The organism is Nocardia sp. NPDC004415 (assembly GCF_053602435.1).
Genome location: NZ_JBSGDP010000015.1, coordinates 1 through 55696, shown reverse-complemented (window position 1 = coordinate 55696; position 55696 = coordinate 1). Strand labels below are relative to the sequence as shown.

Sequence of the window (55696 nt, the reverse complement as noted above, 5' to 3'; positions counted from 1 at the left end):
CCCGGTCCTGCGCAAGGACTTCGTCGTCGGCCCGTACCAGATCCACGAGGCCCGCGCGCACGGCGCCGACGTGATCCTGCTGATCGTGGCCGCGCTCGAACAGGACGTGCTCTCCGCGCTGATCGACCGCACCGAATCCCTCGGCATGACCGCCCTGGTGGAGGTGCACACCGAGGAGGAGGCCGACCGCGCGCTCGAGGCCGGTGCCTCGGTGATCGGTGTCAACGCCCGCAACCTCAAGACCCTCGACGTCGACCGTGACGTCTTCGCGCGGATCGCGCCCGGCCTGCCCTCGGAGGTCATCCGGGTGGCCGAGTCCGGCATCCGCGGCACCGCCGACCTGCTGGCCTACGCCGGGGCCGGTGCCGACGCGGTCCTGGTCGGCGAAGGACTGGTGACCAGCGGTAACCCGCGCGCCGCCGTCTCCGAGCTGGTGACCGCGGGCACCCATCCGTCCTGCCCGAAGCCGGCCCGGCGGAGCATCCGGTGACCGCGCTGCCCCAGGCCAGCGCGGGCGTCGCCCAGCCCAGCGACTACGAGCCCGACGCGGGCGGTCACTTCGGCGTCTACGGCGGCAGGCACGTGCCCGAGGCGCTGATGGCGGTGATCGAGGAGGTCACCGCCGAATACGACAAGGTGCGTACCGACCACACCTTCCTCGACGAGCTCGACCGGCTCCAGCGCGACTACACCGGCCGTCCGTCGCCGGTGTTCGAATGCACCCGCCTCGCCGAGCACGCGGGCGGCGCGCGGATCTTCCTCAAGCGCGAGGACCTCAACCACACCGGCTCGCACAAGATCAACAATGTGCTCGGCCAGGCCCTGCTGGCCAAGCGGATGGGCAAGACGCGCGTCATCGCCGAGACCGGCGCGGGCCAGCACGGCGTCGCCACCGCGACCGCCTGCGCGCTGCTCGGCCTGGACTGCGTGATCTACATGGGCGCGGTCGACACCGCCCGCCAGGCCCTCAACGTCGCCCGCATGCGCCTGCTCGGCGCGCGCGTGGTCTCGGTGACCACCGGCTCGCAGACGCTCAAGGACGCCATCAACGAGGCCCTGCGCGACTGGGTGTCCAACGCCGACGACACCTACTACTGCTTCGGCACCGCCGCGGGCCCGCACCCGTTCCCGCTGCTGGTGCGTGATTTCCAGCGCGTGGTCGGGCTCGAGGCCCGCGAGCAGATCCTCGAGCGCGTCGACCGGCTGCCCGACGCGGTCGTGGCCTGCGTCGGCGGCGGCTCCAACGCCATCGGCATCTTCCACGCCTTCATCCCCGACGCCGGGGTCCGGCTGATCGGCTACGAGGCCGCCGGTGACGGTGTCGAGACCGGACGCCACGCGGCCACCTTCACCGGCGGCACCCCGGGTGCTTTCCAGGGCGCCTACTCGTACTTGTTGCAGGACGAGGACGGCCAGACCATCGAGTCGCATTCGATCTCGGCCGGTCTGGACTACCCGGGTGTCGGCCCCGAGCACGCCTACCTCAAGGACATCGGCCGCGCCGAGTACGAGCCGATCACCGACACCGAGGCGATGGACGCGCTGCTGCTGCTCTCGCGCACCGAGGGCATCATCCCGGCCATCGAGTCCGCGCACGCCGTCGCGGGTGCGCTGAAGCTGGGCGAGCAGCTCGGCCCCGGCGCCATCATCCTGTGCAACCTGTCCGGTCGCGGCGACAAGGACATGGACACCGCGGGCCGCTGGTTCGGTCTGTTCGACGACGACGCCGCCGAGGAGAACCAGCAGTGAGTCAGCAGTCCCGTCTGGCCAACACCTTCGCCGCCGCGCGCGCGGAGGGCCGGGCCGCCCTGATCGGCTACCTGCCCGCGGGCTATCCCGATCTGGCCGGGTCCATCGAGGTGTGCCGGGCGATGGTCGAATCCGGTTGCGACATCGTCGAAGTCGGCGTCGCCTACTCCGATCCGGTGATGGACGGCCCGACCATCCAGGTCGCCGCCGAGCAGGCCCTGCGCGGTGGGGTGCGGGTGCGCGACGTGTTCTCCGTGGTCGAGGCCATCACCTCCGCCGGTGGCCAGGCCGTGGTGATGAGCTACTGGAACCCGGTGCTGCGCTACGGCGTCGACACCTTCGCCCGCGACCTGGCCTCGGCGGGCGGGGCGGGCATCATCACCCCGAACCTGATCCCCGACGAGGCCGACGACTGGTTCGTCGCCTCGTCCACGCACAACCTGGACCGGATCTTCCTGGTCGCGCCGTCCTCCACCGAGGAGCGCCTGGTCAAGACCCTCGAGGCCTCGCGTGGCTTCATCTACGCGGCCTCGACCATGGGTGTCACCGGTGCCCGCGACGCGGTCTCCTCGGCCGCGCCCGCGCTGTGCGCCCGCATCCGCGCGCACTCCGACATCCCGATCGGCGTGGGTCTGGGCGTGCGCTCGGGGGCCCAGGCCGCCGAGATCGCCGCCTACGCCGACGGCGTGATCGTCGGATCGGCGCTGGTCTCGGCCGCGGGGGAGAGCCTGGACGCGGTGCGCGCGCTGACCTCCGAACTCGCCGAGGGTGTGCGCGCGGCGACCGTGCGTTCCTGATCGTCGTTGCCCGGGCCCGGCCGCCGAGGTGCTGCCGGGCCCGAGGTCTGTCCCGGGCTGCACTAACGTGGGTCGCGTGAATCCAGTCCTGGCCTACATACCGAGTCCGCCCCAGGGCGTCTGGCAGCTCGGACCCTTTCCGCTGCGCGCGTACGCGCTGTGCATCATCCTCGGCATCGTCGTCGCCATCTGGTGGGGTGAGCGGCGGTGGCGCGAGCGTGGTGGTCAACCGGGCGCGGTGCTCGACGTCGCCATGTTCGCGGTGCCGTTCGGCCTGATCGGCGGCCGGATCTACCATGTCGCGACCGACTGGCAGAAGTACTTCGGCGAGGGCAAGAACCCGGTCGAGGCGCTCTACATCTGGCAGGGCGGGCTCGGCATCTGGGGCGCGGTGTTCTTCGGCGGCGTCGGCGCCTGGATCGGCTGCCGGGTGTACAAGATCCCGCTGCCCGCGCTCGGTGACGCCATCGCGCCCGCGGTGCTGCTGGCCCAGGCCATCGGCCGGCTCGGCAACTACTTCAACCAGGAGCTCTACGGCCGCACCACCGAGGTGCCGTGGGGCCTCGAGATCTACAACCGCTTCGACCCCGAGACCGGCGCGCGCGACATGATGAACGGCGTGTCCACCGGCCAGGTCCAGGAGGTCGTGCACCCCACCTTCCTCTACGAGATGGTGTGGAACATCCTGGTCGTGGTGTTGCTGGTGCAGCTGGACAAGCGCTTCAAGATCGGGCACGGCAGGCTGTTCGCGCTCTACGTCGCCGGGTACAGCTTCGGCCGGTTCTTCGTCGAGCTGATGCGCAACGACGAGGCCACCCACGTCCTCGGCATCCGGATCAACTCCTTCACCTCCGCGCTGGTCTTCCTCGGCGCGATGGCCTACTTCGCGCTGGCGACCAAGGGCCGCGAGACCCCCGAACAGCTGCAGCCGGGCGCCGAGCCGCGGCCGTGGCCGTGGCAGATCGCGGCCCTGCGCGCCGCCGGTGCGTCCGGCGGCGACACCGCGACCACCCCGGTGGACGTCACGAAGAAGACCGAAGCACCCGGCACACCGGACGACGAAGAGACCGAGACCGCCGATACCGACGCCGAAGCGACCGAAGCGACCGCGAAGAAGTCCTGATCAGCGGCCGGTTCGCCAAAACGGCGGTGGTGCGGCAACATTCCGGGCACCCGCCGCGATATGTCGCTGGAGTGTCGCGAGCCGAGGGACGGGGCCGAGACGGGTACCCGCACGAATGATGGAGGCATGAGTGACCGACCCCTACAACCCCAATCCGCAGTACGGGCCCGACCTGGGTAAGCAGCCCGGTCAGCCGCAGTACGGCCAGCCCTCGGACCCGTACGCGCAGCAGCCGGGCTACGGCCAGCCCTCGGACCCCTACGCGCAGCAGCCCGGCTACGGCCAGCCGCAGTACGGGCAGCCGCAGCCGCAGTACGGGCAGCCCGCCGACCCGTACGCCCAGCCGCAGCCCGGGTACGCGCCCGCCTACGGCATGCCGCCCGGCTACAACCCCGCCGACCCGGAGGCGCCCTTCGGCCGGGACATGTACGGCGTCCCGTACTCCGACAAGCAGAAGCTGATCGCCGGTCTGCTGCAGATCTTCGTCGGTGGTCTCGGTATCGGCCGGTTCTACCTCGGCTACACCGGCCTGGGTATCGCCCAGATCGCGGTCACCATCTGCACCTGCGGTCTCGGCGCGATCTGGACGCTGATCGACGGCATCATGATGCTCACCGGCAAGGTGCCCGACGTGCAGGGCCGCCCGCTGCGCGACTGATCCCGCACCACAGCGACGGGTGCTCCGCTCACGCGGGGTACCCGTTTCGCGTTTCTCCCCGGCGAATTCCGCGCGCAAACTTCTCGCCGCCGCCGTGCTCGCCGTCGTCGCCGCGACCGGCCTGTCGGCCTGCTCCTCGGCCGCCGACCCGAACGTGCTCACCGTCGGCACCGAGGGCACCTACGCGCCGTTCAGCTACCAGGACAACGGCCAGCTCACCGGCTACGACGTGGAGGTCGCCCGCGCGGTCGGCGAGAAGCTCGGCAAGCGTGTGGAATTCGTGCAGACCCCGTGGGACTCGATCTTCGCCGGACTCGAGTCCAAGCGTTTCGATCTGGTCGCCAACCAGGTGACCGTCAGCCCGGAGCGCACCGCGAAGTACGCGCTGTCGCAGCCCTATACGACCTCCGAGGGCGTGATCGTCACCAAGGCCGACACCACCGGCATCACCTCGCTGGCGGATCTGTCCGGCAAGACCACCGCGCAGTCGGCCACCAGCAACTGGAGCCAGGTCGCCAAGGACGCGGGCGCGAAGGTCGAGGCGGTCGAGGGCTTCGTGCAGGCGGTGCAGCTGCTGAAGGCGGGCCGGGTCGACGCCACCGTCAACGACACCCTCGCGGTGGGCGAGTACACCAAGAAGACCGGCGACACCGGGATCAAGATCGCGGGCAAGACCGGCGAGACCAGCAAGCAGGCGTTCGCCGCCCGCAAGGACGACACCGCGCTCATCGCCGAGATCGACAAGGCGCTCGAGCAGTTGCGCGCCGACGGCACGCTGGCCCGCCTGTCGGAGAAGTACTTCGGCACCGACGTCAGCAAGTAGCGGATGGATTCCGCGACCAGGGAGCTGATCTGGCACAACCTGTGGCCGATGCTGAAGGCCACGGTGACCATGACGCTGCCGCTCACCGCGATCAGTTTCGTGCTCGGCCTGGCCATCGCGGTGGGTGTCGCGCTGGCCAGGATGTCGCCGCGGCGGGTGCTCGAACTGCCCGCCCGGTTCTACATCTCGATCATCCGCGGCACCCCGCTGCTGGTGCAGCTGTTCATCGTGTTCTACGCGCTGCCGCAGTTCGGGATCGTCATCGAGCCGTTCCCGGCGGCGGTCATCGCCTTCAGCCTCAATGTCGGCGGGTACGCCGCGGAGGTGGTGCGCTCGGCGATCCTGAGCGTCGCGCACGGTCAGTGGGAGGCGGCCGAATCGCTGGGCATGACCCATCCGCAGACGCTGGGCTACGTGGTGTTCCCGCAGGCCGCCCGGATCGCGGTGCCGCCGCTGTCGAACACGCTGATCTCGCTGGTCAAGGACACCTCGCTGGCCTCGACCATCCTGGTCACCGAACTGCTGCGCACCGCCCAGCTCGCCGCCGCCCCCACCTTCGACTTCTTCGCCCTCTACGGCGTCGCCGCCCTCTACTACTGGGTCATCTGCCTGATCCTCGGCGTCGGCCAGACCCGCCTCGAGACGCGCCTGTCTCGCCACGTAGCTGTTCGGTGACAACTGATTTCGTGAACACATGGGTAACTCATCGGGAACGCCCGGCCCTGGTCACTTCGATTTCCGCCGGTCCGGCGCGCAAGCAGGCCACCGCCCACCGACCGGTGAAAATCCGCGGAGAGGCGGAACAGCTAGGCTCTAGTGCGTGATGCGACGGACGAAGATTGTGTGCACCCTCGGACCGGCCACGGCCTCCCAGGACCGTATTCGTGAGCTCGTCGAAAGCGGCATGGATGTAGCCCGGCTCAACTTCAGCCACGGCGACCACGCCGACCACGCCGACAACTACAAGATGGTCCGCGCGGCCTCGGACGAGACCGGCCGCGCGGTCGGCATCCTGGCCGACCTGCAGGGCCCCAAGATCCGGCTCGGGCGCTTCGCCGAGGGCCGCACCGAATGGGCCAACGGCCAGCAGGTGCGGATCACCGTCGACGACGTCGAGGGCACCCACGACCGGGTCTCGACCACCTACAAGGAACTCGCCACCGACGCCAAGGCCGGTGACCGGCTGCTCGTCGACGACGGCAAGGTCGGCCTCACCGTCGAGGCCATCGAGGGCAACGACGTGGTGTGCCGGGTCACCGAGGGCGGCCCGGTCAGCAACAACAAGGGCCTGTCGCTGCCCGGCATGAACGTGTCGGTGCCCGCGCTGTCGGGCAAGGACATCGAGGACCTCGAGTTCGCGCTGAAGCTGGGCGTGGACTTCATCGCCCTGTCGTTCGTGCGCTCGCCGTCCGACATCGAGCTGGTCCACGACGTGATGGACCGCGTCGGGCGCCGCGTGCCGGTGATCGCCAAGCTGGAGAAGCCCGAGGCCATCGACAACCTCGAGGCGATCGTGCTGGCCTTCGACGCGGTGATGGTCGCCCGCGGCGACCTCGGTGTCGAGCTGCCGCTCGAGCAGGTGCCGCTGGTGCAGAAGCGCGCGATCCAGATGGCGCGCGAGAACGCCAAGCCGGTCATCGTGGCCACCCAGATGCTCGAGTCGATGATCGAGAACTCCCGCCCGACCCGCGCCGAGGCCTCCGATGTGGCCAACGCGGTGCTCGACGGTGCCGACGCGGTGATGCTCTCGGGGGAGACCTCGGTCGGCGCCTGGCCGATCGACGCGGTGCGCACGATGAGCCGCATCGTCACCGCGGTGGAGTCCGAGACCCACCGGGTGCCCCCGCTGACCCACGTGCCGCGCACCAAGCGCGGCGTGATCTCCTACGCCGCCCGCGACATCGGCGAGCGCCTCAACGCCAAGGCGCTGGTGGCCTTCACCCAGTCCGGTGACACCGTGCGCCGCCTGGCCCGCCTGCACACCCCGCTGCCGCTGCTGGCGTTCACCCCGCTGCCGGAGGTGCGCAGCCAGCTGACGCTGACCTGGGGCACCGAGACCTTCATCGTGCCGATGGTGGACTCCACCGACGCGATGATCCACCAGGTCGACCAGGCGCTGCTGTCGATGGACCGGTACCGCAAGGGCGACCTGGTCGTCATCGTGGCCGGTTCCCCGCCGGGTACCGTCGGGTCCACCAACCTGATCCACGTTCATCGCATCGGCGAGGAGGACCACTAGTCGTGAGTAGTTCGGCAGGCGGATCGGTCGAGGTCGAGACAGGGCCCGGAGAGCAGTCGCCCGATCTGCGGGTCCTGCTCGACCTGCTCGACCTGGAATCGATCGGCGAGGACGTGTTCCTCGGCAACCATCCCGAGAAGGTGTGGAGCCGCACCTTCGGCGGTCAGCTGGTGTCGCAGGCCATCGTCGCTGCCGGACGCACCGCGGGCGAGCGGCCGCTGCACGCGATCAACGCGCACTTCGTCCGTGGCGGCGATGTGAAGAAGCCGATCGAGTACCACGTGCAGCGCCACCGCGACGGCCGCGCGCTGGCCAACCGCACGGTCACCGCCAGCCAGGACGGGCAGGAACTGTTCGTCATGCTGGCCGCGTTCCAGGACTGGGGCAAGGGCCTCGAGCACGCCCACGAGGGCCCCGAGGTGCCCGATCCGGAGACGCTGCCCCGGATCGAGGAGAGCTTCGCCGGCTTCGAGGACAAGCTGGAGATGTTCATCAACGCCCCGCACCCGATCGACATGCGCTACACCAACGATCCGGCGTGGATCCTCAAGGGCACCGGCGAGAAGCTCAACCACAACCGGGTCTGGATGCGCACCGACGGCGCGCTGCCCGACGATCCGCTGCTGCACGTGGCGGCGCTGGGCTATTCCTCCGACACCACGGTGCTCGACTCGATCATCACCACCCACGGGCTCTCGTGGGGCCTGGACCGCATCCTCGCGGCCACGGTGAACCACTCGATCTGGTTCCACCGCCCGTTCCGCTTCGACGACTGGACGCTCTATGCCACCGAATCACCGGTGGCGGCGGGCTCGCGCGGCCTGGCGACGGGCCGGTTCTATTCGCGCGGCGGCGAGCTGATCGCCACCACGGTGCAGGAAGGTGTCATCCGGCACTTCCCGGCGCGCTGAGCCCGCTCAGCGGCGGCCGTAGTTCAATTCCAGCGCGCGGTCGGTGCGCTGGTGCGCGCGCAGCCGGAAGGGTACGGCGTGGTCCGGTGCCACGTCGTCCACCGTCCCGGTCAGGCCGTGTTCGAGGTGGGCGGTGTCGGCGTCGGTGAGCTCGGCGGGTTCACCGACCAGGCTCAGGGCGATCTCGTAGGTGGCCTCGCCGGCCGACGGGCGGCCGGGATGCGTTCCGCGCCACTGTGATTCGAGCTCACTGTGTACGGGATCGGTGGCGTCGACGGGCAGCGTGAACCGCCAGGCGAAGACCTCACGGTCCTGGATGTGGTCATCGACGACCGTGCGGATGCCGGCGACGATGCGGTCGAGCACGTCCGGTGTCACATACACATGGAGCGAAACATCCGAAATGCGTTTCGGCATGTCTGAGTCCTGTCGTGTGTCGAACCAGCAGGGAGAACAGCACGTCCGCGCCGCAGTCTAATCCCTGTGCGGCCCCGGCGAACAGCCCTTCGCGTCAGTGCCTGCGCTGGGCGGCCAGAAAGGTGGACAGCGGGGGAGCGTGGTCGGGGGTGATCACCAGTCCCGGGGGCGCCTGCGCGGTGTCCTCGGCGCGGTGGTGCGGTGCCAGCGCGGCCAGCAGCGGGAACAGCGATTCGGCGATCCGGTCACCGACCTCGACGAAGGCCTGCGGGGACAGCCCGATCGGGTCGGCGATGTTCTCCCGGCCGACATAGGCCAGGTCGTTGCGCGCCCGGTGCAGCGCGGCAATGGATTTCGCGCCGGTGACCTTGGCGATGCGATGGGCCTCGGGCAGGGTGAAAGTCCGCGCGGCCACACCGAAGGACAATGCGGTGACCTGTTCGCGCAGCGATTCGGTCATGGTGAGCACCAGATCGGCGCGATCGACCATCTCCGGGCGCAGTTTGCGGGCGGTGAATCCGCCGAGTTCGCCACCCAATCCCACGATGGTTTCCGCGGCCAGCGGTTCGGCCGGAAATCCCACCAGCGCGCGGGTGCCCGCGCTCTCCGCGGTGAGCCCGGACAGGCCGTTGTCCGCCGCGAACGCCCACGTGAGCCGTTCGGCGATCACCGACCGGCAGACATTGGAGTTGCAGACGAACAGCACGTGCATACCGACACCGTAAACGGCTCGATTGTCGGTGAGTAGACCTACGGTGCAACCATCACAGACGCGGAACTGTCTATTCACCTTTCGGTTGAATTCCGTACACGAATCACGACGCGGAAATATATTGTGTGTGACCGTGATACCCACGAGATAGTGATCGGAAACCGCGTGGAGTTTCTGTGTCGATCGTCACTCGGCGGTCGGGTAATAATCCGATTCCGGGACCACCGGGGCCACCGCGGGATCGGTGCCGTGCACGCGGCCGCGGGTGGAGAACATCGCCCCGCGCGCGGGCACCACCGGGGCGAAGCGGGCCAGCCCGGCCGGGGTGCTCATGTCGTCGTAGACCGCGTCGATGCCGCCGCGGCGGAAATACGCCTCGTGCCAGAAGCCGGTGCCGCCGGAATCACGCAGGAACTGCCGCCACCACTGCCGGTGCGGGTCCGAGCGGGTCCAGCGCTCGAGCGAGTCCAGATCGCGCCAGTACTGCCGCGCGCCCCAGTGCGGCGGCAGCATCGACCAGACCACGTCCTCGTGCAGCAGCAGGCCGTCGGGGCGGTCGGCGTGCGAGCGGTAGAGCTTGGGTCCCACGCCGAGCAGGCGCAGCACGCCACGCGGGGTGCGCACCCGCATACCCAGCAGGATCATCACCAGGTCGGGGTAGGCGTCGAGGTCGACCGTGGTCCTGCTCACGCGCATGTTCGTGCCCTTCCGCCGGGAGGCTTTCCTGGTACTACGGTGTGGCGGCCGTTCCGGTTCGACGGCGGTTCGCGCCACGGCGCGCCGAGACGCTATAGTGACCGCGGTGCGCCGGGTTGGCGGAACTGGCAGACGCGACGGTCTCAAAAACCGTTGTCCGAAAGGACGTGTGGGTTCGAGTCCCACACTCGGCACCACGGCGGAAGCGCGGCATCGGCCGCGCTCCGCGGGGGAGTATCTGTCGCGGGGCCCGCGCGATGTCCTCGCACTCGCGTTCACCCGCGGTTTCTGCGCAGCTCGCGGCATTGTGCGCGGAAACGAAAGGTACTCTTTACATCGGCATCGGAAATCCAGAGGGGTCGTACCTATGAGCACGAATGCAGGGGGCGCGGGCACAGCGCGTGAGGCAGTCGCCAAGCGCGTCGTCGTCGCCGAGGACGAAGCCCTGATCCGCATGGACCTGGTGGAGATGCTCAAGGAAGAGGGCTACGACGTCGTCGGGGAAGCGGGCGACGGGCAACAGGCCGTGGAACTGGCCGAGGAGCTGCGTCCGGATCTGGTGATCATGGACGTCAAGATGCCGCGCCGCGACGGGATCGACGCCGCCGCCGAGATCGCGACGAAACGTGTTGCGCCCGTGGTGATCCTGACCGCGTTCAGCCAGCGCGACCTGGTCGAGCGGGCGCGCGACGCAGGGGCCATGGCCTACCTGGTGAAGCCGTTCACCAAATCCGATCTGGTCCCCGCGATCGAACTGGCGGCCAGCCGCTTCCACGAAATCGCCGCGCTGGAAACCGAAGTCGCGAATCTGTCGGATCGCCTGGAGACGCGCAAGCTCGTCGAGCGCGCCAAGGGTGTGCTGATGCAGACGCAGGGCCTCTCGGAACCGCAGGCGTTCAAATGGATTCAGCGCACCGCGATGGATCGGCGCACCACCATGAAGGCGGTCGCCGAAGTCGTGCTGGAGAACCTCACCCCCCAGTGACGCTCGGAACGTGAGCAATCCGGCCCGCGTGCGCGAAAGCCGGAAAACTTTACGTAAGCGAAACAATAAAGGGAACTACGACTGGACACGAAGCATCCGACATGATGCGAATGTGATGCGGATCTAACAATCCGGCGATATGTTCTGTCCGGGCTGAACGTGGTCGGCCCCCTCGGTGGACCCGAGGAGCACAGGACATAGAGGTGAGACGTGCTCAGTTCGACATGGCGCAGTCGTTCGACGCGGGGAGTTCTGGTTATCGGAGCTGCCGCGTCGTTGGTGTTGTCCGGATGCAGCGACAAGTCGTCCGACGGCGGCGGTGGCGGCAACACCGATCTCTCGATCCAGTCGGTGGTCCAGCTCGACACCGAGGGCAAGGCCGTGGCCCAGACCGACGCGGGAGCCGCCGCCGACCCGGCCGGTGACGGCAAGGCCAAGTGCGCACCGCAGACCATCGCGATGGCGGGTCCGCTGACCGGTGGCAACGCCGCGCTCGGCATCAACATCATCAACGGCGTCAAGCTCGCACTCGACCAGCACAACAAGGCCAACCCGGATTGTCAGGTCCAGGTCAAGCAGTTCGACACCGAGGGCAAGCCGCAGATCGCGACGCAGGTGATCCCCACCATCGTCAGCGATCCCAGCATCATCGGCCTGATCGGCCCCACCTTCTCCGGGGAGACCAAGGCCACCGGCCAGATCCTCAGCGAGGCGGGCATGCCCACGCTGACCGCCTCGGCCACCAACCCCACGCTGACCCAGAACGGCTGGAAGACCTTCTTCCGCGGCCTGGGCAACGACAACTCGCAGGGCCCGGCCGTGGCCAACTATCTGACCGGAGAGAAGGGCTTCAAGAAGATCTGCGTCGTGCAGGACAACACCGACTACGGTGCCGGTCTGGCGCAGGCGTTCCTCACCGCCGCCGGTCCGGCCGCCGACGCGTCCTGCGCGGTCAGCGTCAAGGAAGGTGACAAGGACTTCTCCGCCGCGGTGTCGAAGCTCTCGGCCGCCGCCCCCGACGCCATCTTCTACGCCGGGTACTACGCCGAGGCCGCGCCGTTCGTGCAGCAGCTGCGCTCCGGCGGCGTGAACGCCACCTTCGTCTCCGCCGACGGCAGCAACGATCCCGAGTTCGTCCGCCAGGCCGGTGCCTCGTCCAAGGGCGCGCTGCTGTCGTGCCCGTGCAGCCCGGCGCCCGACGAGTTCGCCTCGGAGTACAAGGCACTCAACGGCCAGGCGCCCGGCGTCTACTCCGTCGAGGGCTACGACCTGACCACGATCCTGCTCAAGGGGATCGACTCGGGCAAGGTGACCCGCGCCGAGCTGGTCGACTACGTCCGCAACTACACCGGCACCGGTGTCGCCCGTGAGTACAAGTGGGGCGAGACCGGCGAGCTGGCCAACATCCAGATCTGGATGTACGAGGTCAAGTAGTCCCTTCGAGAGTGTGGAGCGGTGCGCGTGGTGAGGCCACGCGCACCGTTCGCCCGACGCGAGAGAAACCATGACATCAGCGGCATCGCTCGGTGTGACCCTGTTGGCCGAGGGGTCCATCGATTTCAACGTTTCCGGCGTGATCGACCAGTTCTGGAAACTGACCGTGGACGGTCTGACCTACGGTTCGATCTACGCCCTGGTCGCCGTCGGCTACACCCTGGTCTACGGTGTGCTGCGGCTGATCAACTTCGCCCATTCCGAGATCTTCATGCTCGGCATGTTCGGCACCTATGTGGGCCTCGAGCTGCTCGGCTTCGCCCCCAGCGGTAACGCCTACTCCCAGGGCGTGCTGCTGACGGTGATGTATCTGGGCGTGGCGATGCTGTTCGGCATGCTGGTCTCGGGCATCGCCGCGATCGGCCTGGAACGGGTCGCCTACCGGCCGCTGCGCAGGCGCGGCGCCAAGCCGCTGGCCTTCCTGATCACCGCGATCGGCATGTCGTTCGTGATCCAGGAGTTCGTGCACTACATCCTGCCCAAGATCAAGCCCGGGCTCGGCGGTTCCAACGCGCAGACCGGTATCCGGCTGGTGGAACCGAAGGTGCAGTTCACCTTTCTCGGCGCGCCGGTCACCAATGTGGCGCTGGTGATCTTCGCCGCGGCCATCGTGCTCGCGATCACCACCGAGATCCTCATCAACCGCACGAAATTCGGCCGGGCCATCCGCGCGGTGGCCCAGGACCCCGACACCGCCACCCTGATGGGTGTCTCGCGGGAACGGGTGATCGTGCTGACCTTCCTCATCGGCGGCCTGCTGGCCGGTGCCGCCGCGATGCTCTACACGCTCTACATCCCCACCGGCATCATCTTCTCCGGTGGCTTCATCCTCGGTATCAAGGCCTTCAGCGCCGCGGTGCTCGGCGGTATCGGCAACCTGCGCGGCGCGCTGCTGGGCGGCATGCTCCTGGGTGTGGCCGAGCAGTACGGCCAGATCCTGTTCGGCAACGAATGGCGTGACGTGGTCGCCTTCGTGCTGCTGGTGACCGTGCTGATGTTCCGGCCGACCGGCATCCTCGGCGAGAGCCTGGGGAGGGCCCGCGCATGACCGACCTGACGAAGAACACGGCGACGACACCGCCGCGGCGCGGCCTCGGCGACGCGATCCGCACCTGGTGGGACGGACTCTCGCGCCCCGGTCAGTGGGCGGTCGGCGTACCGATCCTGCTCGCGCTGGCGCTGCTGCCCATCTACACCCCGCCGCTGATCGACACCCCCGGGGTGAGCTTCGGCGGCGTGATGGCGCAGTTCGCGATGTACGCGCTGATCGCCATCGGCCTCAATGTCGTGGTCGGCCAGGCCGGCCTGCTCGACCTCGGCTATGTCGGCTTCTACGCCGTCGGCGCCTACACCGTGGCCCTGCTGACCAGCCCGAACAGCCCGTGGAACCAGACCGACGGCGGCTGGCTCGAACCCAGCTGGGCCTGGCTGGCCTGCCTGCCCATCGCAGTGGCGCTCACCGCCGTCGCCGGTCTGATCCTCGGAGCCCCGACACTGCGCGTGCGCGGCGACTATCTGGCGATCGTGACGCTGGGCTTCGGTGAGATCGTGCGCCTGATGGCCGACAATCTCGACGAGCTGACCAACGGCAGCCTGGGCCTGTCCAAGGTCGCCTACCCGGAGGTCGGCGAGTCCGAGACCCATCCCGGTGGCGTGTTCTCCCCGGGCAATCTCGGCGATCCCGACAGCAAGAACCCGCTCGAGCACGCCAACAGCGGCACCTGGTGGTTCTGGCTGGGCATGGTGCTGGTCGTGGTGGTGCTGCTGATCATCGGCAATCTCGAGCGCAGCCGGGTCGGCCGCTCCTGGGTCGCGATCCGCGAGGACGAGGACGCCGCCGAGATCATGGGCGTGCCGACCTTCAAGTTCAAGCTGTGGGCCTTCGTGATCGGCGCCTCCGTCGGCGGCCTGTCCGGCGCCATGTACGCCGGTCAGGTCACCTATGTGAACCCCAAGCAGTTCGACATCATCCTGTCGATGCTGTTCCTGTGCGCGGTCGTGCTCGGCGGCTCGGGCAACAAACTCGGCGTCATCGTCGGTGCCTTCCTCATCGCGTATCTGCCGATGCGGTTGCAGTCGGTGCAGCTGGTGTCCAGCGAGTCGACGGGCTATCTGCTGCTGGCCCTCGACGTCGCGGTGCTGATCGGGCTGTGGCTGCTGTGGCGGTGGCGCGGCGACACGCTCGGCGTGTGGGTCAGGCGGGGCGTGATCACGGTGTCGATCGTCGCGGTGGTCTTCGGGCTGCTGCTGGCAGGCAGCGTGCTGCTGTTCCGCAAGGGCGGCGCGCAGACCCTCGGCGACCTGAAGTACTTCTACTTCGGCATCGCCCTGGTGGTGATGATGATTCTGCGGCCACAGGGTCTGTTCCCGGTGCGTCAGAAACTGCTCACCTACGGCAGGCAGGTATACCAGGCGGTCGTGCGCAAGCCGGCGGCCGAACCGATCGGAGCAGGGCGATGACGGGGCCGGGCGCAGGGGACGCGCTGTACGACAACGAGGACATGAAGGCCGGGTACAAGCCCGCGCCGGAGGTCGAACCGGCCGGTGAGGTCGACCTCACCGCGGTCCTGCCCGAACTCGCCGACGCCGAGACCGTCGCCGATGTGGTCGCCCCGCACCGCGACATCGAGACCGCCGTCGGCGAGCCGCTGCTGCGCACCGACGGGCTGACGGTGAAGTTCGGCGGCCTGACCGCCCTGGACGGGGTGAGTTTCGAGATCCGCCGCGGCGAGATCCTCGGCCTGATCGGCCCCAACGGCGCGGGCAAGACCACCTGCTTCAACGCCATCACCGGCGTCTACAAGCCCGCCGCGGGCAGCGTGCACTTCGACGGCAGGCCGCTGGCCAAGACCAAGCGCAACGAGATCACCCGCCTCGGCATCGCGCGCACCTTTCAGAACGTGCGCCTGTTCGGCGAGATGACCGCGCTGGAGAACGTGGTGGTCGGCACCGACGCCCGGCACACCACCTCGGTGCCCGGTGCCATCCTGCGCACCCCGAAGCATCGCAGGGAGGAACGCGACGCCATCGAACGCGGCATGGCGCTGCTGGAATTCGTCGGCATCGCCCCGCGCGCGGTGGAGAAGGCCCGCAACCTCTCCTACGGTGACCAGCGGCGGCTCGAGATCGCCCGCGCGCTGGCCACCGAGCCCAAACTGCTGTGCCTGGACGAGCCGGCCGCCGGCTTCAACCCGAGCGAGAAGTCCGCGCTCATGGAGCTGATCCGCAAGATCCGCGACGACGGCTACACCGTGCTGCTGATCGAGCACGACATGCGCCTGGTCATGGGCGTCACCGACCGGATCGTGGTGCTCGAGTTCGGCCGCAAGATCGCCGACGGGCTGCCCGCCGAGGTCCGCGAGGACCCGGCGGTGATCGCGGCCTACCTGGGTGTCCCCGACGCCGACACCGTGGCCGAGGTCCGTGAGGAGGCCGCCGACGCCGCCGCGGCCGGGGCCTCGCCCGCCACGGTGGTGGTGGAGCAGGCCGACGAGCAGGTCGACGAGGTCGCCGTCGCCGGTCCCGAGCCGCTGCTCGAGGTGCGGGACATGGTCGTCAATTACGGCCGGATCGAAGCGCTGCACGGGATCTCGCTGTCGGTGTCGCCGGGGGAGCTGGTCACCCTGCTCGGCGCCAACGGCGCGGGCAAGACCACCACCATGCGGGCGCTGTCCGGGCTGCTGCCGCTGACCTCGGGCCGGATCTTGTTCCAGGGCAAGGACATCACCGCGATGAAGGCCCACGACCGGGTGGTCGAAGGGCTCATCCAGTCGCCGGAAGGGCGCGGGGTGTTCCCCGGCATGACGGTGCTGGAGAACCTCGACATGGGCTGCTACGGCAGGCCCTTCGCGCAGAAGGCCGAATACCAGCAGACCCTGGACTGGATCTTCGAGCTGTTCCCGCGCCTGGCCGAACGGCGCAAACAGGTCGGCGGCACGCTCTCCGGCGGTGAACAGCAGATGCTGGCCATCGGCCGGGCCCTGATGGCCCGCCCGAAACTGCTGCTGCTCGACGAGCCGTCCATGGGTCTGGCGCCGATGGTGATCCAGCAGATCTTCCGGATCATCAGCGAGATCAATCGCCAGGGCACCACGGTCCTGCTCGTCGAACAGAACGCCCAGCAGGCGCTGACCCGCAGCGACCGCGCCTACATCCTGGAAACCGGCGAGGTCACCAAGTCCGGCGCGGGTGCGGACCTGCTCACCGACCCCGCGGTCATGTCCGCCTATCTCGGCGCCGACTGACCAGCTGCCCGTCACCCGGCCCCGCGCTCCGTGTGAGTGCGGGGCCGGTCCGGTTTTCCGGGGCAACACCCGCGGCGAGGGCGTCGATGTCACACCGTGTCCCTACACTCATGCGGGTGAGTTCACCGACGACTGCTCAGGCATCGACAACGACCACCGCCGACGGGGGTGAGCGGCCGACGCTGCTGCTCCTGGACGGGCATTCGATCGCCTACCGCGCGTTCTTCGCGCTACCGGCGGAGAACTTCAAGACCGTCACCGGGCAGACCACCAACGCGGTGTACGGGTTCACCTCGATGCTGATCAACCTGCTGCGCGACGAGAAGCCCACGCATGTGGCCGCGGCCTTCGATGTGTCGCGCAAGACCTTCCGCACCGAGGCGTACCCCGAGTACAAGGCCAACCGCAGCGCCACCCCGGACGAGTTCCGCGGCCAGGTCGAACTCACCAAGGACGTGCTCGGCGCGCTCGGCATCCCGGTCATGGCGATCGACGGCTACGAGGCCGACGACGTGATCGCCACCCTCACCACCCAGGCCACCGCCCAGGGGTACCGGGTGTTCATCGTCACCGGCGACCGCGACGCCATCCAGCTGGTCAACGACGACGTCACCGTGCTCTACCCGCGCAAGGGCGTCTCCGATCTCACCCGCTTCACCCCCGCCGAGGTCGAGACCAAATACGGTCTCACCCCGGCCCAGTACCCCGACTACGCGGCCCTGCGCGGCGACCCGAGCGACAATCTGCCCGGTATCCCCGGCGTCGGCGAGAAGACCGCCGCCAAGTGGATCCGCGAGTACGGCGACCTGGCCACCCTGGTCGACCGTGTCGACCAGGTGAAGGGCAAGGTCGGCGACGCCTTACGCGCCAATCTCTCCAGTGTCGTGCTCAACCGCCAGCTCACCGAGATGGTGCGCGAGGTCCCGCTGCCCTATACCCCCGACCAGCTCGCGCAGGCCCCGTGGGACCGCGAGAAGATCCACCAGCTCTTCGACGACCTGGAATTCCGCGTCCTGCGCGACCGCCTCTTCGACACCCTCGGTTCGGCCGAACCCGAAGCCGAGTCCGGTTTCGAGATCAGCGGCGCCATCGTGGAACCGGGCACGGTCGGCGACTGGCTGGCCGAACACGCGAAACCCGGTGTGCGCCACGGGCTCTCGGCGGTCGGCACCGGCACGCCGGTACACGGTGACGCCCGCGCGCTCGCCCTGGCCGCCGCCGACGGTGAGGGCGGCTACCTCGATCTCACCACCCTGACGCCCGAGGACGAGGCCGCCCTGGGCATCTGGCTGGGCGACCCGGAGGTGCCCAAGGCCCTGCACGAGGCCAAGGCCGCCGAGCACGCCCTGCGCGGGCGCGGCTTCACCCTGGCCGGGCTCACCAGCGACACCGCCCTGTCGGCCTATCTGGTGCGCCCCGGCCAGCGCAGCTTCAACCTCGACGACCTCTCGCTGCGCTACCTCAAGCGTGAACTGCGTGCCGAGACCGGCGACGACGGCCAGCTCTCCCTGCTCGACGACGAGGACACCGTCGCCGCCGACCTCGCCCGCGACGAGATGCTGCGTGCCCGCGCCGTCGCCGACCTGGCCGACGCGCTCGACTCCGAACTGGAGCAGATCGAGTCGACCGCACTGCTGCACGAGATGGAACTGCCGCTGCTCGGCGTGCTGGGCACGCTGGAGGACGCGGGCATCGCCGTCGACGTGGCCCAGCTGGAATCGCTGCAGCGCCAGTTCGCCGACCGGGTCACCGAGGCCGCCAACGCTGCCTACGAGGTGATCGGCAAGCAGATCAACCTCGGCTCGCCCAAGCAGCTGCAGGTGGTGCTGTTCGACGAGCTCGACATGCCCAAGACCAAGCGCACCAAGACCGGCTACACCACCGACGCCGACGCGCTGGAATCGCTGTTCGAGAAGACCGGCCACGCCTTCCTCGAACACCTGCTGGCCCACCGCGACGCGACCCGGCTCAAGGTCACCGTGGACGGCCTGCTCAAGTCGGTCGCCGACGACGGCCGCATCCACACCACGTTCAACCAGACCATCGCCGCCACCGGCAGGCTCTCCTCCACCGAGCCGAACCTGCAGAACATCCCCATCCGCACCGACACCGGCCGCCAGATCCGCGACACCTTCGTCGTCGGCCCCGGCTTCGCCGAGCTGATGACCGCGGACTACAGCCAGATCGAGATGCGGATCATGGCGCACCTGTCCGGCGACGAGGGCCTGATCGAGGCGTTCAACTCCGGCGAGGACCTGCACACCTTCGTCGCCTCCAAGGCGTTCGACATCCCGCTGCACGAGGTGAGCCCGGAGCTGCGCCGCCGGATCAAGGCCATGTCCTACGGCCTGGCCTACGGCCTGAGCTCCTACGGCCTGTCCGCCCAGCTCAAGATCAGCACCGCCGAGGCCAAGGAGCAGATGGACGTCTACTTCGACCGCTTCGGTGGCATCCGCGACTACCTGTCCGACGTCGTCGACGAGGCCCGCAAGGTCGGCTACACCCAGACCCTGTTCGGCCGCCGCCGCTACCTGCCCGACCTGGACTCCAGCAACCGCCAGCGCCGCGAGGCCGCCGAACGCATGGCCCTCAACGCGCCCATCCAGGGCACCGCCGCCGACATCATCAAGGTCGCGATGATCAATGTGCAGAACGCGATCACCGACGCTGGCCTGCGCTCGCGCATGCTCCTGCAGATCCACGACGAACTCGTCTTCGAGGTCGCCGACGGCGAACGCGACGCCCTCGAGGCCCTGGCCCGCGACCAGATGTCCTCGGCCATCGAACTCTCGGTCCCGCTCACCGTCTCGGTCGGCACGGGCCACAGCTGGGACGCGGCGGCCCATTGATGCGCATCCGCCCCGGCCGCAGCGTGGCGCCTTTGTCCAAGCCGGCCGGGCGGCGCGGTCGTACCGTGGACGAGGGGTGACCGGAAGGAGCCGATGATGGCCGGGTTCGTGGCGACCGCCGAGGTCGAGATCGATGCTTCGCCGCAGCGGGTCTGGGCGGTACTGACCGACCCGGTGGCGATTCGGGAGTTCATGTTCGGGGCCGAGGTGGAGACCGACTGGCGGCCCGGGAGCCCGATCGTCTGGAAGGGCGAGTACGAGGGCAAGCCGTACACCGACCGGGGCGAGATCCTCGCCGTGGAGCCGGGGCGGTTGCTCACGATGACGCATTACAGCCCGCTCGGCGGGCAACCGGACGCGCCGGAGAACTATCACACGCTCGGCTATCTGCTCACCGGCGACGACACCTCGACACACCTGACGCTGAGCCAGGACAACAACGCGTCCGAGGAAGAGGCCGCGCACGCGCAGGGGATGTGGGAGTCCCACGTGGCCGGGATCAAGGCCGCCGCTGAACGCGCCTGATCGCACCGCCGCGCCGTCGTGCCCGGGGTGTGGCAGCATCGGAGGGTGCCCGCCGATGTCATCGCGACCCCGCTGCCCGCCTGCCCGGATATCGACCAGGCCTTCGCGGCCGCGTGGCCGGTGCGCCTGGGCGACACCGACGGCGACGACCGGCTGCGCCTCGACGCGGTGGCGCGCTATCTGCAGGACATCGGGTTCGATCACCTCGACGCCGTCGAGGACGGCGACACCCATCAGGCGTGGATCGTGCGGCGCACCGTCATCGACGTCTACGCACCGATCATGTTCGGCGACCGCGTGCGGCTGCGCCGCTGGGCCGACGCGCTGTCGAACCGGTGGTGCGATATGCGCATCCAGCTGCGCGGCGAGCGCGGCGGACACATCGAGGCCGCGGCCTTCCTGATCCACATCGATCCGGTGGCGGGCAGGCCCGCGCGCATGAGCGACGCCTTCATGGCACCGATGCTGGCCAGCACCACCGAGCACCGGCTGCGCTGGCGGGCGGCGCTCACCGAACTCGACGAGCCCGAGGTGGAGGCCGCGCCGTTCCCGCTGCGGGTCGCCGACGTGGACCGGCTCGGGCACGTCAACAACGCGGTGTACTGGGAGGCGGTCGAGGAGGCCCTCGCCGCGCACCCGGACCGCCACCGGCTGCCCTACCGGGCGATCGTCGAACACGCCGGACCGGTGATGATCGGCGACAAGGTGGTGCTGCGCACCAGCGCGCAGCCCGGCGCCCTGCGCATCCAGCTCGAGGTGGACGGTTCCGCGCGGGCACTGGCCTCGGTGGAACCGCTGGCCGGGGGACCGGCGCACTGATCCGTGCGTCCGGGAGTAGCGCACTCCCGACGGTGACCGGAACCACCGATCTGAGCTGCGGTGACGGTACTCACCGGTAGACACGGCGGGGTCGAAAGTAGGTTGCGGTTTCACGACGATCGCCCTATTCTCGACAACGTGCCGAATCCCGCCGACCGCTTTGCCGCGCTGCTTGTCGCTGACCGCGACCGCGCGGCCGCTGCTGCGCAGACCGCGCAGGCAGCCACCCGGCAGATTCTTCTCGTAGTAACCCGCCGTAGCGGGGTCTGATTCGGACCAGCCCCCTCGCTGCGGGCTGATTTTCATTGTTCTGCTGGTCCCACCTGCCAACGAAGACCATCTTCGGGAAGACCTCACCTGCAATGACACTGCTGACACTGGACCATGCCCTGTTCGACGCCGCCCCCCGCGGGCTGCGTGCCGAACTCACCGACCTCACCCCCGCCGAGTTCCTCGACCGGTACACCCGGTTCGAGGGTCCGATCACGCTCGGCGAATGGACTTGTTCCGGAACGGATTTCACCGCCACCCTGGAATTCGCCGACCACCTGCGGACCGTCCTGGCCACCGGTAGCCCGGTCGCGGCCATGACCTCCGCGCTCTACGACGAGGGCTACCCCCTCGAGATCCTGCAGTTCCACCAGCGGCCCACCGCCGAGGGCATCGCCACGTTCGTGCGGTGCGATCTCGACGGCAGGCGCGGCTGGGCCGCGGCCATGGCCGCCGGTGGCGCCGAGTCGACCGTGCGCGCCATGATCGCCTGCGTCGGCAAGCTCGCGGGCTGATCCGCCCCGGCACACGCCGAAAGGGCCCGTTCACCTCACCGGAGGTGAACGGGCCCTTGACGTTTCGCGCCTATTCGGCGGCGGGCGCCTGCTCGGCGATCTGCTTGCGCACCTCGTCCATGTCCAGGCCCTTGACCTGGGTCACCAGGTCCTCCAGCGCCGCGGGCGGCAGCGCGCCCGGCTGGGCGAACACCAGCACGCCCTCGCGGAAGGCCATGATGGTCGGGATCGACTGGATGTTGGCGGCCGCGGCGAGCCCCTGCTCGGCCTCGGTGTCGACCTTGCCGTGCACCACGTCGGGGTGCTTGTCCGAGGAGGACTCGAAGGTGGGGGCGAAGCTGCGGCACGGACCGCACCAGGAAGCCCAGAAATCGACGAGTACCACGTCGTTTCCGGTGATCACTTCGTCGAAGTTCTGCTGGGTCAGCGTCTGGGTGGCCATGACGTCCTCTCCTTGTCGGTGTCCCCGGCTGTAACGCCGGGGTCTTTCACTATCTTCCCCCGGCCACGAGCCGCTCCTGCCGTGTGTCGCCGTCCCAGCGGCGAATCCCCACCACAACGGCGGAAAAATCGTTGTCGGCCGCCACCGCGCGCACGGCGTCACCGAGCCGCTCCGGCGGTACCCGGCGAGCCAGGGTCACATGCGGGGTCCAGGCACCGGGTGCCACAGTGGACGGAATGCCGGGGCACGGCGCGACCAGTTCGGCGACCCGGCGCTGCAGGGCCAGCAGTTCCTCGGTGACGACCACCGCCCGCACCAGGATCGGCCTGCGCGCCCCGAACACCAGCACCCCGCCCAGCCGGACCGGCAGCGGGGCGAAGTCCGTGCGCTCGAGCGCGTGGTCGATGCGCGGCCAGATCTCGCGGGCCACCGCGACGGTGATGTGCGGGCGATGGGTGGCGCCGCGCGGACTGCCGATGCCCGCCTCGGCCAGCACCGCCCACTGCCTGCGGATCTCCGCCTCGCCCCGCTCGTCCAGCAGCAACTCCACCGACTGCACCATGCCCGCCAACCTAGTCGCCGCGGCGTGTCCGGGTGGGGCGCTCGCGCGCACCGCGACGCGCACGCGCGAGGATGAGGGGGTGAACGGTGCGAAGACGAGTCCGCGGCTCGGTGTGATCGACGGTGACGGCATCGGCCCCGAGGTGGTGGCCGCGACGCGGACGGTGGTCGACGAGGCCGTCGCCGCGGCGGGCCTTGACCCGGTGACCTGGGTGCCCCTGCTGATCGGTCACGCCGCCATCGCCGCCCACGGCGATCCGCTGCCCGAACAGACCCTCGACGCCCTGGCCGGGCTCGACGCCTGGATCCTCGGTCCGCATGACAACGCCTCCTACCCGGCCGAGATGCGGGTGGCGCCCGGCGGGGCGATCCGCAAGCGCCTGGGCCTCTACGCCAATATCCGGCCCGCGATGGCCTTCGCCGGCGTGCGGGCCACCGCGCCCGGCATCGACCTGGTGATCGTGCGGGAGAACAGCGAGGGCTTCTACGCCGACCGCAACATGTTCGCCGGGTCGGGGGAGTTCCGCCCGACCGAGGACGTGGCCATGGCCGTCGCGGTGATCACCCGGCAGGCGTGCGAGCGGATCGCGCACCAGGCGCTGCGGCTGGCCCAGGGCAGGCGCGGGCGGGTGACGGTGGTGCACAAGGCGAATGTGCTGCCGATGACGACCGGCCTGTTCCGCGATGTGTGCTTCGAGGTGGCCGCGCAGTACCCGGACGTGCGGGTCGACGACGCGCACGTCGACGCGATGGCCGCGCATCTGGTCCGTTCGCCCGGCGACTACGACGTGATTGTCACCGAGAACCTCTTCGGTGACATCCTCTCCGACCTCGCGGGTGAGCTCAGCGGCTCACTCGGCATGGCCCCCTCGCTCAATTGCTCCGACACCAAGGCGATGGCCCAGGCGGTGCACGGCGCGGCCCCCGGTCTGGCCGGGCACAATCGCGCGAATCCGGCGGCGCTGCAATTGTCGGCGGCGATGTTGTTGCGCTGGTTGGCCGTTCGCGACGACAACGGTCTGCTGCACGACGCGGCCGACCGGATCGGTCACGCGGTGGCGGCGACCCTGGCGGCGGGAGTGGCCACCGCCGATCTCGGTGGTCTGGCCTCGACGAGCGAATTCACCGAGCAGGTCGCCGCGCGCGTGCACCGGAGGTGAAAAGGCGTCTTCCACATTCGCTGATGAATCTTCGGTTACTGTCGCACCACGCTGTGTCCGGTTCGCCTACATTGCCAATCAGGCGCTGACACGTCCGGCGGCGCCGAGGCGAATGGTGGAGGCCCTGTGGCAGGTCGAATGATTCTCGCTCGCCGCGCCGCGCGCACGATCGGTGTCGTCGCCGGCATCGTGCTGGTATCGGCCGGGTGCGTGCACAATACCGAGGGCGACACCGCCGATGTGGCCAAAGTGCGGGTCGAACGGGTCGACGAACTGGCCGCGACCGTGCCGGAGCGGATTCGGCAGGCCGGAAAGATCGTCGTCGGCGTCAATGTGCCGTATCAGCCGAACGAGTATCGCGACGCCAGCGGCAATATCGTCGGCTTCGATGTCGACCTGTTCGACGCGGTGGCCGCCACGCTCGGCCTGCGCGCCGATTATGTCGAGTCGGCGTTCGAGAAGATCATTCCCGCGATTCAGGCAGGCACCTATGACGTCGGCATGTCGTCGATCACCGATTCGCGCGAACGCGAGAAACAGGTCGATTTCACGACCTATTTCTCCGCCGGGGTCCAATGGGCGCAGCGCACAGGTAAGGACATCGACCCCGAGAACGCGTGCGGCAAGAAAGTCGCCGTGCAGGCGACCACCGTCGAACACACCGAGGAAGTACCCGCCAAGAGCGCGAAATGTGTCGCCGAGGGTAAGGACCCGATCGATATGAAAGCCTTCGACGAGCAGAGCGCGGCCACCAACGCGCTGGTTCTCGGCCAGGTCGACGCCATGTCCGCGGACTCCCCGGTGACGGCGTACGCGATCAGGCAGACCGACGGCCAGCTCGAGGCGGCGGGCCCGATCTTCGAGTCCGCGCCCTACGGCTGGGCGGTGCAGAAGTCCTCGCCGCTGGCGGTGTCCTTGCAGAAGGCACTCCAGCACCTGATCGACACCGGGAAGTACGCCGAGATCACCGCCAACTGGGGTGTGCAGGACGGACGGATCACCACCTCGGTGATCAACGGGGCTGTGAGCTGACATGAGCGACGACGACACCCCCGAAGTCATCAAGGCCGTCCCGCTGCGCAGGCCCGGCCGCTGGATCGCCGCGGCCGTCATCCTGATCCTGGTCGGTCTTTTCGTCTACGGCGCGGCGACCAATCCCGCCTACCGCTGGGACACCTACGGCCGGTACCTGTTCGACTACCGGATCACCCAGGGCGCCATCGTCACCCTGGAGCTGACGGTGCTGGCCATGGCCATCGCGGTGGCCCTCGGCACCGTGCTCGCGGTGATGCGCCTGTCGCCGAATCCGGTGCTGCGCACCACGGCGTGGGTGTATCTGTGGATCTTCCGCGGCACCCCGGTGTTCGTGCAGCTGGTGTTCTGGGGGCTGGTGCCCTCGCTCTACCGGCAGATCGACCTCGGTGTGCCGTTCGGGCCGCAGTTCTTCCACCTCGATGTGCAGCAGCTACAGGCGGCGTTCCTGTTCGCGGTGATCGGCCTCGGTCTCAACGAGGCCGCCTACATGGCCGAGATCGTGCGCGCCGGCATCAATTCCGTCGGCGAGGGCCAGCGCGAGGCCTCGGTGGCGCTGGGCATGTCGTGGACCCAGACCATGCGTCGCACGGTGCTGCCGCAGGCCATGCGGGTGATCATCCCGCCCACCGGCAACGAGCTGATCGGCATGCTCAAGACCACCTCGCTGGTCACCGCGATTCCGCTGAGCACCGACCTGTTCGGCCGCGCCCGCGACATCTACGGCGTCAACTTCCAGCCGATCCCGCTGCTGCTGGTCTGTGCCACCTGGTACCTGGCGATCACCAGCGTCCTCATGGTCGGGCAGTACTACCTGGAACGGCACTTCTCACGGGGAGCCACCCGGCAGCTGACGGCCAAGCAGCTCGCCGAACTGGCCACGGCACAGGCGGCGGTGAAGGCGAAATGACCGAATCAGCAGTGACCACCCCGCCCATGGTGCTGGCCGACCGGGTCTGCAAGAACTTCGGCGCGCTGAAGGTGCTGCGCGGTGTCTCGCTCGAGGTGCGGCGCGGCAAGGTGCTGTGCCTGGTCGGGCCCTCGGGTTCGGGCAAGTCGACGTTCCTGCGCTGCATCAACCACCTCGAGCAGGTGAACGCGGGCAGGCTCTATGTCGACGGCGAGCTCGTCGGCTACCGGGAGAAGAACGGCAAGCTCTACGAGATGCATCCGCGCGACGCCGCCCGGCAGCGCCGCGACATCGGCATGGTGTTCCAGCATTTCAATCTGTTCCCGCACCGCACGGCGCTGGAGAACGTGATCGAGGCGCCCACCCAGGTGCGCGGCATCCGCAAGGCCGAGGCCGTCACCCGGGCCGAGGAGCTGCTGGACCGGGTCGGCCTGGCCGCCAAGCGCAATGCCTATCCGGCGCAGCTCTCGGGCGGTCAGCAGCAGCGGGTGGCGATCGCGCGGGCGCTGGCCATGGACCCCAAGCTCATGCTGTTCGACGAGCCGACCTCGGCGCTGGACCCGGAACTGGTCGGTGAGGTGCTCACCGTCATGCGCGAGCTGGCCGATTCCGGCATGACCATGCTGGTGGTGACCCACGAGATGGGCTTCGCCCGCGAGGTCGCAGACGAGCTGGTGCTCATGGACGGCGGGGTGGTCGTGGAATCGGGTCCGCCGCGCGAGCTGCTGGCGAACCCGCAGCAGGAGCGCACCAAGACGTTCCTGTCGCGGCTGCTCTGACGGGTCAGTCCGCGCCGGGCGTCAGGCGTTCCAGCGACACCTGGGCCTGGGCGATGCGGCGGATGGCGGCCAGCGCGGTGTCACCGAGCACCGTGAGCACCACCACCGCGTCGACGATGTCGTCGCGCCCGCCCGCGGCCACCGCGGTCGCGACATCGTTGTCCGCGATCACCCGCGCGCCGTCGAAATAGCTGGGCAGGGCGGTGGCACCCCAGTCCCCGTAGCCGAGCTGGGCCAGGCGCACCAGGACCGAGGTGAGCGTGTCGATCGCCTCCGAGCTGGGTTTCATGTCCCAGCCGCGCCGGTCCATCTCCGCCCGCACGGTCGCGGCGGCGCGTTCCCATTCGTTGTCGGGGGCGCTCGGCGCGGGCGTGGACAGGCTGCCCTGCACCACGCCGAGCAGGCTGAACAGCGGCAGGTCGGGGGAGTCGACGGCGGCGAGCACCTCGCCCACCGTCGACACCGGCAGCCCGCCGACCTCGATCAGCGCCCGGATCAGCCGCAGCCTGCGCAGGTGTTCCTCGCCGTAACTGGCCTGGTTCGGGCCGGTACGCGTGCCCGCGGGCAGCAGCCCCTCGCGCAGGTAGTACTTGATCGTCGGCACCGCGATGCCGCTGCGCTCACTCAACTCCGAGATCCGCACCGCTACCTCCGTTTTCGCTCGCGCCCCTTGCCGACGGCCCGGCATGTGGATAGTCTAACTATCCATAACGGATAGTAGAACTATCTATCACTGGGAGATCGTCATGATTCCGGACGCACTGCCCCGCCGCCGGGCCCCGCTGCATCGTCCCCTGCTGTATTTCGCCGCCGCCAATGCCGTACTCGCCGTCGTGGCGGTGATCGGCGTGCTGGTCGACGACCGGGTGATCACCGGCGCGGCCGCGTGGTTCAAACCCGCCAAGTTCGCGCTGTCGTTCGTGCTCTACAGCCTCGCGCTGGCCTGGCTGATCTCGCTGCGGCCCAAGGCTTCCCGGCTCGTCGGCGCGATGGCGACGGTGATCGTCGTCGCGGGCACGATCGAGCAGCTGATCATCTTCGGCCAGGTCGTGCGCGGCACCCGCAGCCACTACAACATGACCACCGTCCTCGACGGCGTCCTGTGGATCACCATGGGCGTCACCATTCTCGTGCTCTTCCTGGCCACCATGGTGGTCGCCGCCCGGCTGTGGGTGACACCGATCGGCGACGCGGCGATCACCTGGTCGATCCGGCTGGGGCTGGCCGTCACGCTGGCCGGCCTGGCGCTGGGCAATCTCATGCCCGGCCGCGCATCCGGGGTGGACGGGATCGTCGGCGCGCACACCGTCGGCGCCCCCGACGGCACCCCCGGCATGCCGCTGACCGGCTGGAGCACCACCGACGGCGATCTGCGCATCCCGCACTTCTTCGGTATGCACGCCCTGCAGGTGCTGCCGCTGTTCGCCGCGGTGCTGGTGGTCGCGGCGGTCCGGCTGCCGATCCTGCGGTCCCCGCGGGTGCGGCTCGGCCTGGTGCTCACCGCCTCGGCCGCGTACGCCGCGACGCTGGCGCTGCTCACCTGGCAGGCGCTGCGGGGGCAGCCGTTGATCCATCCCGATGAGGCCACCCTGGGGGCGGCCGCCGTCATCGGTCTCGGAGTTGTCGTAGGCGTGGGGTTCTCGGTCGCGAGCGCGATCGGTACCCGGAAGGTGGCGATCGCGTGAGCACCCTGTTCGACCTGTCGTTCTACGTCACCGTCCCGTTCTGGGCGCTGATGATCTTCGCCCCGGCCTGGCGATGGACCCGCACGATCATCGGCTCACCATGGATCGTGCTGGCGCCCTTGGCGATCTGGGCGATCGTCGCCGTCCCGGTCCTCGGCCCGCTCTGGGCGCTGGTGACGTCACCGTCGCTGGCCGCCATCACCGACGCCGCCGCCGACCCCGCCGTCCTCACGGCACTGTGGGCGCAGATCCTCGCGTGGGACCTGTTCCTCGGGCGATGGATCTACCTCGACAGCCGGGAGCGGGAGATCTCGCCGTGGCTGATGGGTCCGGTACTGGTGGGGACGATTCTGTTGTCGCCCTTGGTGTTCCCGGCCTATCTGGTGCTGCGGGAGGTCGCCGGGCGCGGGTCCAGGGACCGGGAAGTCGCGACGGTGCAATGAGCGGCTGCCGCGTTGTGGGGTCGCGGCACCCGCGCGGTCAGTGCTCGTCGACGGCGGTGGCGCGCGAGACCGTCTCCCAGGTGGTGACGTCGCCACGCACCGCGTCGAGATGTCCGAGGACCGCGTCCACCGCGTCGGCGCCCAGCGGCAGGCGCAGCGGCGCCTTCTCCGCGGCCAGGGCCGCCCGGATCGCCGCGGCGGCCTTGGCCGGGTCGCCCGCCTGGGTGCCGTCGCCGCCGGACACCATGGTCCGGGTCGCGCCGACCGTGTCGGTGTAGCGGCCGGAATCGGTGCTGAAGGCGGCCGCGCCGGGACCGAACAGGCCGGTCCGGAAGGCACCCGGCTCGACGATCAGCACCGTGATGCCGTAGGGCTCCACCTCGGCGGCCAGCGCCTCCGACATGCCCTCGAGTGCGAACTTCGTGGCGCTGTAGGCCCCGAATCCGGCGAAGGACAGCTGCCCGCCGACACTGCTCATCTGCACGATCGCGCCGGCGCGCCGGGCACGCATGTGCGGCAGCACGGCGCGGGTGAGGGCGGCCGGTCCGAAGACGTGCAGGTCGAACAGGTCGCGCAGCTCGGCATCAGTGGTCTCCTCGACCGCACCGACATGGGTGCGTCCGGCATTGTTGACCAGCACGTCGATGCGGCCGTGCCGGGCGACGATATCGCCGACCACGGCGTCGACGCGGGTGGTGTCGGTGACATCGAGGGCGATTGTCTCGATCCGGTCGGGGTGCGCGGCGACCAGGTCGTCGAGGGCGGCGGTGCGCCGGGCGACCGCGACCACCGTGTCGCCCGCGTCGATCGCCGCCTGCGTGAGGGCGCGGCCGAAGCCGCTGCTCGCGCCGGTGATCAGCCAGATCTTCGGTGTCTTCATCGGATTCTCCTCTGTCGGTTGCTGTTCCGGTGCCCCACTGATGCTGCCCGCGGTGCCGACGCGCTGTCCAAGACCCGCTGTGATAACCAAGAGTTATGGATGTACACGGGCGCGACCTGCGCTACTTCGTCGCGGTCGCCGAGCGGCTGAACTTCACCGCGGCGGCGGAGAGTCTCTATGTCTCCCAGCCCGCGCTGAGCAAGCAGATCCGCAAGCTCGAGAACCAGCTCGGCGCGGCGCTGTTCACCCGCGACACCCGGTCGGTGGCGCTCACTCCGGTCGGCGCGGCGCTGGTGCCGCACGCGCGCCGGATGCTCGACGCGTGGTCCGTGGCCGAGGCGGAGGTGGCGGCGGTGCTCCCGGTTCACCGCCGCCTTTCCCGCGGCGAAACCGGTGCTGCGCCAGGTCGGCTGGGAGGACCCCACCGCCGGGCTGGCCGACGCCACCACCGATGTGGCCTTCGTCTGGCTCCCGCTGGCCGACCCCGAGCGCTACGGCCTGCTGGTGGTGGCCACCGAACCGCGGCTGGTCGCGCTGCCCGCGGAGCATCGGCTCGCCGGGCACGCGCGGATCGATTTCGCCGATCTGCTCGACGAGCCGTTCCTCGCCCTGCCCGAGTCGGCCGGTGCGCTGCGCGACTACTGGCTGGCGGTCGACGAGCGTGGCGGGCGCCCGCCGGTCATCGGCGCGGAGGTGTCGAGCATGGTCCAGGCCTGCGCGCTGGCGACGAACGCGGTGCGGGCCGGGTGAATCGCATGAGTACGGCGTCGGAGCTGCCGAGGCTTCTGGATCGGATCGCGCGTCGACGTCAGGGCGTAGCGGACCGCCGCGGGTGGCCGCCGAGTGCGATACGAAGTTGCCCGAGAAGGACATTCGCGGCCGGGCGGCCCGATCGGTCGGCGCGCCAGGCGAGGGCGAGGCGGCCGGTGATCCGGGGCTCGACGATGGTGAGGACGCGGATGTCGGCGGGGACGGCGTCACCGAGCGCGGGGACCACGGCGGTGCCCAGACCGCTCGCCGCCAGGCGCAGCAGCAGTGGGGGAGCGGCGGCTTCGAAGGCCACATTCGGGGTGAAACCCGCTGCGGCGCAAGTGCGTTCGAAGACGCCGCGCAGGCCGGTGCCGCGCGGCAGGCAGCTCAGCTGACGGTCGGCGAGTTCGGCGAGGGTGATGGTCGCGGCGGGGCCGGGCGCGTCCCGGGCGACGGCGGCCACCAGCGGGGTCTCCAGGATGACGTCGACCTCGATGCCGGAGCGCGGTGGTGCGCCGGTGAGGCCGACCAGGGCGATGTCGAGGTCATCGCGGTCGAGGGCGTCGAGCATGTTCTCGGCAGTGTCCTCGGTGAGGCTGATCCCGACCCGCGGGTGATCTTCGTGGAAGTCGGCGAGCACGCGGGCGATGTCGAATTCCTCGGTGGCGGCCCCCGAGATGACGCCCAGCCGGACGTGTCCGCGCAGCAGCCCGGTGAACTCCTGCACCGTGGCGGTGATCCGGTCCGTCGCGGCCAGCGCGGCCCGGGCGTGGTCGAGGACCGCGAGGCCGACCTCGGTCGGGGTGACGGTGCGCGCGCCGCGATCGAGCAGCCGCTGGCCGAGCTCGCGTTCGAGCTGCCGGATCTGCGCGCTGAGCCCGGGCTGGGTGAGGTGCAGGCGCTCGGCCGCCCGGGTGAAGCCGCCCTCGTCGACGACGGTCACGAAGTACCGCAGCTGCCGCAATTCCATAACAGTCGATTATAGGAATAAGAAGAACTATCTGTTGTACTTCTCGATCGGCCGCGCGCAGGGTGGAGTCATGACCGAGAACGCAGCGCAGACCGTCGACGCACCCCACACCACCGGACCGGTGTTCCGTCCCGGCGACACCGGATACTCCGAAGAGGTCGCGGGCTTCCAGACCGCCTATACCCATCGTCCCGCTCTCGTGGTCGGTGCGGTCACCGCCGAGGACGTCCGGGCCGCCGTGGAATACGCCGCGCGGCACCGGCTTCCGGTCGCGGTGCAGGCCACCGGGCACGGCCTGTCGGTGGCCGCCGACGCCGGAGTGCTCATCACCACCACGCGGATGGATGCCGTCACCGTGGATCCCGTCGCCCGCACCGCGCGGATCGGGGCCGGAGTGCGGGCGGGCGCGCTGGTCGAGGCCGCGGCCGCGCACGGGCTGGCACCGTTGAACGGGTCGTCGCTGTCGGTCGGGGTGGCCGGATACGTGCTCGGGGGCGGGCTGGGCCTGCTCGGGCGCGAATTCGGTTACGCCGCCGACCACGTGCGCGCGATAGACCTGGTGACCGCCGACGGCCGCATGCGCACCCTCACCCCCGGCGACGAACTCTTCGACGCCGTCCTCGGCACCGGCGGCAACTTCGGTGTCGTCACCGGACTGGAGCTCGATCTCGTCCCGATCGCCGAGATCTACGGTGGTCAGCTGGTGTTCCCCACCGAACTCGTCGACACCGCCCTCGAGACCTGGCGCCAGTGGACCGCGACACTGCCGGACACCCTCACCTCCACCGTCGCCGTGCTGACCTACCCCGACATCCAGGCGCTGCCGGAACCATTGCGCGGCAAGCACCTCGCCTCGATCCGGATCGCCTTCCACGGCACCGCCGAGGAGGGCGAGCGGCTGGTCGCGCCGCTGCGCGCGATCGGTGACCGGCTGCGCGACGACCTGCGCGTCCTGCCGTACACCGAATCGCACACGATCCACAGCGACCCCGACTTCCCGCACGCCTACGCCGCCACCAACGCGCTGCTGTCCGAACTGACCCCGGCGGGCCTGGCCGCCCTGCGCGCGCTCACCGCACCCGGGGGACCGGTGGAGGCCGTCGTCGACATCCGCCACCTCGGCGGCGCCCTGCGTCACGGCGGCGCCTCGATCGGCCATCGCGACGCCGGCTACGTCGTGCGGGTGATCACCGGCGCCGACGGCGATGCCGAACCCGCCGAGCTGGGCCTCGTGCGGGAAGCCCTGGCGCCGTGGACGATCGGGCACAGCCTGAACTTCCTCTACGGCGCGGGCGCGGCCGCCGACGCCGCCCAGACCGGAGCCGGTTTCGCCCCGGCCACGCTGCGCCGGCTGGCCGAGCTCAAGCGAATCCACGACCCGCGCAACATGTTCCGCTTCAACCGCAATATCGCCCCGGCCTGACATCCGGAATGTCCGATCTTGCCGATCCGGGCGGTATCTACTATCTTGATGATATCACTCAGATATCGGGAGGATGTCATGGAACTGCGCTCCGCATTCCGGCTCAACGGGTTCGTCGTGCTGCTGGGGTGGCTGGTGTTCACCCTGGCCTTCGGCGCGGCGGCCGTCGTCGCCTTCATCGCCGCCACCCAGCACGACGGTGGCGCCCTGGCGTGGGCGGGCGCGGGGATCGCGGTGTTCGCGGCGGTGGTCGTGCTGCTGCTGGCCACCGGGCTGATCATCGTCAACCCCAACGAGGCCAAGGTGATCACCTTCTTCGGCCGCTACATCGGCTCGGTCAGCGAGCCCGGGTTCTTCTCGGTGGTGCCACTGGCCGACCGCAAGTCCATCTCGCTGCGGGTGCGCAACTTCGAGACCCAGAAGCTGAAGGTCAACGACGCCGACGGCAACCCGGTGGAGATCGCGGCGGTCGTCGTCTACAAGGTGGTCGACAGCTTCAAGGCCGCCTTCGCGGTCGACGACTACGAGGAGTACGTGGAGACCCAGTCGGAGGCGGCGGTGCGGCACCTGGCCACCACCCACCCCTACGACGCCCACGACGACAGCCGCACCAGCCTGCGCGACGGCGCCGAAGTGGCCGAGGAACTCACCGTCGAGCTGCGGGAACGCACGCTCACCGCCGGTATCGAGGTCATCGAGGCGCGCATCACCCACCTGGCGTACGCGCCCGAGATCGCCCAGGCGATGCTGGTGCGCCAGCAGGCCGCCCAGGTCGTCGCCGCCCGCACCCACATCGTCGAGGGCGCGGTGGGCATGGTCGGCCTGGCCCTGGACCGCCTCGCCGCAGCGGGCACCGTGGAACTCGACGAGGAACGCAAGGCCGCCATGGTCTCGAACCTGCTGGTCGTGCTCTGCGGCGACCGCGCCACCCAGCCGGTCGTCAACACCGGATCCCTCTACGCCTGAGGGCTCCATGACCGCGCAGAAGAAGGAACCCAAGAAGGTCCTGCTGCGGCTCGATCCGGCCGTCCACGAGGCACTCGCCAAGTGGGCGGCCGACGACCTGCGCAGCGTCAACTCCCAGATCGAATACGCCCTACGCCTGGCCCTCGACCAAGCCGGCCGCAAACCCCGACGCGACTGACGGCGGGCTCGCGCGCCGATCGGGGCACTCCGCGCAGCCGCGCGATAGTGATCGGTCACGAATTCCGGGTCGCGGAGGTGGTCGAGGAGAGTGTTTGTGCCTGAACAACCCGCCGGGGCGCATTCGGGGGCAACCGAACTCGCGTGCGCCGGTAAATTGTTCCGGTGCCCATCTCGTTCGACATTCCTGGAATGCAGCAGTTGGACAACACGACCTGGGGGAATCCGGCCACTCGTGATGTCGTCGCGTTGACCTATGTCAACGGCAGGCCCGATCTGCCTGCGCGCCTGCACGATCTGCGGCGGCTGCGCAAGCGGCTGGCCGAACACCATGCCCGCACCGGCTGCCTGATCGAGGCGTTCGTGGTGTGGGTGGACCAGTTGCCCGCGCTGCTGCGCGTGGAGAAGACCCAGTTGCCGGGACCGCGCGGCGCGCTCGTGTTCGCCGCGTCGATCGTGGTGCCCAAGGACCGGTGCTCGGCGGTGTTCCAGATCATCTGCCCGGAAACCGGGGTGCCGGGTGCGCGCGAGACCGCGATCGGCGCGCAGGTCCATCGCTCGGAGATGTGCCCACCGCATCCGTACGCGCCGGGTCTGCGCGGCAAGCTGCCGTATCTGCTGTCCGACGACGTCCGGTTCGACCCGGTCTTCCCCGACCACGCGCTGACCAGGGCCCGCCGCTGGATCGCCGAGACCGTGCCGAATGTGCAGGTCGACCCGTCCTTCGCGGCGCTGCCCGAGTTCTAGGCGCCCGGTTTCTCGGCGACGAAGATGGCGGTGCCGGGGAAGATCTCCCCGCGCAGCGGCGACCACTGGCCCCACTCGCGGTCGAGCCATTCGGGCCAGTCCGGTTCGACGATGTCGAGCAGGATCAGCCCGGCGCCGACGATCTCGCGCACGCGGTCGCCGAGGGTGCGGTGGTGCTCCACATAGGTGGGTTCGCCGTCGCCGTCGACCTCTACATAGGGCGTGCGGTCGAAGTAGGGGATCCGCGCGACCAGACCTTCCTCGCCCGGATCGTCGGGGAAGATCCAGCGCATCGGATGGTTCACCGAGAACACCCAGCGCCCACCTGGCCGCAACACCCGGGCGACCTCGCGCATCACCAGCGCCGAATCGGCCACGAACGGCACCCCGCCGAACGCCGAGCAGGCCAGATCGAAGGACGCGTCGGCGAAGGGCAGCGCCTCGGCGCCCGCCTGCACCAGCGGCACCCGCGGACCGCCGGCCGCCATCGCGGCCAGCCCGCGCTCGAGCATGCCCATCGACAGGTCCAGCCCGACCGGGTGCGCGCCCTGGCCCGCCAGCCAGCGCGAACAGGGTGCCGAGCCGCAGCCGATCTCGAGCACCGACTTGCCCCGCACCTCGCCGAGGAAACGCATATCGCCCTCGTGCAGGCCCTCGGGACACCAGACGAACTCCCCACCGGGGGAGTCGACCCCGAGGAACTCGGCGTGGGTCTGGTGATACTGGTCGGCATCGGCGTCCCACCAGCGCCTGCTCGCGCGTTCGCTGGCGGCGGAACCGATCTTGGTTCGGGTGGTCGCGGTGGTTCCCAGCAGCGCGTTGGCCTGCGCGTGGCGTTCGTCGTCGGACACGCCGAACAGGGTATCGGCGTGGTGCGGGGGGTGGTTTGCCCGGCTCGGCGGGGGTCGCGTACGCTGAGGCACGCGAGTGTCTTTCGAGGGGCCTGTAGGCGCGCGAGTCGCGTGGGTACAGTATCCGATGACGGAGCCACCCGTGCTGAGTTCGATCATCGGCAACTGTGGCGGTCCGTGCGATACTTCTTCAGTATCCTTCGTCGCCTCGTCGCGGTGATCTCGCAGCGTACCGAAAGTTCCAATGTCCGCAACCGACCACAATCCGTCCGGAGCAAATCCACATATGCCCACCACCGTCACCTCGCCGCAGGTAGCCGTCAACGACATCGGCTCCGCCGAGGACTTCCTCGCCGCCATCGACGCCACGATCAAGTACTTCAACGATGGTGACATCGTCGAAGGCACCATCGTCAAGGTCGATCGCGACGAGGTCCTGCTCGACATCGGTTACAAGACCGAAGGCGTCATCCCCTCCCGTGAACTCTCCATCAAGCACGATGTCGACCCGAACGAGGTCGTTTCCGTGGGCGATGAGGTCGAGGCCCTGGTTCTCACCAAGGAGGACAAGGAAGGCCGCCTGATCCTGTCGAAGAAGCGGGCGCAGTACGAGCGCGCGTGGGGCACGATCGAGGAGCTCAAGGAGAAGGACGAGGCCGTCAAGGGCACCGTCATCGAGGTCGTCAAGGGCGGCCTGATCCTCGACATCGGCCTCCGTGGCTTCCTGCCCGCCTCGCTCGTCGAGATGCGTCGTGTCCGCGACCTCCAGCCGTACGTCGGCAAGGAGATCGAGGCCAAGATCATCGAGCTCGACAAGAACCGCAACAACGTGGTCCTGTCGCGTCGCGCCTGGCTCGAGCAGACCCAGTCCGAGGTCCGCTCCGAGTTCCTGCACCAGCTGCAGAAGGGCCAGGTCCGCAAGGGTGTGGTCTCCTCGATCGTCAACTTCGGTGCCTTCGTGGACCTGGGCGGCGTCGACGGCCTGGTGCACGTCTCCGAGCTGTCCTGGAAGCACATCGACCACCCGTCCGAGGTCGTCGAGGTCGGCAACGAGGTCACCGTCGAGGTTCTCGACGTCGATCTGGACCGCGAGCGCGTCTCCCTGTCGCTCAAGGCGACCCAGGAAGACCCGTGGCGTCAGTTCGCCCGCACCCACGCGATCGGCCAGATCGTGCCGGGCAAGGTCACCAAGCTGGTTCCGTTCGGTGCGTTCGTGCGCGTCGAAGAGGGCATCGAGGGCCTGGTGCACATCTCCGAGCTGGCCGAGCGCCACGTGGAGGTCCCGGACCAGGTCGTGGCCGTCGGCGACGACGCGATGGTCAAGGTCATCGACATCGACCTGGAGCGTCGCCGGATCTCGCTGTCGCTGAAGCAGGCGAACGAGGACTACCACGCCGAGTTCGACCCGTCGAAGTACGGCATGGCCGACAGCTACGACGACGCGGGCAACTACATCTTCCCCGAAGGCTTCGACCCCGACACCAACGAGTGGCTCGAGGGCTTCGACAAGCAGCGTGAAGAGTGGGAAGGCCGCTACGCCGAGGCCGAGCGTCGCCACAAGATGCACACCGCTCAGATGGAGAAGATGGCGGCCGACGCCGCCGCCGAGGCCGCCAACGGCGGTGCCACCTCGGGCAACTACTCCTCCGAGAGCGGCTCGCAGGCCTCCTCCGGCCCGGCCGAGTCCTCGGGCGGTTCGCTGGCCAGCGACGCCCAGCTCGCGGCTCTGCGGGAGAAGCTCTCCGGCAACGCCTGATTCGGGTAGAGCTCCACACCGAAGGCCCTGGTCCATCCGGACCGGGGCCTTCGGCCTTTTCCGGCAGGAGTATCGTTCGCGCCGATCGCAACATCCCTGCGGACGAAGGCGTTGGCGTCGATGATGAGTTCTGGTCCCTTCGCCGGTCTCAACCGGCGTCAGTTCCTCGCCAAGGCGATGGCCGCCGGAGCGGTGGGAACCCTTGCCACGTGGGCGAATCCGATCATCGACCGGGCCTTCGCCGCCGACCCGGCGGGCATGGGCGGCCTCGGTGACATCGAGCATGTCGTGCTGCTCATGCAGGAGAATCGTTCCTTCGACCACTATTTCGGCACGCTGGCCGGGGTGCGCGGATTCGGCGAGGCCTCCACCGCCTGGCGTCAGTACGGCTGGTCACCCGGAATCGGCCCCACCGCCGACGGTTTCGTGGAACCGTTCCGCCTCGACACCACCGCGGGCGCCACCCTCGACGGCGAGTGCATCAACGACCCCGACCACTCCTGGCCCGGGATGCACCAGGCCTTCGCCGACGGCCGCAACGACGGCTGGATGCCGATGTCGGTGGCCTCGGTCGGCCCGGCCAACGCCCCCGCCGCCATGGGTTACTACCTGCCCGAAGACATTCCGATCCACACCGAGCTCGCCCAGGCGTTCACGCTCTGCGACAACTACCACTGCTCGGTACTCGGCCCGACCGACCCCAACCGGCTCTACTGGATCAGCGCGACCCTCGACCCCGACGGGCTGGCGGGCGGACCGCTCGTCGAGACCCCGCTGCTGATCCCGAAGAACGTCTACAGCTGGCGCACCTATCCGGAGAACCTGTCCGAGGCCGGGGTGAGCTGGAAGATCTACAGCAATCGCGATGTCGGGCCCGCGTCGTCGATGATCCTGGACGGGATGATGGGCTGCTTCACCCAGGCCGCCGATCCGGCCTCGGAACTGGCCCGGCGCGGCATCGCGCCGGTGTACCCCAACGACTTCCAGGCCGATGTCGCCGCCGGGACGCTGCCCGCCGTGTCCTGGGTGGTGCCCTCGGTCCTGCACTGCGAGCACCCCGCGCTGCCCGCCGCGTTCGGCGCGCTGGGCATCGTCCAGTTGCTCGACATCCTCACTTCGAATCCCGCGGTGTGGGAGAAGACCGCGCTGATCATCAGCTACGACGAGAACGGCGGATTCTTCGATCACGTCGTCCCGCCCACCCCGCCACCGGGCACGCCCGGGGAGTTCCTGACCGTCCCGCTGGAGCGGGTGCCCGCCGCGGGTGGGATCGCCGGACCGATCGGGCTCGGCTATCGCGTGCCGTGCCTGGTGATCTCGCCCTACAGCCGGGGCGGCCTGGTCGCCTCGGAGACCTTCGACCACACCTCGCAGCTGCGGCTGCTGGAGACCCGGTTCGGGGTGGACGTCCCGAATCTCACGGCCTGGCGGCGCGGTGTCACCGGGGACATGACCTCCACCTTCGATTTCGCCACCGCGCCCGACGCCGCCCGCCCGGTCCTGCCGGACCCCCGGCCCAAGGCCGACGCGGCGATCGCGCAGTGCGGCCCGAACATCGCGGCGGGCACCCTCGGGCAGGGCGTGCCGTATCCGGTGCCGCCCAATGCCATGCCCGGTCAGCAGCCGGGGACGCGGCGCGCGCCGAGCGGTCCGGTGACGGTGTGAGCTCAGCTCGCGGCGGCGGGCACCCAGTAGGCGGCGGCCATGCTGGGCCGTCGGCGCATCGCGGCGAAACTGTGTCTGGCGGGGGAGAGCAGCGCGGTGAACCACGAGCGCCGGTATTCGGCCAGACTCGCGGCGACGGCGGGGAATTCGACGCAGTGCACGCCCCCCGGCATACCCAGACGGTGGCGAGCCCCCCGCTGGTCTTTGCTGCTCATGATCATCCTTCGTCTCGCTGATTCGGCCTTCCGCCTGCGCGAACAGTAGTCGACGCGACGCGCCCGGCCGCGGATTTTGCGTCGTGGCGCTCGGGCGTGTCGGATGCGAGACTGGGCCCATGTTGCGGATCGGCCTCACCGGAGGCATGGGAGCAGGAAAGTCCACAGTGGCGCGCACGCTGGTCGACCTGGGGGCGGTACTCGTCGACTCCGACGCGATCGCCCGCGAGGTCGTCGCGCCCGGTACGCCGGGGCTGGCGGCGCTGGTCGAGGCGTTCGGCGAGCAGATCCTGGCGGCCGACGGCAGCCTGGACCGGCCCGCGCTGGCCGCGGTCGCCTTCGCCGACGACGAGTCACGGACCACGCTCAACGCCATCACCCACCCGCTCGTCGGCGCGCGCACCGCCGAGCTGATCGGCGCCGCACCCGCGGACGCCATTGTCGTGCAGGACATTCCGCTGCTGGTGGAGAACGGGCTCGCCCCGCTCATGCAGCTGGTGCTGGTGGTCGGGGCCGATATCGAGACCCGGCTGCGCCGCCTGGTGGAGCATCGCGGGGTCGCCGAGGCCGACGCGCGGACCCGCATCGCCGCGCAGGCCACCGACGAGCAGCGCCACGCGGTCGCCGATGTCTGGCTGGACAACAACGGCGCCCCCGAGGTGGTCGCCGAGCAGGTGCGCGCGCTGTGGGAGCGGCGGCTGGTGCCGTTCGAACGCAATCAGCGCGACGGGGTCCGCGCGCGGGCCGAGTACCGGCTGCTGCCCGCCGATCCCGAATGGGCGGCCCAGGCCCGGCGGATCATCGCCCGCCTGCACCTGCTGTGTGGGGCCTCGGCGGTGCGGATCGACCATGTCGGGTCCACCGCGGTGCCCGGCTTGCCCGCCAAGGACGTCATCGACATCCAGGTCACGGTGGCCGATCTGGCCACGGCCGACTCGCTGGCGGGCGCGCTGGGCGCGGCCGGCTTCCCGCTCGCCGCGTCGGTGACCCACGACAACCCGAAGCCGACCCCCGGCGATCCCTCGGGCACCGACCTGGACCGGTGGGGCAAACGGCTGCACGGCAATGCCGACCCGGCCCGTCCGGCGAACATCCATCTGCGCGTGCAGGATTCGCCCGGTCAGCGCTTCGCCCTGGAGCTACGCGACTGGCTGCGTGCCGAGCCGGACGCGCGGGAGGACTATCTGGCGGTCAAGCGGGAGGCCGAACAGGCCGCCGTCGACAAGGCGGGCGAGGCGGCGGGCCAGGCCTACTACGCGGTGAAGGAACCGTGGTTCGACCAGGTCTATCCGGTGGTCACCGAGTGGGCCCACGCTCGCGCGTGACTCCGATGCCAATCTGTTAAACGCCAATGTTTCGGAAACTGGCCGTGCCGTGCCGTGCGCTGTGTAAATTGTGCCGGGTCACTACAGGGTGACTCGATTCACAGGGAAGTTGTAGCGCGTATGACAACACAGCATCGTCAGTTCGGCCGGGCGGGCTTCGGTATCACCGCACTCGGCGCCGTCGCGGCCAGCGTTGTGCTGGCCGCCCCGCAGGCCTCGGCCTGGGTCGGCAACCTCAATGTGGCGGGCGAGAACCACAAGGTCGGCTGCAGTTACAAGCTGACCGCCGCGGTCGAGGTCGATCGGCTGACCTCGGTGAAGTTCACCGACAACGGCGTGGACATCCCCGGCAGCCCGGTCTCGCCCTCGGTGCTCTCGGGCACGGTGAGCATCACCTGGAAGCCGACCACGGCCGGTCAGCACAAGCTCGAGGCGCGTCAGCTGCTGATCAGCGATTCGATCACGGTCACCGTGAGCGAGGCGGCCGCGACTGGCAGCGCGGGCTGCGGCGGCGGCCTGGCGGATCTGCTGCCCAGCCTGTCGGCGGGCTGATCCACCGACTGTTGTCCCGGCACCGCCGGCGACCTCGCTACCGAGGGTCGCCGGCGGTGCTGTCGTTTCAGCGCCAGGTGATGGTCATCCCGAGATCGGCCAGCCAGTTCTCCAGGTTGTAGCCGTGCGCGGCGATCCCGTCGATGGCCGCGGTGGCGTGCTCGATGGCGGCCTGGCATTGCGCGGGAGTGAGCTGACCTCCGGTGTTGGCGGCGAGCAGCTCGTCGATGTCGACCAGGCGCACATCGCGGCCGGTGCGGACGAGGACATCGAGATAGTGGTCGATCGAGCGCCACAGGGTCGGCGATTCCCGGGTGAACTCGCCGATGTCGACATAGATGTCCTGCCACTGCTCGACGCCGGGGTTGTAGCCGAACACGGTGGCGCGCAGCGCGAGCTCGGGCACGATCCAGGACTCGAGATAGTGGAAGTTCGGGTGGTCGGATGTGCGGGCCATGTAGAGCCCCCACGGCTCCTCCCGGTAGACCTCCACCGGCCGGACGAACCCTTTGGGATCGGTGTTCGTCTGCGCCGCGATGTCGAAGTACTCGACCTTGGGTGGGTGCACGTGCACGGTGGATGCCTGCGTCATGATCGCAGAATCTACCGCCGACCTGGTGTGGGCGCCCGCGCGCGGACTCACATCCAGGTCAGCGTGATCCCCCGGGTGCGCAACCACTGCTCGACATCGTGGTCCTGCGCGGCGAGGCCGTCGAGGACAACGGCCGCGTGCTCGAAGGCGCGATCGGCGTCCTCGGTGGTGACGTGTCCTGCGGCATGTGCGGCGAGTAGAGCACTCGCTCCGCGCAGGCTCGACGACCGGCCGCGCCGCACGGCCACGTCCAGGAAGTAGTCGGTGGCCTTCCAGCGTTTCGGCGCGACCTGGACGATCTCGGCGATGTCGAGGACGTAGTCGTGACTGCGGTGGTGACCGGGGCGGTCGTGCTCGATGGTGAGGCGGATCGACAGGCCCGGCAGCAGCCAGGACTCCTCGTAGCGGCCGTGCGGCCGGTCGAGGGTGCGGGCCAGGTAGATGCCCCAGGGCTGCGTCTCGTACCGGTCCACCGGGCGGATGTAGCCCCTGGTGTCGGTGGCGGTGAGCTCGGCCAGGTCGAAGAACTCGACCCGCGGGCGTGCGGGTGGTGAACCCGCCGTCGTCGGCGGTGGGGGTTGCGGACCCCGGATCTCGCGCGCGAAGTATCCCGCGAATCCGGTGACGGCCGGAGCCGCGACGAGCAGGGGAAGCAGAGCGCTCATGGCCTTGTCCTTCACCACGTGCCGATGATCAGCTCAGGGTACGCCCGGATCGGGCCTCGTGCCGGGCGTGTCGCCGGACCGCGCGACCGAATGACGTTGGTACATCGGACTTTTCGGGCAGGCGATGGATTGCCGGTAGTTTGCCGGTCCCCGGTGCGGTGTGTGGTGCGGGTCGCCGCCGGTGAAACTTGTCGGTGGTCGGGCCTAACCTGGTGGGCATGGCATTCGCAACCGAGATTCCGGCGGAAGGGTACGAGGAACGGGGGCACCCGCTCGCGCATTCCGAGCACCGGCCCGTCGGCACGATCGAACGCGCCGGGGGGCGCTTCGAGGTGGTCAGCGAGCACAAACCCGCTGGTGACCAGCCCGCGGCCATCGCCGAACTGGAACGGCGCGTCACCGCGGGCGAGAAGGACGTGGTGCTGCTCGGCGCCACCGGCACCGGCAAGTCGGCCACCACCGCGTGGCTGATCGAGAAGCTGCAGCGGCCCACCCTGGTGATGGCGCCGAACAAGACCCTCGCGGCCCAGCTGGCCAACGAGTTGCGCGAGATGCTGCCGCACAACGCGGTGGAGTACTTCGTCTCGTACTACGACTACTACCAGCCCGAGGCCTACATCGCGCAGACCGATACCTACATCGAGAAGGACAGCTCGATCAACGACGACGTCGAGCGGCTGCGCCACTCGGCCACCTCGAGCCTGCTCTCGCGCCGCGACGTGGTGGTGGTGGCCTCGGTGTCGTGTATCTACGGCCTGGGCACGCCCCAGTCGTATCTGGACCGGTCGGTGCAGCTCGAGGTGGGCGGCGAGGTCGACCGCGACGCGCTGCTGCGGCTGCTGGTCGACGTGCAGTACACCCGCAACGACATGGCCTTCACCCGCGGCACCTTCCGGGTGCGCGGCGACACCGTCGAGATCATCCCCTCCTACGAGGAACTCGCGGTCCGCATCGAGTTCTTCGGTGACGAGATCGAAGCGCTGTACTACCTGCACCCACTCACCGGCGACGTGGTGCGCCAGGTCGACTCGCTGCGGATCTTCCCGGCCACCCACTACGTGGCCGGTCCGGAGCGGATGAACCGCGCGGTCGCCGATATCGAGGCCGAGCTGGCCGAACGGCTGGCCGAGCTGGAGAAGCAGGGCAAACTGCTCGAGGCCCAGCGCCTGCGCATGCGCACCGAGTACGACCTGGAGATGATCCGCCAGGTGGGTTTCTGCTCCGGTATCGAGAACTACTCGCGCCACATCGACGGGCGTCCGGCGGGCTCGGCTCCGGCCACCCTGCTGGACTATTTCCCCGACGACTTCCTGCTGGTGATCGACGAATCGCATGTCACCGTGCCGCAGATCGGCGGCATGTTCGAAGGTGACATGTCGCGCAAGCGCAACCTCGTCGAATTCGGTTTCCGGCTGCCGTCGGCGGTCGACAACCGGCCGTTGACCTGGGAGGAGTTCGCCGACCGGATCGGTCAGGCGGTCTACCTCTCGGCGACTCCCGGTCCCTACGAGCTAGGGCAGGTCGGCGGTGAGGTGGTCGAGCAGGTGATCCGCCCGACCGGCCTGGTCGACCCGCAGGTGGTGGTGAAGCCGACCAAGGGCCAGATCGACGACCTGGTGCACGAGATCCGCGGCCGCACCGAGCGCGACGAGCGGGTGCTGGTCACCACCCTGACCAAGAAGATGGCCGAGGACCTCACCGACTATCTGCTCGGGCTGGGCGTGCGGGTGCGCTATCTGCACTCCGAGATCGACACGCTGCGTCGCGTGGAGCTGCTGCGTCAGCTGCGGCTGGGCGAATACGACGTGCTGGTGGGCATCAACCTGCTGCGCGAGGGTCTCGACCTGCCCGAGGTGTCGCTGGTGGCGATCCTGGACGCCGACAAGGAAGGCTTCCTGCGGTCGAGCACCAGCCTCATCCAGACCATCGGCCGTGCGGCGCGCAACGTCTCCGGTGAAGTGCACATGTACGCCGACAAGATCACCGACTCGATGCGGCACGCCATCGACGAGACCGACCGCCGCCGCGCCAAGCAGATCGCCTACAACGAGGCCAACGGCATCGACCCGCAGCCGCTGCGCAAGAAGATCGCCGACATCCTCGACCAGGTGTATCAGGAGGCCGAGGACGAGGTCGCCGTCGGCGGCTCGGGCCGCAACGCCAGCCGTGGCCGCCGTGCCCAGGGCGAGCCCGGCCGCGCGGTCAGCGCCGGGGTCTACGCCGACCGCGACGTGAAATCGATGCCGCGCGCCGAACTGGCCGACCTGGTCACCGAGCTCACCGCGCAGATGATGAACGCGGCCCGCGAACTCCAGTTCGAGCTGGCCGGCCGCTTACGCGACGAGATCGCCGACCTCAAGAAGGAGCTACGCGGTATGGACGCCGCGGGGATCGGTTGACCGGTGGCGGTTCGGAGACCGACCTCGACAACGTCACCACCCCGGGTTTTCGGCCGCCTCCCGCGGCTCCGGCCGCTAAGGAGTCCCAGCCATCCAAGCCGCGATGCGCCGGTCGGCTTCCTCGCGGGAGACCTCTTCGACGCGGGTGATCACCGCCCAGCGGTGGCCGAAGGGGTCGATCACCACGCCGAAGCGTTCGCCGTTGACGAAGGTCTGCGGCTCTTCGGCGCTGCGGGCGCCGTGGTCGATCGCCCGGGCGACGACGGTGTCGACGTCGGGGCAGTAGTGCACGATCGAGGTGTGTACCCAGTCCTGCGGCGCGAGGACATCGTTCTCCGGGATCGGCATGCCGAGCTGGAGGGTGGAGTCGCCGATGAGCAGTTCGGCGTGGGCGGGCTGCCCGTCGGGGCGGTCGGCGCGGCTGAGCACCTTCGCGCCGAACACCGTGGTGTAGAAGTCGATGGCCGCGTTGCCGTCGGGCACGGCAAGGAAACAGGTGATGGAGTGGTAGCCCTCGGGAACGGGCGCAACGGTTTCGGTCATGTCATCGATCTTGGTCGGCAGGCGCGCGGGGGTCTTGTAAGAACGCGACAGTCCGGACCGGGGGTTCGTCGTGCCCGGTGAACGGCCGGAATCCGGTGATCAGCGCGGCATCCTGCATCCGGGGGAGCAGGCCCGGCATCGCAGCCTGGACCGGATGCCGGTCGGGCCCGCGCTGTCCGGATTCGCCGACCGGTACTGGGTGGTGCGCTGGGACCTGCGTGGGCGCCCGGCCTATCGGGCCGAGGTGCTGTCGTTTCCGTGCGTGAACGTCACCTTCGAACGCAGCGAATTGCGCACGGGTGGTTTCGTCAACGGGGTGTGCACCACCAAGTACGTGCGCGAGCTCAGCGGGGAGGGCGAGACGTTCGGAATCCGTTTCGTCCCGGGCGGTTTCGGTGCCTTCACCGGCATGGATGTCGGTGCGCTGCGCGATGATTCGGCTCCGCTGGCCGAGGTGCTCCCGGCCGCGGCGGGGCTGGCCGAGCGGGTGCTGGCCGAGCCGTCCGACGAGCGCAGGCGGGTGGTGATCGAGGAATTCTTCGCGGGCCGTGGCCGCGCGGACGACCCGCATTTCGCCTTGGTCGCGCGCGTCGTCGCGGCGATGGCCGACGATCCGGAGCTCACCAGGGTCGATCAGGTCACCGACCGATTCGGGGTCCCGGTCCGCACCGTGCAGCGATTGTTCCGGCGTTATGTGGGGGCCGGGCCGAAATGGGTGCTGTGCCGTTTCCGGTTGCAGGACGCCGCCGATCGGCTGGCCCGGGGCGAGGGGCTGGACCTGGCCGACCTGGCCGCCGATCTCGGCTATTTCGACCAGGCGCATTTCACGCGCGAGTTCACCACGCAGATCGGGATGGCGCCGTCGGAATACGCGCGCGCGGCCGCGTCGGGGCAGCCCGCGGCACGCTGACCGTGCCGCCGGTGGGCTGCCCGGTAATTCCGGGTGATGTGAGGAAAGTCCCAGCCGCGCAGCGGCATTGATTCTCTTGTGATAGGCCACAATTTCGCGTGTCCGGTCTGTAATAGCCGCAGGTGGCTGTTCAGCGATGTCGCGCAGGCCACCGCACCAGGGCGGACACCGATCGACACCCCCGGTGTGATCTGTTGCGATTTCTGATAAATCGCCCTGTTTTGGCGTTAGGGTCGTCCCAATTGCCGCGCCGACGCTCGATTCCCGGGTGGTTCGGTGCCGGCGCCGACCAAGTTGGAGGAGAGATGACCGCCTACCGGACCATTGTCGTCGGTACTGATGGCTCGGACTCGTCGTACGTCGCAGTGGAGAAGGCCGCCGCACTCGCCGGCGCTGCGGAGGCCACTCTCGTGCTCGCCTGCGCGTACTTCCCGACCGACGATCGCGACGTCGCCGCCGCGGCCGATGTGCTCAAGGACGAGGCCTACCAGGTCCGCGGTTCCGCGCCGACCAACGAGATCCTGCACGTCGCCAGGGAGAAGGCGACTGCCGCGGGTGCCAAGAACATCGTCGAGCGCGCCATCGTCGGCGAGCCGGTCGACTCGCTGCTCGACCTGGTCCGCGAGACCAAGGCCGACCTGCTCGTCGTCGGTAACCGGGGTCTGAACACCCTCACCGGCCGCCTGCTGGGCTCGGTGCCCTCGGACGTGGCGCGCAAGTCGCGCTCGGACGTCCTGATCGTGCACACCGTCCGCTAGCCGGACGGACGAAAGCCCCGGACCGTCCGCGGTCCGGGGCTTTCGTGTGTATCAGGCGGGTTCGAGCGCCGCGAGGACCTCGGGCAGGTCCTCGGTGTGCACCACGGACAGCCGCTGGGTGGCGCGGGTGAGCGCCACGTACAGGTCGTTGAGCCCGCGCGGGGACTCGCTCAGAATCGCCCGCGGTTCCACCAGATACACCCGGTCGAACTCCAGACCCTTCGCGTCGTGCACGGTCAGCACCTGCACCGATTCCCCGGCGAGGGGGGACAGTTCGGCGATCAGCGCCGCGGGCGCGAGCACCGCGCTGGTGCCCGGCCCGTGCCCGAGTTCGAGCAGCCGGGCCACCTCGTCGCGGACCTGTTCGGGACGCACCCGGTGCGCGCGGGGCGGGTGGCCCGTCTCGCGCACCGAGCGGGGCACCCGGCCGTCGGGATCGATCGCGGCCAGCACGTCACCGGCGACCGCCATGATCTCGGCGGGGGTGCGGTAGTTCACCGACAGTTCGGTGAGCTTCCAGCGCTGGGCCACATACGGTTCCAGCACGCGCTGCCACGACGACGCGCCCGCCGGATCGCCGGTCTGCGCGACATCGCCGACCACCGTGATCCAGCGGTTGGGGATGCGCCGCATGACCATCCGCCAGGCCATCTCCGAGAGTTCCTGCGCCTCGTCGACGATCACGTGGCCGTAGGTCCAGGTGCGGTCGCCCGCGGCGCGCTCGGCGGTGGTCTGCCGGTTGCCGAACTCCTGGCGCTGGGCCAGCTGGGAGGCGTCGATCAGGTCGTAGGCCATCAGGATCTCGGGGTCGAGTTCGTCCTCGATGTCCTGCGGCGCCGAACCGGTGAGGATGTCGAGCGCGTCCTGGGCCTCGGCGAGCTGGGCCCGCCAGCGCCGCCGCGAGCGTTCGCGCTCCTCGGTGTCGTCGACGCCGAGCAGTTCGGCCAGCTCGTCGAGCAGCGGGGCGTCGGCGGCGGCGAAGGTGCCGTCGTCGGCGCGCACCAGCTCGGCGCGGTCGTCCGGGCTCAGCGTCTTGGCCGCGCGATCGATGCGGGCCGGGTCGGCGAGCAGATCGGCCAGGACCTCCTGGGGCGACAGGATCGGCCACAGCGCGGTGATGGCGGCCTGCACCTGCGGGTCGGCGCGCATCTCGTCGCCGATCTCGCTGAGGTCGGCGGAGCTGAGCAGGCTCGCGCCACCGGACAGGTCGGCGCCCATGGTGGCGGCGAGCTGGTCGGTGAGCGCGTCGATCACCGAGGACGCGAAGATCGGGCGGGCCAGGTTGTGCGGGCGGCGCGAGGAACGGGCGCGTCCGCGCGCCTTGGTGGCGATCTTGCGGTCCAGGATCACCGGATAGCCGTCGAAGGACAGCCGCACCGGGTCGGCGGGCACCTCCTGCCGGTCGCGCACCGCCTGCTTGAGCACCTCGATCATGGCCGTCGAGCCCTTGATCTCGCCCGCGCGCAGCGAGTCCTCGCGCACCGCCTTCACCCCGGGATACAGGTCGCCGATGGTCGAGAGCAGCACGCCGGTCTCACCGAGCGAGGGCAGCACCTGGCCGATGTAGTCGAGGAAGGTGGCGTTGGGGCCGATGATCAGCACGCCGCTCTTGGCCAGCTGCTGACGGTAGGTGTAGAGCAGGTAGGCCGCGCGGTGCAGTGCCACCGCGGTCTTGCCGGTGCCGGGGCCACCCTGCACCACGAGCACGCTCTTGTGCTCGGAGCGGATGATCGCGTCCTGCTCGCTCTGGATGGTCTCGACGATGTCGTTCATGTGCCCGGTGCGGGCCGCGTTGAGCGCCGAGAGCAGCGCGCTCTCGCCGCCCACGCCGTCGTCGGTGCCGATCGCGCCGTCGCGTTCGGCGGCGCCCAGGTCCAGGTATTCGTCGGTGATGGTGGTGACCGCGCGGTTGCGCGAACGGATGTGACGGCGGCGGATGACGTCTTCGGGGTTGGCGGTGGTGGCCAGGTAGAACGGGCGGGCCAGGGGAGCGCGCCAGTCCAGCAGCAGCGGCTCGTAGTCGTTGTCCTCGTCGAGGATGCCCAGGCGGCCGATGTAGCGCGGCGGCTCGGCGGACTCGCCGTCCAGGTCGATCCGGCCGAAGCACAGGCCGTGCTCGGCGGCGTCGTATTTGGCCAGGTCCTCGTGGTAGAGCTGGGTGAACGACTCCCGTTCGCTGCGTGCCTGCGGGGTGCCACCGGTCTCGAGCAGCACGGTCTTGAGGCGGTTCTGGGCGTACGCGCGCATGCCGTCGAGCTTGGTGTAGAGCACCGAGAGGTACTGCTGCTCCTGGTCGAGCTCGCGGCGGTGAGCCGGTTCCGCGGTGCGTTCCTCGGCGAGGCGGTCGGGCAAAACAGGACTCCTTTGTCACCGCGTTGAGAACAGAGTTGTCGAGTCTACTTGCCCGCGCGGGGTCGGGGTCCGCGTCGAGCGGATCGGTGAACACCGCCGAGCGCGCCTCCGACGCGGGTATTGCGCTCCGGAGCGGCGGTCAGGACGCGTGGGTGCTGTTGGAACGCCGGTTCGGGCCGAGACCGACATCACGATGGGCCGAGGGCTTGTCGCGGTACATGGCCAGGTCGGCGTCGTGCAGGACGGCCTCGGGCGTGCGGTGCTCGTGCGGGCCCAGCTCGGTGATGCCGATCGAGGCGGTGACCTCGAGCCGGTGTCCGCGGGCGATGATCGGCTCGGCCATGGTGGCGCGCAGGCGCTCGATCAGCGCGGGCAGATCGGCGCGCTGCGGATGCCCGGCCAGCAGCACCAGGAACTCGTCGCCGCCGAGGCGCCCGACCAGATCGGTGGACCGCAGTGCGCGCTGCAACCGCTGGGCGACGATCTGCAGCACGATGTCGCCGATGGCGTGGCCGAGGGTGTCGTTGATCGCCTTGAACCCGTCGAGATCGATGAACAGCACCGTGGTGACCAGGCTGCCGCCCTCGTCGGCCAGCGCCGAGGCGAGCTGGGACAGGATCAGCGAGCGGTTGGCCAGCCCGGTCAGCGCGTCGTGGGTGGCCTGGTATTCGAGCTGGCGCCTGCTGGCCCGGAACTCGGTGATGTCGGCGAAGGAGGACACTCCGGAGGAATCCGGGCTGTCGGGATTGAGCAGCCTGCAGTTGCACGACAGCCACACCTGGCTGCCGTCGGCGTGCTGGACACCGAAGATGTACTGGGTGACCGCCTCGCCGGTCGCGAGGGTGTGCGCCATCGGATGCCGCGCGGTGGGCAGCGGATTGCCGTTGCGGTCGACCATGGTCACCGGCAGTTCGTCGATGTGTCTGCCGAGCACCGGGACCGCGTCGTCGATGCCCAGGATCCGCTTGCCCGCCGGATTGATCGATTCGAGCCTGCCCCGCCGGTCGACGACGAGCACGCCCTCCTCGAGCTGGGACACCACCGTGGTGAAGTGCGCCTCGGCGCGCCGGGCCGACGCCTCCGCGGCCCGCTGCGCGGTCAGATCGTGCACGACCACCTGATAGGCCAGCTCGTCCTGCCACACCGTGAGCACCGACACCGTCTGCACCGGGACCGTACGGCCGTCGACGCGGACCAGGTCCATCTCGGTCGGCGGGGAGGCGGAGCCCTCGGCGGTCAGCTGCTCGATGCGGTCCAGCATGGCCGGGATCGAGTCCCGGTGGACGAAATCGGTGATGGACAGGCCGAGCAGATCCTCGGCCGAGCGGGCGCCGAGCAGGCGCACCATGGCCGGATTGACGTAGACGATGGTGCCCGATTCGTGCACGCACAGCGCGTCGGGCGTGTGTTCGACCAGCGAGCGGTACCGCTGCGCGAGCTGCTCGGCGCTCGCGGCGTCCGACGGTGCCTCTTCCACTGCGATACCCCCGATCTCGGCCTCTGGCGACGGTGCACAGGACTATTGTGGTGACCCTCGATGAGATCCGCGAGGAGCGATGTGAAACCGGACGTGCTTCCCGGCGGCATGGCCCACCGACTCGATTCTATGTCCATCGCCGGAGTCGGTGTCGTCTCCGGCTACGGCTGGGGCAGGGAAACGCTGTGGCAGGGACTGCTGGCAGGCAAGCCCGCGGCGCGCCTGCACCCCGGTTACGGGCCCGGACGCGATCAGCACGCCTGGGTCGGCCGGATTCCCGCCCTGGGTGATCCCGCGCACGGGCGCGGGGTGTTCGGGCGCGCCGTCACCGCGGCGGCCGCCGAAGCGGTGGCCGACGCCGAGGCCAGGGGCTGGCGCCGCGCGGGCCGCACGGTGGGGCTGGTGCACGCGGTCACCCTCGGTGATGTCGCCGACTGGCGTGATTTCTACCTCGTCGACCAGGGCCACCGCCGCCCCCGCGACTACCTGCCGCTACTGCCATCGACCCCCGTCTCGGTGGTGATGCAGGAATACGGCTTCCACGGCCCCGCGATGGACGTGTCCGCGGCGTGCAGCTCGGGCACCGTCGCCCTGCTGACCGCCCAGCTGTGGCGGGCCGCGGGCCTCGTCGACGACGTCCTGTGCGTGAGCACCGACATCTCGGCCACCCCCGACATGCTCGACCACTTCGTCCGGATGGGCGCCGCGGTCGCCGATGTCGACCCGTTCACCGCCTGCCGCCCGTTCCAGGAGGGCTCGCTGGGTTTCGTCATGGCCGAGGCCTCGGCGGCGCTGCTGCTCACCGACGCGGTCGACGCCCCCTACGCCCGGGTGCTCGGCGGTGCCATGAACAACGACGCCTTCCACGTCGTCTCCGTCGAGCCGTCGCACACCCAGCTGCTCGCGTGCGCGCGCCAGGCGCTCACCGCCGCCGGGCTCGCGGCCACCGACATCGACTACTTCAGCGCGCACGGCACCGGCACCCGCCAGTGCGATGTCGCCGAACGCGCGGTGCTCGCCACCGTCTTCGACGACCGTCCGGCCGTCACCGTGCTCAAGCCGCTGGTCGGGCACTGCCAGGGCGCGTCCGCGGCGGTGGAGATCGCCGCGCTGGCGCTGTCCTACGAGCGCGGCGTCGCCGTCTCGGCACCCGTGACCGCCCCGGCGCACCCGCGGCTGCTCGACGGCACCGCCCCGCTGACCGGCGGGCCGACGATGAAACTGTCGATGGGAATGGGCGGCAACAACGCCGCGGTGGTACTCGCCGCGGTCTGAGATCGCTCAGTCGGCGTCGCCGCCGTCCGGACCGGCCGCCAGCGCGTACCCGCCGGTCGGATGGTCCTGCGGCAGCGGCACCGCCCAGCGCAGCCGGGTGCCCGGCAGCTCCGGATGGTCCTCGTCGGTGGCGGCGGCGGGCTGGGCCGGGCCCACCTCGAAGCGCCCGCCCGCCTCCTGCGCGCGCTGTTCGAGATTGCGCAGCCCGCTGCGGATGACGTGATTGGGGATACCCCAGCCGTTGTCGCTGACCGTGATGGTCAGATCGTCGGCCACCTCGATGACGATGGCGACGGTGTCGGCCCCGGAATGGCGCACCGCGTTGCTCACCGCCTCGCGCACCACCGCCTCCGCGTGATCGGCAAGCTGCGGGTCCAGGACCGACAGCGGTCCCGAGACCTGGATGGTCGCGCGCAGGGCGATGTCGGCGGTCTGGCGCCGGATCGCCACCTCCAGCCGCTGCTGCAGGCTCGCGCTGTGCTCGGGTCCGCTGGCGTGCAGATCGAAGATGGAGGTGCGGATCTCCTGCACCACCTCCTGCAGATCCATGATCACCGTCGAAAGCCGCTGCCGCACTTCGGGAACCACGGCTTTGGGCAGGGTCGCCTGCACCGTCAGGCCGATGGCGAACAGCCGCTGGATGACGTGGTCGTGCAGGTCGCGGGCGATCCGGTCGCGGTCGGCCACGATGTCGAGTTCGCGCATGCGCCGCTGCGCGTCGGCCAGGCGGACCGCCAGCGCGGCCTGGTCGCAGAAGGCCGCGGTGAGTTCCATCATCTCGTCGGAGTAGGGCGCGAAGCCGGGCGGGCGGATGGTCACCAGTACGCCCAGGGTGGCGTCGGGGGTGCACAGCGGCAGCACCAGTGCCGGTCCGGCGCAGGGGGTTTCGGAACCGGGGAAGTCGATGCCGAGGGTCACCTCGGCGGTGTTGTCGTAGCGCAGGGGAGTGCGGCGGGTGAACGCGTCGCCCAGGGCGGTGCCCGCGATCGGGATGGTCTGCCAGTCCTGTCCGGCGTCGGGCCCGGTCCACTGGGTGATGACCAGTTCGGAGATCTCGCCGGGGGATTCGTCGGGCACCGGCACCGAGGCGAGGAACGCCTGGTGCGAACCGGTCAGGCCGCGCGCGGCGTCGACCACATGGGCCAGCACCCGATCCGATTCGGTGCCCGCCAGGAACTCGGTGGCGATGTCGCGGGTGGCCTCGATCCAGGCCTGCCGGGTGCGGGCCTGCTCGTAGAGCCGGGCGTTGTCCACCGCGATGCCCGCCGCGGCGGCCAGCGCGAGCACCAGGACCTCGTCCTCCTCGGTGAACGGCTGACCGTCGGACTTCTCGGTGAGATACAGGCTGCCGAAGACCTCGTCCCGAATGCGTACCGGCACACCGAGAAACGTGTGCATCGGCGGATGACCCGCCGGGAAACCCACCGAGGAGGAGTGTTTCGTCAGATCGTCCAGCCGCAGCGGCGCCTTCTCGGCGAACACCGCGCCGAGTACCCCGTGCCCGGCGGGTAATCGCTCGATGCGTTCGCGGATCTTGTCCGGCAGGCCCTCGTCGATGAACTGCGCGACCTGCTGATCGTGGCCGCGCACCGCGAGCGCGCCGTAGCGGGCGTCGACCAGGTTCATCGCGGTGCGCACGATGGTGCGCAGGGTTTCGTCGAGATCGAGTCCCGCGGTGACGGTGAGCATGGCCTCGACCAGGCCGTCCATCCGGTCGCGCGAGCCGATCATCACCTCGACCCGGTCGGCCACCTCGCCCAGCAGCTCGCGCAGACGCTGCTGGGACACGGTCCGCCCCGGCGAATAGCGGTCACCCCGACCGTCATTCGTCATCGCCGTGTCCTTCGCGCCGTGCCGCCCCTACCGATCAGACGCAAAGTCTAGTCCGCAATGTTGGGACTTTCGGCCCTTCACCCGCACCGGCCCCCGATGGTGGCATAGGGCACCGGGAAATGGGATCGAGAAGTGGGGCAAGAGATGAATTCGTTGTCGAGCACCCAGCACTGGACGACCGCCGCGGACCCCGAGCTCGCGGTGACCACCCGTGGCGAGGTACCGGCCCAGGACGTCACCCGGGCGGTCCGCGCCATCACTCGCGTGATGCGCAGGCATCACCTCGACAGTCCGGCCCGCGTGCGCGTCACCGCGCCGCAGGGTTCCGACGAGCCGACCCTGGTGCAGGCCAACATCCGCACCAACGAGACGCTCACCCGTGTGCAGGTGACCGGCCCCGGCGGGTTCGCGGTCACCTTCGCCGCCGAGCGGCTCGACCGTCAGCTCGCGCGCCGCGCGGGCAAGGAGGCGCGCGGCGCCTGGCCGGACCCGGCCCGCAGGCCGCTCGCGCAGATCACCGAGACCCGGCCGATCATCCGCCGCAAGGACTGCGCGCTGATGACCGGAACGCCGCTGGAAGCCAGCACCGTGCTCGACGCGATGGACTACGACGCCTACCTGTTCACCGACGCGCTCACCGGCGAGGACGCCATCGTCACCTGGGCCGACCCGCACGGCGTCAACCTGGCGCGCCAGCGCCACACCCGCGCCGTCGACGAGCAGGCCGGCCTGCCGCTCACCGCCAGCGCCATGCCGGTGCGCGTGGTCCAGGACGCCGCCCCCGTCTACGCCGAGGACGAAGCCTCCGACGTGCTGTGCACCGCGGGTCTGCCGTACCTGTTCTTCACCGACAGCCACACCGGTCGCGGCAACCTGCTCTACCGCCGCTACGACGGCAACCTCACCATCGTGGTGCCCGCCTGAGCCGTCACGGCTCGCGCAGCTTCGTCGCCAGGACCGCCGCCTGCGTGCGGCGCTCCACGCCCAGTTTCGCCAGCAGCCGGGAGACGTAGTTCTTCACCGTCTTCTCGGCCAGGAACATGCGCGCCGCGATCTGGCGATTGGTCAGGCCCTCACCGAGCAGTTCGAGCAGCCGCCGCTCCTGCTCGGTGAGGCCCGCCAGCGCGCCGGAGGGTTCGGTGCTGCGGCGCAGCCGGGCGCGCAGGGCGTCGGCCGCCCTGGTGTCGAGCAACGAGTGCCCCGCGCCGACCTGTTTGATGGCGTCGGCCAGTTTCATGCCGTCGATGTTCTTCACCACATAGCCGCTGGCCCCCGCGAGGATCGCGTCGAGCATCGCGTGCTCGTCGGAGAACGAGGTCAGGATCAGGCAGTGCAGGTCCTCGAACTCGGCCAGCAGATTGCGGCACAGCTCGATGCCGTTGCCGTCGGGCAGCCGCACATCCAGCACCGCCACATCGGGCCGCGCCTCGCGAATGCGCACCATCGCCTCCGCGACACCCCCTGCCTGCCCGATCACAGTGAGTTCTGGATCACCCTCGAGCAGATCGATCAGCCCACGCCGCACGATCTCGTGATCATCGACCAGGAATACCTCGAGCACGCCGGCTCCTTCATCATGTCGATCGCCCCCACCCTGCCACCCACCCCTACCGTCAAACTTAGCCCGCACACCGAATCCCCGGGCACAGACGAAGAACTCGGCGGAATCACACCGTCACCGCCTCACCCGGCCCCGCACATCCCGACCTCGAGGAGGGATCGCCGACGCAGTCGGCGGTTCGCGGCCGTCCCGTCGATCAGGTGCCGTTGCGTAGGC

Annotated in this window: 55 protein-coding genes, 1 tRNA gene and 2 pseudogenes (1 of these 58 cut by a window edge); 41 read left to right on the top strand and 17 right to left on the bottom strand. The window is 69.5% G+C overall.

Annotation, left to right across the window (positions count from 1 at the left end):
* The 9 genes from trpC to ACWEMY_RS10095 all read left to right on the top strand — a co-directional run.
* On the top strand, window positions 1-490 hold the 3' portion of the coding sequence (gene trpC, locus ACWEMY_RS10135) for an indole-3-glycerol phosphate synthase TrpC (RefSeq protein WP_278265958.1). The gene continues 332 nt to the left of window position 1, outside the view; the window shows 490 of its 822 coding nt (coding positions 333-822); its start codon lies off the left edge, out of view; its stop codon occupies window positions 488-490.
* Window positions 487-1749, top strand: a complete 1263-nt coding sequence (trpB, locus tag ACWEMY_RS10130) for a tryptophan synthase subunit beta (protein WP_375938140.1) — start codon at window positions 487-489, stop codon at window positions 1747-1749. The genes trpC and trpB overlap by 4 nt, the downstream gene beginning before the upstream one ends.
* A complete protein-coding gene (gene trpA, locus ACWEMY_RS10125) occupies window positions 1746-2546 on the top strand; it encodes a tryptophan synthase subunit alpha (RefSeq protein ID WP_375938143.1) in 801 nt (266 codons plus the stop codon). The genes trpB and trpA overlap by 4 nt, the downstream gene beginning before the upstream one ends.
* Window positions 2547-2622: 76 nt before the next feature.
* Entirely contained in the window at window positions 2623-3669 is a 1047-nt protein-coding gene (gene lgt / locus ACWEMY_RS10120) for a prolipoprotein diacylglyceryl transferase (protein ID WP_452389703.1), read from the top strand.
* A 130-nt stretch (window positions 3670-3799) separates the two neighbouring features.
* Window positions 3800-4327 (top strand): NINE protein, encoded by a 528-nt coding sequence (locus tag ACWEMY_RS10115; protein ID WP_452389702.1) that lies wholly within the window; start codon window positions 3800-3802, stop codon window positions 4325-4327.
* A 19-nt stretch (window positions 4328-4346) separates the two neighbouring features.
* The gene (locus ACWEMY_RS10110; RefSeq protein WP_452389701.1) at window positions 4347-5150 is read left to right on the top strand and encodes an amino acid ABC transporter substrate-binding protein; all 804 of its coding nucleotides are present in this window, start codon (window positions 4347-4349) and stop codon (window positions 5148-5150) included.
* 3 nt (window positions 5151-5153) lie between these two features.
* Window positions 5154-5825 carry an amino acid ABC transporter permease gene (locus ACWEMY_RS10105; RefSeq protein ID WP_452389700.1) on the top strand — a complete coding sequence of 224 codons (672 nt, stop codon included), beginning with the start codon at window positions 5154-5156 and terminating at the stop codon, window positions 5823-5825.
* Between the two features lie 145 nt (window positions 5826-5970).
* A complete protein-coding gene (gene pyk, locus ACWEMY_RS10100) occupies window positions 5971-7389 on the top strand; it encodes a pyruvate kinase (protein ID WP_375938155.1) in 1419 nt (472 codons plus the stop codon).
* A 2-nt stretch (window positions 7390-7391) separates the two neighbouring features.
* Window positions 7392-8300, top strand: coding sequence for an acyl-CoA thioesterase (locus tag ACWEMY_RS10095; RefSeq protein ID WP_375938158.1), 909 nt, complete (start codon window positions 7392-7394; stop codon window positions 8298-8300).
* 6 nt (window positions 8301-8306) lie between these two features.
* Here ACWEMY_RS10095 and ACWEMY_RS10090 read toward each other — a convergent pair whose 3' ends face one another.
* From ACWEMY_RS10090 to ACWEMY_RS10080, 3 genes are all read right to left on the bottom strand, one after another.
* Complete coding sequence (locus ACWEMY_RS10090) at window positions 8307-8717, bottom strand: hypothetical protein (protein ID WP_452389699.1); 411 nt, start codon at window positions 8715-8717, stop codon at window positions 8307-8309.
* A 94-nt stretch (window positions 8718-8811) separates the two neighbouring features.
* Window positions 8812-9429, bottom strand: coding sequence for an arsenate reductase/protein-tyrosine-phosphatase family protein (locus ACWEMY_RS10085; protein ID WP_375938164.1), 618 nt, complete (start codon window positions 9427-9429; stop codon window positions 8812-8814).
* Window positions 9430-9615: 186 nt separating this feature from the next.
* The gene (locus ACWEMY_RS10080) at window positions 9616-10119 is read right to left on the bottom strand and encodes a phenylacetaldoxime dehydratase family protein (protein ID WP_452389698.1); all 504 of its coding nucleotides are present in this window, start codon (window positions 10117-10119) and stop codon (window positions 9616-9618) included.
* Between the two features lie 116 nt (window positions 10120-10235).
* Between ACWEMY_RS10080 and ACWEMY_RS10075 the strand changes: the two genes are divergently transcribed.
* From ACWEMY_RS10075 to ACWEMY_RS10025, 11 genes and pseudogenes are all read left to right on the top strand, one after another.
* Window positions 10236-10322 (top strand) — tRNA-Leu (locus ACWEMY_RS10075).
* 170 nt (window positions 10323-10492) lie between these two features.
* A complete protein-coding gene (locus ACWEMY_RS10070) occupies window positions 10493-11110 on the top strand; it encodes an ANTAR domain-containing response regulator (protein ID WP_375938170.1) in 618 nt (205 codons plus the stop codon).
* A gap of 276 nt (window positions 11111-11386) precedes the next feature.
* Window positions 11387-12544 carry a branched-chain amino acid ABC transporter substrate-binding protein gene (locus ACWEMY_RS10065; protein WP_375938172.1) on the top strand — a complete coding sequence of 386 codons (1158 nt, stop codon included), beginning with the start codon at window positions 11387-11389 and terminating at the stop codon, window positions 12542-12544.
* 70 nt (window positions 12545-12614) lie between these two features.
* Window positions 12615-13652 (top strand): branched-chain amino acid ABC transporter permease, encoded by a 1038-nt coding sequence (locus ACWEMY_RS10060; protein ID WP_375938175.1) that lies wholly within the window; start codon window positions 12615-12617, stop codon window positions 13650-13652.
* Entirely contained in the window at window positions 13649-15064 is a 1416-nt protein-coding gene (locus ACWEMY_RS10055) for a branched-chain amino acid ABC transporter permease (RefSeq protein ID WP_452389697.1), read from the top strand. Before ACWEMY_RS10060 ends, ACWEMY_RS10055 begins: the two co-directional genes overlap by 4 nt.
* A pseudogene (locus ACWEMY_RS10050) lies at window positions 15061-15969 on the top strand (ABC transporter ATP-binding protein); the annotation flags it as partial. The gene ACWEMY_RS10055 and the pseudogene ACWEMY_RS10050, both read left to right, overlap by 4 nt.
* 183 nt (window positions 15970-16152) lie before the next feature.
* Window positions 16153-16848, top strand: coding sequence for an ABC transporter ATP-binding protein (locus ACWEMY_RS10045; RefSeq protein WP_452389744.1), 696 nt, complete (start codon window positions 16153-16155; stop codon window positions 16846-16848).
* A gap of 116 nt (window positions 16849-16964) precedes the next feature.
* The gene (gene polA / locus ACWEMY_RS10040) at window positions 16965-19697 is read left to right on the top strand and encodes a DNA polymerase I (RefSeq protein ID WP_452389696.1); all 2733 of its coding nucleotides are present in this window, start codon (window positions 16965-16967) and stop codon (window positions 19695-19697) included.
* A 96-nt stretch (window positions 19698-19793) separates the two neighbouring features.
* On the top strand, window positions 19794-20222 hold the full coding sequence (locus tag ACWEMY_RS10035) for an SRPBCC domain-containing protein (protein WP_452389695.1): 429 nt from the start codon (window positions 19794-19796) through the stop codon (window positions 20220-20222).
* A 45-nt stretch (window positions 20223-20267) separates the two neighbouring features.
* The gene (locus tag ACWEMY_RS10030; RefSeq protein ID WP_452389694.1) at window positions 20268-21041 is read left to right on the top strand and encodes an acyl-[acyl-carrier-protein] thioesterase; all 774 of its coding nucleotides are present in this window, start codon (window positions 20268-20270) and stop codon (window positions 21039-21041) included.
* A gap of 362 nt (window positions 21042-21403) precedes the next feature.
* A complete protein-coding gene (locus ACWEMY_RS10025) occupies window positions 21404-21826 on the top strand; it encodes a 2-keto-3-deoxygluconate kinase (protein WP_375938190.1) in 423 nt (140 codons plus the stop codon).
* Between the two features lie 70 nt (window positions 21827-21896).
* Here ACWEMY_RS10025 and trxA read toward each other — a convergent pair whose 3' ends face one another.
* Both trxA and ACWEMY_RS10015 read right to left on the bottom strand, forming a co-directional pair.
* A complete protein-coding gene (gene trxA / locus ACWEMY_RS10020) occupies window positions 21897-22268 on the bottom strand; it encodes a thioredoxin (RefSeq protein ID WP_452389693.1) in 372 nt (123 codons plus the stop codon).
* 49 nt (window positions 22269-22317) lie between these two features.
* On the bottom strand, window positions 22318-22830 hold the full coding sequence (locus ACWEMY_RS10015) for a 2'-5' RNA ligase family protein (protein ID WP_452389692.1): 513 nt from the start codon (window positions 22828-22830) through the stop codon (window positions 22318-22320).
* A gap of 79 nt (window positions 22831-22909) precedes the next feature.
* On the opposite strand from ACWEMY_RS10015, the gene ACWEMY_RS10010 reads away from it, so the two are divergent.
* The 4 genes from ACWEMY_RS10010 (at window position 22910) to ACWEMY_RS09995 (ending at window position 26710) form a co-directional block, all read left to right on the top strand.
* Window positions 22910-23989: an isocitrate/isopropylmalate dehydrogenase family protein gene (locus tag ACWEMY_RS10010; RefSeq protein ID WP_375938199.1), complete on the top strand. Its 1080-nt coding sequence runs from the start codon at window positions 22910-22912 to the stop codon at window positions 23987-23989.
* A 138-nt stretch (window positions 23990-24127) separates the two neighbouring features.
* A complete protein-coding gene (locus ACWEMY_RS10005) occupies window positions 24128-25021 on the top strand; it encodes an ABC transporter substrate-binding protein (RefSeq protein WP_452389743.1) in 894 nt (297 codons plus the stop codon).
* Window position 25022: 1 nt separating this feature from the next.
* Window positions 25023-25931: an amino acid ABC transporter permease gene (locus ACWEMY_RS10000; RefSeq protein ID WP_375938202.1), complete on the top strand. Its 909-nt coding sequence runs from the start codon at window positions 25023-25025 to the stop codon at window positions 25929-25931.
* A gap of 26 nt (window positions 25932-25957) precedes the next feature.
* Window positions 25958-26710 carry an amino acid ABC transporter ATP-binding protein gene (locus ACWEMY_RS09995; protein ID WP_452389742.1) on the top strand — a complete coding sequence of 251 codons (753 nt, stop codon included), beginning with the start codon at window positions 25958-25960 and terminating at the stop codon, window positions 26708-26710.
* A gap of 4 nt (window positions 26711-26714) precedes the next feature.
* Here ACWEMY_RS09995 and ACWEMY_RS09990 read toward each other — a convergent pair whose 3' ends face one another.
* Window positions 26715-27353 carry a MerR family transcriptional regulator gene (locus ACWEMY_RS09990; protein WP_452389691.1) on the bottom strand — a complete coding sequence of 213 codons (639 nt, stop codon included), beginning with the start codon at window positions 27351-27353 and terminating at the stop codon, window positions 26715-26717.
* A gap of 103 nt (window positions 27354-27456) precedes the next feature.
* Here ACWEMY_RS09990 and ACWEMY_RS09985 point away from each other — a divergent pair, with 103 nt between their 5' ends.
* Both ACWEMY_RS09985 and ACWEMY_RS09980 read left to right on the top strand, forming a co-directional pair.
* Window positions 27457-28395: a hypothetical protein gene (locus ACWEMY_RS09985; RefSeq protein WP_452389690.1), complete on the top strand. Its 939-nt coding sequence runs from the start codon at window positions 27457-27459 to the stop codon at window positions 28393-28395.
* Window positions 28392-28838 (top strand): ABA4-like family protein, encoded by a 447-nt coding sequence (locus tag ACWEMY_RS09980; protein ID WP_452389689.1) that lies wholly within the window; start codon window positions 28392-28394, stop codon window positions 28836-28838. The genes ACWEMY_RS09985 and ACWEMY_RS09980 overlap by 4 nt, the downstream gene beginning before the upstream one ends.
* Window positions 28839-28875: 37 nt before the next feature.
* On the opposite strand, the gene ACWEMY_RS09975 is transcribed toward ACWEMY_RS09980, so the two are convergent.
* Window positions 28876-29718 (bottom strand): oxidoreductase, encoded by an 843-nt coding sequence (locus tag ACWEMY_RS09975; protein ID WP_452389688.1) that lies wholly within the window; start codon window positions 29716-29718, stop codon window positions 28876-28878.
* A 95-nt stretch (window positions 29719-29813) separates the two neighbouring features.
* On the opposite strand from ACWEMY_RS09975, the pseudogene ACWEMY_RS09970 reads away from it, so the two are divergent.
* Together ACWEMY_RS09970 and ACWEMY_RS09965 are read left to right on the top strand one after the other, a co-directional pair.
* A pseudogene (locus ACWEMY_RS09970) lies at window positions 29814-29942 on the top strand (helix-turn-helix domain-containing protein); the annotation flags it as partial.
* Between the two features lie 169 nt (window positions 29943-30111).
* Window positions 30112-30468, top strand: coding sequence for a LysR substrate-binding domain-containing protein (locus tag ACWEMY_RS09965; protein ID WP_452389687.1), 357 nt, complete (start codon window positions 30112-30114; stop codon window positions 30466-30468).
* Window positions 30469-30526: 58 nt separating this feature from the next.
* On the opposite strand, the gene ACWEMY_RS09960 is transcribed toward ACWEMY_RS09965, so the two are convergent.
* The gene (locus ACWEMY_RS09960) at window positions 30527-31438 is read right to left on the bottom strand and encodes a LysR family transcriptional regulator (RefSeq protein WP_452389686.1); all 912 of its coding nucleotides are present in this window, start codon (window positions 31436-31438) and stop codon (window positions 30527-30529) included.
* Between the two features lie 70 nt (window positions 31439-31508).
* Here ACWEMY_RS09960 and ACWEMY_RS09955 point away from each other — a divergent pair, with 70 nt between their 5' ends.
* From ACWEMY_RS09955 to ACWEMY_RS09940, 4 genes are all read left to right on the top strand, one after another.
* Window positions 31509-32861 (top strand): FAD-binding oxidoreductase, encoded by a 1353-nt coding sequence (locus tag ACWEMY_RS09955; protein WP_452389685.1) that lies wholly within the window; start codon window positions 31509-31511, stop codon window positions 32859-32861.
* A gap of 78 nt (window positions 32862-32939) precedes the next feature.
* Window positions 32940-33827, top strand: coding sequence for an SPFH domain-containing protein (locus ACWEMY_RS09950; RefSeq protein ID WP_452389684.1), 888 nt, complete (start codon window positions 32940-32942; stop codon window positions 33825-33827).
* 7 nt (window positions 33828-33834) lie between these two features.
* Window positions 33835-34005 (top strand): toxin-antitoxin system HicB family antitoxin, encoded by a 171-nt coding sequence (locus tag ACWEMY_RS09945; protein ID WP_452389683.1) that lies wholly within the window; start codon window positions 33835-33837, stop codon window positions 34003-34005.
* A gap of 191 nt (window positions 34006-34196) precedes the next feature.
* The gene (locus ACWEMY_RS09940) at window positions 34197-34751 is read left to right on the top strand and encodes a hypothetical protein (RefSeq protein ID WP_375938235.1); all 555 of its coding nucleotides are present in this window, start codon (window positions 34197-34199) and stop codon (window positions 34749-34751) included.
* On the opposite strand, the gene ACWEMY_RS09935 is transcribed toward ACWEMY_RS09940, so the two are convergent.
* Window positions 34748-35602, bottom strand: coding sequence for a class I SAM-dependent methyltransferase (locus ACWEMY_RS09935; RefSeq protein WP_452389682.1), 855 nt, complete (start codon window positions 35600-35602; stop codon window positions 34748-34750). The genes ACWEMY_RS09940 and ACWEMY_RS09935 overlap by 4 nt on opposite strands.
* A gap of 286 nt (window positions 35603-35888) precedes the next feature.
* Between ACWEMY_RS09935 and rpsA the strand changes: the two genes are divergently transcribed.
* Window positions 35889-37358: a 30S ribosomal protein S1 gene (rpsA, locus tag ACWEMY_RS09930; protein ID WP_375938241.1), complete on the top strand. Its 1470-nt coding sequence runs from the start codon at window positions 35889-35891 to the stop codon at window positions 37356-37358.
* Between the two features lie 123 nt (window positions 37359-37481).
* Window positions 37482-39023: a phospholipase C gene (locus ACWEMY_RS09925; RefSeq protein ID WP_452389681.1), complete on the top strand. Its 1542-nt coding sequence runs from the start codon at window positions 37482-37484 to the stop codon at window positions 39021-39023.
* A gap of 2 nt (window positions 39024-39025) precedes the next feature.
* Here the strand turns inward: ACWEMY_RS09925 and ACWEMY_RS09920 are convergent, their stop codons facing one another.
* On the bottom strand, window positions 39026-39238 hold the full coding sequence (locus ACWEMY_RS09920; protein ID WP_375938247.1) for a hypothetical protein: 213 nt from the start codon (window positions 39236-39238) through the stop codon (window positions 39026-39028).
* 119 nt (window positions 39239-39357) lie between these two features.
* Between ACWEMY_RS09920 and coaE the strand changes: the two genes are divergently transcribed.
* Together coaE and ACWEMY_RS09910 are read left to right on the top strand one after the other, a co-directional pair.
* Window positions 39358-40563, top strand: a complete 1206-nt coding sequence (coaE, locus tag ACWEMY_RS09915) for a dephospho-CoA kinase (RefSeq protein WP_452389680.1) — start codon at window positions 39358-39360, stop codon at window positions 40561-40563.
* Window positions 40564-40683: 120 nt separating this feature from the next.
* A complete protein-coding gene (locus ACWEMY_RS09910) occupies window positions 40684-41115 on the top strand; it encodes a hypothetical protein (protein ID WP_278265914.1) in 432 nt (143 codons plus the stop codon).
* A 67-nt stretch (window positions 41116-41182) separates the two neighbouring features.
* On the opposite strand, the gene ACWEMY_RS09905 is transcribed toward ACWEMY_RS09910, so the two are convergent.
* Both ACWEMY_RS09905 and ACWEMY_RS09900 read right to left on the bottom strand, forming a co-directional pair.
* The gene (locus tag ACWEMY_RS09905; protein ID WP_452389679.1) at window positions 41183-41707 is read right to left on the bottom strand and encodes a DUF402 domain-containing protein; all 525 of its coding nucleotides are present in this window, start codon (window positions 41705-41707) and stop codon (window positions 41183-41185) included.
* Window positions 41708-41754: 47 nt separating this feature from the next.
* Window positions 41755-42372, bottom strand: a complete 618-nt coding sequence (locus tag ACWEMY_RS09900; protein WP_452389678.1) for a DUF402 domain-containing protein — start codon at window positions 42370-42372, stop codon at window positions 41755-41757.
* A gap of 218 nt (window positions 42373-42590) precedes the next feature.
* On the opposite strand from ACWEMY_RS09900, the gene uvrB reads away from it, so the two are divergent.
* On the top strand, window positions 42591-44771 hold the full coding sequence (gene uvrB, locus ACWEMY_RS09895) for an excinuclease ABC subunit UvrB (RefSeq protein ID WP_452389677.1): 2181 nt from the start codon (window positions 42591-42593) through the stop codon (window positions 44769-44771).
* A gap of 75 nt (window positions 44772-44846) precedes the next feature.
* Here uvrB and ACWEMY_RS09890 read toward each other — a convergent pair whose 3' ends face one another.
* On the bottom strand, window positions 44847-45314 hold the full coding sequence (locus ACWEMY_RS09890) for a VOC family protein (protein WP_452389676.1): 468 nt from the start codon (window positions 45312-45314) through the stop codon (window positions 44847-44849).
* 70 nt (window positions 45315-45384) lie between these two features.
* Between ACWEMY_RS09890 and ACWEMY_RS09885 the strand changes: the two genes are divergently transcribed.
* Both ACWEMY_RS09885 and ACWEMY_RS09880 read left to right on the top strand, forming a co-directional pair.
* On the top strand, window positions 45385-46224 hold the full coding sequence (locus ACWEMY_RS09885) for an AraC family transcriptional regulator (RefSeq protein WP_452389675.1): 840 nt from the start codon (window positions 45385-45387) through the stop codon (window positions 46222-46224).
* Window positions 46225-46529: 305 nt separating this feature from the next.
* A complete protein-coding gene (locus ACWEMY_RS09880; protein WP_278265907.1) occupies window positions 46530-46982 on the top strand; it encodes a universal stress protein in 453 nt (150 codons plus the stop codon).
* 51 nt (window positions 46983-47033) lie between these two features.
* Here the strand turns inward: ACWEMY_RS09880 and ACWEMY_RS09875 are convergent, their stop codons facing one another.
* Both ACWEMY_RS09875 and ACWEMY_RS09870 read right to left on the bottom strand, forming a co-directional pair.
* Window positions 47034-49334: a HelD family protein gene (locus ACWEMY_RS09875; protein ID WP_452389674.1), complete on the bottom strand. Its 2301-nt coding sequence runs from the start codon at window positions 49332-49334 to the stop codon at window positions 47034-47036.
* Window positions 49335-49473: 139 nt separating this feature from the next.
* Window positions 49474-50811, bottom strand: coding sequence for a diguanylate cyclase domain-containing protein (locus ACWEMY_RS09870; protein WP_452389673.1), 1338 nt, complete (start codon window positions 50809-50811; stop codon window positions 49474-49476).
* Window positions 50812-50940: 129 nt separating this feature from the next.
* Here ACWEMY_RS09870 and ACWEMY_RS09865 point away from each other — a divergent pair, with 129 nt between their 5' ends.
* Window positions 50941-52086: a beta-ketoacyl synthase N-terminal-like domain-containing protein gene (locus ACWEMY_RS09865; protein ID WP_452389672.1), complete on the top strand. Its 1146-nt coding sequence runs from the start codon at window positions 50941-50943 to the stop codon at window positions 52084-52086.
* Between the two features lie 6 nt (window positions 52087-52092).
* Here the strand turns inward: ACWEMY_RS09865 and ACWEMY_RS09860 are convergent, their stop codons facing one another.
* Window positions 52093-53919, bottom strand: a complete 1827-nt coding sequence (locus ACWEMY_RS09860) for a GAF domain-containing protein (protein WP_452389671.1) — start codon at window positions 53917-53919, stop codon at window positions 52093-52095.
* Window positions 53920-54063: 144 nt separating this feature from the next.
* Here ACWEMY_RS09860 and ACWEMY_RS09855 point away from each other — a divergent pair, with 144 nt between their 5' ends.
* Window positions 54064-54843, top strand: a complete 780-nt coding sequence (locus tag ACWEMY_RS09855; RefSeq protein ID WP_452389670.1) for a sigma 54 modulation/S30EA ribosomal C-terminal domain-containing protein — start codon at window positions 54064-54066, stop codon at window positions 54841-54843.
* A gap of 4 nt (window positions 54844-54847) precedes the next feature.
* Here the strand turns inward: ACWEMY_RS09855 and ACWEMY_RS09850 are convergent, their stop codons facing one another.
* Window positions 54848-55480 carry a response regulator transcription factor gene (locus ACWEMY_RS09850; protein ID WP_375938284.1) on the bottom strand — a complete coding sequence of 211 codons (633 nt, stop codon included), beginning with the start codon at window positions 55478-55480 and terminating at the stop codon, window positions 54848-54850.
* Between the last annotated feature and the right edge of the window lie 216 nt (window positions 55481-55696).

Excerpts from the sequence above, each read along its gene's own strand:
- ACWEMY_RS10105 (WP_452389700.1), top strand. The coding sequence starts at position 5,154 with ATGGATTCCGCGACCAGGGAGCTGATCTGGCACAACCTGTGGCCGATG.
- ACWEMY_RS10090 (WP_452389699.1), bottom strand. The coding sequence starts at position 8,717 with ATGCCGAAACGCATTTCGGATGTTTCGCTCCATGTGTATGTGACACCG.
- ACWEMY_RS10085 (WP_375938164.1), bottom strand. The coding sequence starts at position 9,429 with ATGCACGTGCTGTTCGTCTGCAACTCCAATGTCTGCCGGTCGGTGATC.
- ACWEMY_RS10070 (WP_375938170.1), top strand. The coding sequence starts at position 10,493 with ATGAGCACGAATGCAGGGGGCGCGGGCACAGCGCGTGAGGCAGTCGCC.
- ACWEMY_RS10060 (WP_375938175.1), top strand. The coding sequence starts at position 12,615 with ATGACATCAGCGGCATCGCTCGGTGTGACCCTGTTGGCCGAGGGGTCC.
- ACWEMY_RS10055 (WP_452389697.1), top strand. The coding sequence starts at position 13,649 with ATGACCGACCTGACGAAGAACACGGCGACGACACCGCCGCGGCGCGGC.
- ACWEMY_RS10045 (WP_452389744.1), top strand. The coding sequence starts at position 16,153 with ATGGTCGTCAATTACGGCCGGATCGAAGCGCTGCACGGGATCTCGCTG.
- ACWEMY_RS10035 (WP_452389695.1), top strand. The coding sequence starts at position 19,794 with ATGGCCGGGTTCGTGGCGACCGCCGAGGTCGAGATCGATGCTTCGCCG.
- ACWEMY_RS10025 (WP_375938190.1), top strand. The coding sequence starts at position 21,404 with ATGACACTGCTGACACTGGACCATGCCCTGTTCGACGCCGCCCCCCGC.
- trxA (WP_452389693.1), bottom strand. The coding sequence starts at position 22,268 with ATGGCCACCCAGACGCTGACCCAGCAGAACTTCGACGAAGTGATCACC.
- ACWEMY_RS10015 (WP_452389692.1), bottom strand. The coding sequence starts at position 22,830 with ATGGTGCAGTCGGTGGAGTTGCTGCTGGACGAGCGGGGCGAGGCGGAG.
- ACWEMY_RS10005 (WP_452389743.1), top strand. The coding sequence starts at position 24,128 with ATGATTCTCGCTCGCCGCGCCGCGCGCACGATCGGTGTCGTCGCCGGC.
- ACWEMY_RS10000 (WP_375938202.1), top strand. The coding sequence starts at position 25,023 with ATGAGCGACGACGACACCCCCGAAGTCATCAAGGCCGTCCCGCTGCGC.
- ACWEMY_RS09995 (WP_452389742.1), top strand. The coding sequence starts at position 25,958 with ATGGTGCTGGCCGACCGGGTCTGCAAGAACTTCGGCGCGCTGAAGGTG.
- ACWEMY_RS09985 (WP_452389690.1), top strand. The coding sequence starts at position 27,457 with ATGATTCCGGACGCACTGCCCCGCCGCCGGGCCCCGCTGCATCGTCCC.
- ACWEMY_RS09975 (WP_452389688.1), bottom strand. The coding sequence starts at position 29,718 with ATGAAGACACCGAAGATCTGGCTGATCACCGGCGCGAGCAGCGGCTTC.
- ACWEMY_RS09960 (WP_452389686.1), bottom strand. The coding sequence starts at position 31,438 with ATGGAATTGCGGCAGCTGCGGTACTTCGTGACCGTCGTCGACGAGGGC.
- ACWEMY_RS09955 (WP_452389685.1), top strand. The coding sequence starts at position 31,509 with ATGACCGAGAACGCAGCGCAGACCGTCGACGCACCCCACACCACCGGA.
- ACWEMY_RS09950 (WP_452389684.1), top strand. The coding sequence starts at position 32,940 with ATGGAACTGCGCTCCGCATTCCGGCTCAACGGGTTCGTCGTGCTGCTG.
- ACWEMY_RS09945 (WP_452389683.1), top strand. The coding sequence starts at position 33,835 with ATGACCGCGCAGAAGAAGGAACCCAAGAAGGTCCTGCTGCGGCTCGAT.
- ACWEMY_RS09940 (WP_375938235.1), top strand. The coding sequence starts at position 34,197 with ATGCAGCAGTTGGACAACACGACCTGGGGGAATCCGGCCACTCGTGAT.
- rpsA (WP_375938241.1), top strand. The coding sequence starts at position 35,889 with ATGCCCACCACCGTCACCTCGCCGCAGGTAGCCGTCAACGACATCGGC.
- ACWEMY_RS09925 (WP_452389681.1), top strand. The coding sequence starts at position 37,482 with ATGAGTTCTGGTCCCTTCGCCGGTCTCAACCGGCGTCAGTTCCTCGCC.
- ACWEMY_RS09920 (WP_375938247.1), bottom strand. The coding sequence starts at position 39,238 with ATGAGCAGCAAAGACCAGCGGGGGGCTCGCCACCGTCTGGGTATGCCG.
- coaE (WP_452389680.1), top strand. The coding sequence starts at position 39,358 with ATGTTGCGGATCGGCCTCACCGGAGGCATGGGAGCAGGAAAGTCCACA.
- ACWEMY_RS09910 (WP_278265914.1), top strand. The coding sequence starts at position 40,684 with ATGACAACACAGCATCGTCAGTTCGGCCGGGCGGGCTTCGGTATCACC.
- ACWEMY_RS09905 (WP_452389679.1), bottom strand. The coding sequence starts at position 41,707 with ATGACGCAGGCATCCACCGTGCACGTGCACCCACCCAAGGTCGAGTAC.
- ACWEMY_RS09900 (WP_452389678.1), bottom strand. The coding sequence starts at position 42,372 with ATGAGCGCTCTGCTTCCCCTGCTCGTCGCGGCTCCGGCCGTCACCGGA.
- uvrB (WP_452389677.1), top strand. The coding sequence starts at position 42,591 with ATGGCATTCGCAACCGAGATTCCGGCGGAAGGGTACGAGGAACGGGGG.
- ACWEMY_RS09890 (WP_452389676.1), bottom strand. The coding sequence starts at position 45,314 with ATGACCGAAACCGTTGCGCCCGTTCCCGAGGGCTACCACTCCATCACC.
- ACWEMY_RS09880 (WP_278265907.1), top strand. The coding sequence starts at position 46,530 with ATGACCGCCTACCGGACCATTGTCGTCGGTACTGATGGCTCGGACTCG.
- ACWEMY_RS09865 (WP_452389672.1), top strand. The coding sequence starts at position 50,941 with ATGTCCATCGCCGGAGTCGGTGTCGTCTCCGGCTACGGCTGGGGCAGG.
- ACWEMY_RS09860 (WP_452389671.1), bottom strand. The coding sequence starts at position 53,919 with ATGACGAATGACGGTCGGGGTGACCGCTATTCGCCGGGGCGGACCGTG.
- ACWEMY_RS09855 (WP_452389670.1), top strand. The coding sequence starts at position 54,064 with ATGAATTCGTTGTCGAGCACCCAGCACTGGACGACCGCCGCGGACCCC.